Origin of the sequence: uncultured Henriciella sp. (assembly GCF_964005855.1) — a bacterium.
GTDB lineage: Bacteria > Pseudomonadota > Alphaproteobacteria > Caulobacterales > Hyphomonadaceae > Henriciella.
On record NZ_CAXFSW010000008.1, the window covers coordinates 1 to 53,109 of the forward strand.

Consider the following 53,109-nt stretch of genomic DNA (forward strand, 5'->3'; position numbering starts at 1 on the left):
ATTTCACCCTTGACTGGAAAAAGAAGATCGGACACCGTGCAACCGCTCCCGTGCGCTCATGCTGAGCGAAGTCGAAGCACGAGCGCCGGCGACAGCGGAAACTCTCAATCCATCCCCCTCCGCGCCAACCCGCCCTACACTCCGCCGCGAGATGCTCGACTGGCAAACCCTTCTGAAAGCGCATGCGCTCGTGCCTGTCTGGTACTGGCCGGTGCTCTGGCATTACCTCGCCCGGCTTGAGGCGACCGCCGCCCTTGCGCGCGCTGAAGGGCGCGGCGGCTTTGGCTGGGAGCTTGCGCGCAACGGCGTCATCCGCATCACGCACTGGCCGGAAAGCGAGACCGAACGGCGCGCCCGCGGCGCCCTGCCAAGAGATTTCGACTATACGCCCTGGACACGGCAAGCCCCGGACACGCTCGCTTTCTGGTGCGCCTTCGAAGCTGTGCGTGGCGAAACACCGCCCAGACACCGTGGGTGCACCGCCGATGCACTGTCCGTGCACCGCGCAGCCCCCGATGCCCGCGCTCCGCCGATTTCTTCAAATCTCACACCAGGAAGCCGCGTGGTGAGCGAAGTCGAACCACAGGCAGGCTCGCCGCCCTCACCTTAAACCCCAGCTCCCCTCTGAACCGCCCTGCCCAACCGGCAGCGCGGCCGCCCGTACTGGGGGTCAGCCCAATTCCCGCATCATGAAGACCGAATTGGGGTCCTCGCGGTAACCCTCAAACGGCCCGCAAAAGGTAAAGCCATGCGCCTCATAAAGCTGGCGCGCGGGCAGGAAGGCGCCCTGGCTGCCGGTCTCAAGATAGAGGCGTGTATAGTAGCGCTCTTCGGCGGCCCTCATGATATGGCGCAGCATGGTGCGCCCAAGGCCGTTGCCCCGCAACTGGGCGATAGTGTGCATCGCCTTGATTTCGCCTGACTTTCCGTCAGACAGCCGCTTCAGCGCGCCGCAGCCGACCAGACCGCCGCCCTCGCCCCGCATCTCCCAGACGGTAAGGTCGGGCGTCTTCATCTCATCGATCCGCAGCGCATGGGAGCTTTCGGGCGGCGAGGTTTCCAGCATCAACGCCTTGTGGGCGCCGATAAGGCCCCTGAAATCCTCTGCATCGAGGTTCGCTGGAAGGATCGTGACCGCCATGAAGGCCCTGAAATGGCGAAGGCGCGCCGGGCTTGCAAGAGAAAACGGAGCCGGAGGAGCCGGTTTTTTAGAGGGCGCTCATCCTGCGTGCGAAGGCTTGAAACCGGGGCGCGAAGGCCAGAGACTGCGTCCTATGAAACCGCGCCCCTCCGCCTGCACTTTCCCGCTCCTCCTGCTCGGCACCATCGGGCTTTGCGCCTGCGCCTCCCCGCGCGACGAACTCGTCCCCTACATGTCGAGCGAAGGCGTCGCCAACGCGGCCTATACCGCGACCTATAATGGCTCGGCCTCTGCCAGCGCGAAGACCCCTGCCGCAAAGACAGAAGAGGCGGCAGCGGAACGACCCTCCTGACCGGGCATTCATCCTGCAGTCAGCCGCGCCTGCTAGGCTCGGTCCCTGACCCTTGTAGATGAAACGCACTGGAGACGTCATGTCCCGCCCAATCCGCCGCGCCGGGCTCCTTGCCGGCCTCACCGCCGCCGGCCTTCTGGCCACCGCCTGCACCACCTATGACGACTATGGTTATTATGATCAGGGTCAGTACAGCGACGGCTATTATGGCGGCGGCACCTATGGCGACCGCTATTATGAGCCCGTCCCATCGCGCACCGGCTATCTCGATGATGGCTATTACGGGGCCGGCTATTATGGCGATGGCTACTACTATTCCGGCAGCTCGATCATCTATTCAAAGAACGTCTACTACCCGACCCGCACCGGCTGGCTGAACCGGCACAACCGCAACTACCGCCACCGCGACGCGCGCCCCTACCAGAGCGGCTATCGCGGCCATGAGGGCTATCGGGGCGTTCCGCCGCGCTACCGCGACCAGCGCCGGGACCATTACCGTCATGACCGCGATGACCGCGACCACAGGCGCGATCGCCATCGTGACAGGAACCGGGACGGAGACCGGGATCACCGCTATCGCGGTGATGTCCGCACCGGGGCGGAGCTCCAGCGCGGTTCCCATAATGGCTACCGCAACCGCAATGAGGGCGAGCGCGACTATGGCCGGCGCCGCCGCGGCGAGCGCCATGATACATCCACGACCCGCCAGCAGCGCCGCGACGCACGGACCGAAGCGCGCGTTTCACGCCGCGAAGCGCTTCAGACCCGCGACAGGGCCGAACGCGCGCGCCCTGACGAACTCCTGGGCGGACGGCCAAGTGTGGACCGGCGGGACCGCGACCGGGGCGTCGTCATTCCGTAAGCTGGTAGATTTCCGCGCGCAGTTCCGGCAGGCCCCAGCCCTTTTCGGCTGAGGTCTGGCGGATGACCGGGTGAGCCGCAGGGCGTTTGCGCAGCGCGTCAGCGACCTTCGAGCGCACCGCGTCCGCCTCTGTCCGTTTCACCTTGTCGGCCTTGGTGAGGACGATCTGATAGGTCACGGCCGCCGAATCCAGCATGTCCATGACCTCGTGATCGGTGTCCATCAGGCCACGCCGGGAGTCCACCAGAAGGAAGACACGGCGAAGGTTCACCCGCCCCTGCAGATAGCGAAGGGTGAGGCGCTGCCATTCCTGCGCCTGGCTGCGCGAGACCTTGGCATAGCCAAAACCGGGAAGGTCAACGAGCCAGAGACGGCCTTCGCCAAGGTCGAAATAATTGAGCTCACGCGTCCGGCCCGGTTCTGACGAGGCACGGGCGAGGTTCTTGCGCCAGAGCAGCCCGTTGATAAGGCTAGACTTGCCGACATTGGAGCGCCCGGCAAAAGCAATCTCGGGCCGGTCAGCCTCTGGCAGTTGCGTCAGCGCGGCTGCGCCAAGCACGAACTCGCACGAGCCCGAGCAGAGGACGCGGGCCGCCTCTATCGTCTCCTCGCTGAATTCAGGTGCCTCGCTCACGCCTCTTCCTTTTGACGGCCGAGCAGCCGCGCGATGAGCTTGTCGAGCTCAGTCTCCACGCCGTTTCGACGCATGATGAAATATTGCTGGATCAGCGAGAGGATGTTCGACCAGACCCAGTACATGACCAGCCCTGCGGCAAAGCCTGCAAACACGAACATGAAGATCAGCGGCAGGAAGCGCATGATCATCTTCTGGGTGGGATCGGTCGGGGGCGGCGAGAGCGCCTGAATGCCGGACATTGTAACCCCGTACATGATGGGGAGGAAACCGATACCGATGATAAGGCCGATGATCGGGATCGCCTTCACATCAGCCGCCGCCCATGGAAGCAGGCCGAACAGATTGCCGATCGCCGTCGGGTCGGGCGCGGAGAGATCCTGAATATACAGGAAGGGCGCATGGCGCATCTCAATCGTATTGTAGAGCACCTTGTAGAGCGCGAAGAAGACCGGGATGGTCAGCAGGATCGGGATACAGCCCGCGATGGGGTTCGCCTTTTCGCGCTGGTAAAGCTTCATCACTTCCTGCTGGCGGCGCTGAGGGTCTTCCTTGAAGCGCTCCTGAATCTCTTTCATCGGCTCAGCCAGCTTCTTCATCTTCGCCATGGACTTGTAGGACTGATTATACAGCGGCACGAGCGGCAGGCGGACGAGAACGGTCAGCGCAAGAATGGCGAGGCCGAACGTGCCGACCATGCCTTCCAGCCAGCGCAGGAGCGAGAAGAGCGGCTTGGTGATATAGTAGAGGATGTTGCCCCAGTCGATGGCGTCTTCAAAGCGCGGCACGCCCGCTTCCTCATAGCCTTGCAGGACAGCAAATTCCTTAGCGCCGGAGAAGATGCGGTTTTCCGATGTGATCGTTTCACCGGGCTCGATCACCCGGCCTGCGCTTGCCACCGTCAGCTGCATGACCGGACCCGTCTCACGCGAGAGGCGCTGATAGCGGCCGGCGAACTCGTATTGCTGTTCGGGGATGAGCGAAGTCATCCAGTATTTGTCGGTGAAGCCAAGCCAGCCGCCGGTCGATGCGCGGCGCACGCCGATATCGTCGGACTCTTTGAGGCCCTTGCCCTTGTCGAGATTCTTGTAATTGCGCCAGGTGAGGTTGTCATCGAAGACACCGATGAGGCCCATATGCGCCATGCCGGAAGTCCTCGAGGAACCGGGGTCGGTCGCGTCCAGGAATTCCTTCCACTGGCCCTGGCGGCGGATCGAGCCGAGCGGGGCAAGCGTGCGTTGCTCAGAGCCTGTATTCGTCACCCGGTCTGAATAGGTCACCATATACTCGTCATCGACGCTGATCGTGCGCTCGATGGAGACGCCATTGCCTTCATAGGTCAGCGTCACCGGATTTTCTGTCGACAGCGTCGGATTGCCTTCCACCTGCCACTCGGCCGAAGGGCCGGCCACCGGCTGATTGCCGTCGAACCAGTACCAGCTGGCGAAATAGCCGTGCTGATAATTGGTCGGGCGCAGAAGGCGCAGCTCATTGACCCGCTCAACCGTGGTGAAGTGGTCCTTGAGCTTCAGATCGTCGAGGATGGCCCCGCGCAGCCGCACCGAGCCATCGACGCGGGCGGCATCCATCGTGATGCGGGCATTGGCGCTGAGGGCTTCTTCAACCGACTCTGCAGACGGTATGGTCTGCTCGCCTGTATCGCCCGCCTGGGGGACGCCGGTTTCGCGCTCGGCCTCTGCCTGTTGCTGGGCTTCTTCGCGCGCTTCCTGCTGGGGCTGGACCACAAAGGTCTGATAGCCGAATACAAAAGCAATCATCAGCACCATGGCGATGATGAAATTGCGCTGGTCCTGCGGGTCCATTCCCTGATTCATGTACTCAAGTCCGCCGGTTGTGCGAGATAAACAAAAGGGGTCAGGCCGGGCCCGACCCCGAATTCAAGGCTGCGCGGAGGCTTATCAGCGCGCTTTCCATATCGTCAAGCAAACGCTGCCAGCCAATATCAGCGGTATCCATCCGGGCGATAAAGACATAATCGGCGCCGGGGACCCCAAGCTGCGGCAGAAGCTCGCGGGCAGCAGCCTTGAGGCGCCGGCGCGCACGGTTCCGGATGACGGCATTTCCGACCTTTTTTGTCGCCGTGAACCCCTTGCCGACTGTGGGGCGGGCGCCTTCTGCCGGCCTGCGGCGTCTTGCCTGAATGACGAGGCTCTTGCGCCGCTCGCTGAGTCCGCCGCGCACAAAAAGAAACTGAGGCCGAACGGTAAGGCGTTCGACCTCAGCATGTGTCTCTTCGACTGTCGTCATCGCGGGCGCCCTCCAGAATATAGAGGCGCGCGCAGGCGGCCTTTAGGCCGACAGGCGCTTGCGGCCCTTGGCGCGGCGGCGCGAAAGCACCTTGCGGCCATTCTTGGTGGCCATGCGCGAGCGGAAACCATGACGGCGGGCGCGCTTCAGGCGCGAAGGCTGGAATGTACGTTTCATGGGCGTCGAGCCTCAAACAAGTGTTGACCGAATTCGGAAACCGCGGCTGATACAGGCTGCTCCGGCCAAGGTCAAGGCCGCGATCCCAGTCATTTGAGCAACACGGCCATTGAGTCCAAGGCAGCCATCCCCTGCCGCAACGAAACTTCACGCGTCTGTGAAAGCGCGGCACTGGTGTGTGACGTGTCACTCGTCCTGTACCAGACTATATGCCGGCCCATGACACGTCCAATGCCTTTTTCCGCCCGCCGGCTCGGGCTCCTTCTGGGACTGATCTGCATGACCGCTTTTCCAGCCTCCGCTGAACGCAGCCTTTCCAGCGAGCCCTGGGCTGACATTCTGACGACCTATGTCGCCCGGGGACCGGACGGGGTAAATCTGGTCGACTACGGCGCCCTGAAAGCGAATGTGGAAGACCGCAGGAAACTGGACGCTTATATCCGCCAGTTCGAAACCGCAGACTTCGGGGCCATGTCACGCGATGAACAATTCGCGGCCTGGTCGAACCTCTACAATGCGGTGACGGTCCGCTATGTTGTGGAGAAATACCCCATCGGCTCGATCAAGCCTTGGTATTCTGCCGGTCCATGGAAGGACATCGAGGTCGAGGCTGACGGCAAGACCCTTTCCCTGCACGCCATTGAGCATGACGTCCTGCGCGAGCAGTGGAGCGACGATCCAAGGCTTCATTACGCGATCAACTGCGCCTCCTATAGCTGCCCGGATCTTCGCCGGACGCCATGGCGGGCCGCCACGCTCGACGAAGACCTCAATGAGGCCGCCCGCGCCTATGTAAACCATCCGCGCGGCGTACGGATCGACGATAGCGGGATCGACGTCTCCTCGATTTACAAATGGTTTCGCGAGGACTTTGGCGGCAGCGAAGGCGCCGTGATCGACCACCTCCTTCTCTATGCCGACACAAAGCTCGCCGAACAGATCGCTGCCCGCCGCAGGATAGACGACTATGATTATGACTGGTCGCTCAATGACACGGCCGGTTAAGCCCCTCACCGAAAGCCAATTCCATGCCTGACGATAAAACCAAGTCCGGGACATCCATCTGGGTCCGCCTCTGGCCGGTCTATGTGATCGCAGCCGGACTGATTGCCGCATGGGCGTTCGGCCTGTTCGACTATCTCTCCATCGAGACGCTGCAGCGCCAGAATGCGACGCTTCAGGCCTTTGTCGACCAGAACATATTCATGGCGGTCGGGGCGTATATTCTGGTCTACGCGCTCGCGACGGTCTTCATGCTGCCCGGCGCCCTCTGGATCACGATTGCCGGCGGGCTTCTTTTCGGCCTCTTCGGGGGCAGCGCGGCAACAGTGGTCGGCGCCACGCTGGGGGCGAGCACGCTTTTCCTTGCAGCGAAAACCTCGCTCGGCAAGACGCTGCAGGAACGCGCAGGCGGTTTCGTCAAACGCATGGAGAAAGGCTTTCAGGAAGACGCCATCTCCTACATGTTCGCGCTTCGCCTTCTGCCGCTTGTGCCCTTTCCGGTCGCCAATATCGCCCCGGCCCTGCTGGGCGCGAAATTCCGCGATTATGTCCTGACAACCGCGCTCGGCATTGTCCCCGGCGTGATTGCATATACGTGGATCGGGGCAAGCCTCGGGGCGACCTTCGACCGGGGCGAGACGAATTCACTGCTGGATGCGGTGGCAAATTTCGCGCCGGCCTTCCTGGCGCTCGCCGTCGTGGCGCTGCTGCCGGTCATCTACAAGAAGATTTTCCGCCGCAAGGCGGCCCAGATCGAGGAAGCTGCCCAATGAGCGATGATGCAACCGCCAACCGCAATCCCCGCACCCCCATTCCGGGCAAGCAGGACCCGGACAAGGTCAGCACCGAACCGGCGCCTCATTCGGCAGGGGCCGCGCCGCATCGCAATCTGAAAGCTGATCTCGTTGTCATCGGTGCAGGCTCCGGCGGCCTTTCTGCGGCGGCAGGCGCAGCCATGCTGGGCCTCAAGGTTGTCCTGTTCGAACAGGGCGAGATGGGCGGTGACTGCCTTAATTCCGGCTGTGTGCCTTCAAAGGCGCTGATCTCAGCGGCAAAGCACGCCGCCTCTGCCCGCGAAAGCATCGATTATGGCATCACAACCGGCACGCCGGTGACCGACTGGCAGAAGGTGAAGGCACATATCCGCTCTGCCATCGACACGATTGCGCCTGTCGACAGCCAGGAACGGTTCGAAGGGCTGGGCGTCACCGTCATTCGCGAGCATGCCAAGTTTTCCGGCAAGGATACGATCAATTCCCCGAGCGCCACAGTGAAGGCACGGCGCATTGTCATTGCCACCGGCTCGCGTCCTTTCATTCCGCCCGTCCCCGGACTTTCCGATGTCGGCTATCTGACCAATGAGACGATTTTCGACATCGACGACCTGCCCAGACATCTGGTCATTCTGGGCGGCGGCCCCATCGGCATGGAAATGGCGCAGGCTTTCCGGCGTCTGGGCTCAGAGATCACCGTGATCGAGATGGGCCGCGTGCTTTCGGCTTCGGACGAAGACCATGCCCGGGTCGCCGCAGACACGCTGATATCCGAAGGCGTCGACATCCTCGAAGACTATAAGGCCGCCGGTATCAGCCAGGATGGCGAGACGATTGTTGTTGAGGCCGAAAGCGAGGACGACCGCAAGATCGTGCGCGGCAGCCACATCCTGGTCGCCGCAGGCCGCAAGCCTGTGGTCGACGGGATGGACCTTGCCGCGGGCGATGTGGAGTTTGACGAAAGCGGTATCCGGGTCAGCCAGAAGCTGAAATCGGTCTCCAACAAACGGGTCTGGGCGCTGGGCGACGTCGCGGGTTTCGGCCAGTTTACCCATCTGGCCGGTTGGCACGCCTCTGTTCTGGTGCGCCGGGCCTTCTTCAAGCAGGGCTCGAAGTCGAACTCCCTGCCGCTTCCGGCGGTCACCTATACCTCGCCCGAGGTCGCTCAGGTGGGCCTCATCGAAGCGGCCGCGCGCGAGCAGTATGGCGACAAGGTCGAAACCTCCACCTTTGCCTTTGACGAGAATGACCGGGCCATCGCCGAGGGCAAGACGAAGGGTGAATGCAAACTCATCCTGCATAAGGGCAAGCTGGTCGGCGCCTCCATTGTGGGCGACGGGGCGGGCGATATCATTCAACTTCCGGGCTATGCCATGTCTAACGGGATGAAGCTCACCTCGCTCACCAATTTCATCTCGCCCTATCCGACGCGAACCGAGGTCGTGAAGCGGGCGGCGAGCGCGCATTTCCAGGATACGGTCTTCGGCAAGCCCGCGCGTCTGCTTGTCAGCTTGCTTCAGCGCATCCCCTAACCTATCTCCCGCCGGGTGCCGGTGCGTAAGATGAGCCATCAAAACAGAGACAGAAGCGGGCTGTTCGACAGCCTGAGCGTCCGGCTGTTTCTCGTGACCATCGGTGTCATCCTTCTGGTGGAATTCATCGTCTTCCTGCCAAGCGCGGCGAACTACCGCGAAAACTGGCTGAATGAGCGCGTTCAAGCGGCCCGGATTGCCGCCCTGTCGCTGGAAGCTGCACCCAGCCGCATGGTGTCGGAAGAGCTTTCCAATGATCTTCTGATGCGGGCCGAAGTGCTCGCCGTGGCCGAACTCAGCGCCGACATGCGCGAGCAGATCCTGCCGCCGGCCATGCCGCTGGACGGCCCGATGAAAGAAATCGACATGATGGAGGAGACCTATCTCGGCTCCATCGGCGAGACACTGGAGACGCTGGCGGCGCCGGACGGTCGGATGCTGGTGGTGCGTGCCATGGGGTCCGGCGAAGGACGCGTGCTGGAAGTCATCCTGCCGGAAGCCCCGCTGAAGAAAGGGCTCGGCGCCTATGCCGCACGCATCCTCATCGTCTCGCTGATCGTTTCTTTCACCGCGGCCATGCTGATCTATTTGCTGCTGATCCTCCTGGTCGTGCGCCCGATGCAGCGGGTGACCCAGGCCGTGATCCAGTTCCGGCAGGACCCGGGCAGCTGGTCGCGCAAGCTGGGCCCCACCACGCGCCGCGACGAGATCGGCCGCGCGCAGAATGCCCTTGCCGACATGGAAGCGGCCGTCTCGGAAAGTTTCCGCCAGCGGGAAAGGCTCGCCCAGCTGGGGGAATCCGTGGCGAAGATCAATCACGACCTCCGCAACACCTTGTCGACGGCGCAGCTTGCCTCCGATGCCCTCTCGACCTCTGACGATCCGAGGGTCCAGCGCGCCGTCCCCCGGCTGGAGCGCGCGCTGGAGCGGGCCATCGCGCTGGCCACCGACACGCTGAAATATGGCCGCTCCTCAACGCCGCTTGCGCGCCTGCAGCCGGTCAACCTGTCTGAGACAATCGATGAAGCGGCCCTGGAGGCGCTTGGCGAACAGGAAACGCAGGTCCAGCTCTCCAATGACCTCCGGCCCGGCGAGACAGGCCATGGTGACCCGGATCATATCTACCGGATCGCCGCCAATCTCATCCGCAATGCCGCCGAAGCCATGGGCGAGCGCGGCGGGGAGATCCGCATATCGGGCGGGGCCGGGCATATCGACTTTGTCGATAGCGGCCCCGGACTACCGCAACGGGCGCGGGAAAACCTGTTCAGACCGTTCGCCGCCTCCTCGCGAAAGGATGGCACAGGGCTTGGCCTGTCGCTCTCACGCGACCTTGCCCGCGCCATGGGCGGTGAACTCTCGCTGGTCGAGACCGGCGAAGGCGGCACGCGGTTCAGATTGACCCTGCCGCCCGCGCCGGGCGCGAAATAAAAGCTAGTCGAGAGCGAGCGCGACGCCCTCACGGCGTGGGTCCGCCCCGCCTTCAAGACCATCCTCGCGCACGATGATGACATGAAGACCGGAATTCTCGCCGGTGCGTTCCTCAACCGGATAGCCATCCTCAGCCAGTGTGTCGGCCCAGGTCTCGCCGCGGTCCACATCGACCTCGACCCCAACGGTCGGGCCGCGTGCGATGACGTTCGGCAGGTCGATGGAGTCCTGCGCCGACATCCCCCAGTCAAGAACCGCCACAATTGTCTTGGATACATAGGCGACGATGGAATTGCCGCCCGGAGATCCGGTCACCATGAAGAGGTCGCCATCCTGATCGAAGACCATGGTCGGTGACATGGACGAACGCGGACGCTTGCCCCCGGCCGGCGCATTCGCGACCGGCAGGCCATTAATGGTTGGCTGACGCGAAAAATCGGTCAGCTGGTTATTGAGAAGATAGCCGTTCACCATGCGCGAATTGCCGAATGCGGATTCCACCGTCGCGGTCATGGAGACAGCATTGCCCTCCTGGTCGATGATGGAAATGTGCGTCGTGCCCGGCGTCTCCTCTGTGAGGTCCCGGCCCCACATCCCGATCATCGAGCCGCGGCCGAGCACTTCACCCGGATCGCCGGGCTGCGGATTGGCATCCGGCGCGAAGGCATCGCCGGCGCGCGCATCGAGATAGCGCGGATCGATAAGATCGGAGGTTGGCACCTGCACGAAATCGGCATCGGCAACATAATGGTCGCGGTCGGCATAGGCGAGGCGTTGCGCGTCGACCCAGGCAGCCAGCTTTTCGTCGGAATAGCCGATACTGCTGCCCTCGGTCAGGCGCTCATAGAGGCCCCAGATCATGTTCTGCGTGATGGCGCCAGAGCTTGGCGGCGGGGCCGAACAGATGCGCACGGTCTCATGGTCGCCGCAGACAGCCGGGCGCACTTTCACCTTATACGAGGACAGGTCTTCCACTGTCATTTCACCGGCCAGCGGCTCTGCGGACAGGGCCGCAACAATGGCCTCTGCATTCTGCCCCTCATAAAAGGCAGACGGGCCGGTCTCGGCGACGGCCTGAAGCATGGCGGCATAGTCTGGATTGTCCCGCAGGGTGCCAGCGGTCAGCGGCTCGCCTTCCGGGAAGAAATAGGGCGCGGCATTCGCATCTTCATCGAGACGCATGGCCTGACGAAGACGCTCATTGGCCAGCAGCTCTGCCAGACGCGGAGAGACCTCGAACCCATTGCTGGCAAGATCGATGGCCGGCTCGAAAAGCGAGGCCCAGTCGGCTTCGCCTTCGGCGTCATGTGCGCTCTTATAGAGGGCGATCATGCCCGGCACACCGGCTGAGCGGCCGGACTGCCATGCCGGTACATAGTCCAGGACCTCACCATCCACGACGAACAGGTTCTCATCTGCGGCCATCGGGGCCGTTTCGCGCCCGTCAAAGACGGTGAGGGCATCATCGTCATGGTCATAATAGACCATGAAGGCGCCGCCCCCGATGCCGGAGCTTTGCGGCTCGACGAGGCCAAGCACGGTATGAACGGCAATGGCGGCGTCGACCGCATTGCCGCCCTGACGGAGAATCTGAAGACCCGCCTCAACGGCGCGCGGGTCGGCGGCTGCCACCATGGCACCCTTGTCCCAGATACGGGGCGGCGGCGCCTGTTCTGTCTCTTCCAGCGTGGGTCTGTCAGGGACCGGTTTCGTACCGGTCTGCGGGCCGCAGGCTGCCAGTGTAATCAGGCAGGCTGCTGGAATAAGCATGGTGGCAGGTTTCATCAGGACTCCTCTTCCGTGCCCCCCGTTTCGGCGGCATCCGTCATCGCATTACTTACCGGATAGGACGTTTCGCCCGCCGCATCCATAGGCAGTTCGGGCATTGCGGCGCGAACTTCGTTCATATTGGCGCTGATACAGGCATCGAGCTCCACCTGTGTCGCCTCTCCATCAACGCCCGCGCGCTCGATGCACTGGCTGAGATTCGGCACTTCCGTGGAATAGGTTTCGGCGTCCTGCGCGGCGGCCATCATGGCCGCGGCCGGGATGGCGGCGGCTGCGATTGCGACTTTGAGTTTCATGTCCTGCTCCCCTGACACATCAAGAATTGCCCATTCGGGCACGGGAGCGCGAACAAGGATTTTGCAGCCCCCACCAGGCGTCCAAGCACATTCCGTGCCGCGCATGACCGCGCGCGCTCCGCCATGTTGTCTCCACCGGGTGCCGGTTGTAGGGATCAGGCAAGCAGACCCGCAGGAAAAGAACGCCTATGTCCCGACCCGGCCCAAAGAACCTCATCACTGACGTGCCCGGCATCGAAGTCGGCAACGCGGAAAACCGCAATGTTCTGACCGGGTCGACTGTCATCGTCGCAGATGAGCCGGCGACAGCGGCCTGCGCCGTGGCCGGCGGCGGGCCCGGCACACGCGAAACAGACCTCTTGCGCGCCGACACGATGGTCGAACAGGTTGACGCGATCGTTCTTTCTGGCGGCAGCGCCTATGGGCTGGCCGCTGCTGACGGTGTCTCTGCCAGGCTGGGCGCTATGGGCCGCGGCTTTGGCCTGAAGGACCTGCCGGGCGTGCCGAAGACCCCCATCGTTCCAGCCGCGATCCTCTATGACCTTGCCAATGGCGGCGACAAGGAGTGGGGCGAGAAACCGCCCTATCGCGAGCTCGGCGAAGAAGCCTTCGAGAACCGGGCAAAGTCCTTCCCGCTCGGCAATGTGGGGTGCGGCCTCGGCGCCAATGCGGGCGCGCATGCCGGCGGGCTCGGCTCGGCGTCCCTGCACACAAGCGACGGGATCACCATCGGCGCGCTGGCCGGCGTGAACTGTTTTGGCTCCGTCTTCATGCCCGGCACATCATGTTTCTGGGCCTGGCCGTTTGAGCTGAATGGCGAGTTTGGAGGCCAACGGCCGGATGAGAATTACAATCCGGACCCCGAAGAGTGGGGCGACGCGAAGATGAACCCGCAGCCCGGCCAGAACACGACCATTGCCTGTATCGCGACCGATGCCGCGCTGACGCCAGCGCAGGCCCAACGAGTGGCTCAGATGGCGCTGTCAGGCTTCTCCCGCGCCATCCGCCCGGTCTTCGCGCCCTTCGACGGCGATGCGCTCTTCGTGCTCTCGACCGGCAAGGTTGCGCTCGAAGACCCGGCACCGATCTCTCTCACCCGGCTGGGAGAGCTTGCTGCCTCGACCCTTGCGAGGGCCGTCGCACGCGGGGTATATGAAGCAGATCAGAAGAGTGCAGCATAAGCGCTTGCATCGGGGGCGAGGCGCCGTTATGTGTCCGCCCTCGCAACGGAGCACCCGTAGCTCAGCTGGATAGAGCACCAGACTACGAATCTGGGGGTCAGAGGTTCGAATCCTCTCGGGTGTGCCATTGCCTTTCCGGACAATCAGCCAGTCAGGTCCTGGGGCGGAGGCGAAGTTTCGTTCTGGAAACTTCGTGAGGCCCTATCCGGAACCAGATCCAGCCTAATCCGTCATACCGTCTGCCCCGGTGTAACCTGGCTGATGACGTGACGGATGGTCATGAAGAGGCGCACAACGGTTGCCGTCAGCAAGGCGCACACGAATACGGTCAGCGCAAAGATGACTTCATACATCATCTTGTACCAGCCATCGGGCATCTTATCGAACTCCCCAACCGGCAGGACCAGCATCAGGAGCAGGATGACGGCGCCGACCAGGCTGACGGTCGACAGCCACGCCACCTGCGAGATGCTGCGATAGACATCGTCATCGAAATCGGTCCGCGTCTGGTTGGTGAGGCCCAGCAGGGTCAGCATCAGGGCGAGCGTCGTCGCTGACGCGCCGGCGATGGCCGAGCCGAGATAAAGCCCCGTCTGTGTCAGCGCCTGAATGAGATTGGTGGCTTCAGCTTCGCTATAGACATTGCCGATGGCAAAGCGCGCCCCCAGCCCGATCAGGAGAATCAGCCCCGTTGTCAGTATGACCGCCCAGTGTTTCACGCAGCGCTCCTTTCCAGCCTTCCTGTTACGATGAAGTAATGCAGGCTCCCCATTCGCGTTCCGCGCAGCGCCGGTGTGCTGCAGTCCCGACGTGTGAATGCCGTTGCCACAACACATCTCCCTCGTGGCCCGGCGGGAACGCGCCCGTCTCCAGACCGTTGGTTTTCCAATCAGATAACGAAGGAGACGACCATGTCAGACAAGACATCGCTCGAGACGTTCCGGCAGGCATTTGCCGACTTTTCCGACAAGACGACCAGCGTCTATGTCCCCTGCCCGGCTGTGGAGATCGGCGGCGAAAAGTGGCGCATCCTGCGCAAGAATGTCGTCGATGCCGTCGAAAAACATGCCCCGGACGCCAAGTTCATCATCGAGCGCCTGCAGGAGTTCGAACTGCCGGACTTCCGCGCCAACGGCATCGCGCTGTTCGAAGACAAGAACAATCGCCGCATGGCCCATCTCAATTCGCGTCCCGTCGCCTCCATCACGACAGGCGAACATCCCTTTATCCTCCCGCTTCTGGCTGACTTCCAGAGCCGGCAGACGCACTGGGTTCTTTTCGTGGCGAAGGACGAGCCGAAGCTGTTCCTTTATCAGGGCGGCAATGTGAAGGACATGACCGACCGTCTCGACGCGCCGAAATACCGCTCCGTCGAAGCGCGTCGCCACGTTCAGGACGATGTGTTCTTCCATTCTGGCTCACGCGGGTCCGCCCGAAACAGCGAGGGCCGCTCGGTCCACCATGCGCTCGGGACCGGCCAGGATGAGGAGCGCGACAAGACCGATCGCGCCTTCTATGAAGAGATTGCCAATGCCGCCGACGAGGCCCTGCCGCCGCAGACCAAGACGCTGCACATCATCGGCGAGGAAGGCACTGTCGGCCACTTTGCCAAGGTGATGGAACATGGCCGCTTTGACCTCGTCCAGCACCATGCGGGCGGCGCCAATGAGGTTGAGGCCCACATCAAGGAAGCTTTCCAGGGTGAGCCGGTTGGCGACGGCCAGCTGCCGGAAGGCAAGAGCCTGCCTGACCTGCAGGATGCTGCCGTGGCCGGCCAGGTAAGCATGCTCTACCTGCCCATCGAAAGCGCCCTGCTTGAAGAAATGCATGAGCAGGCCGACGAGCATGTGAAGTTTCGCGAATTCGCCCATGACAGCGATGAAGCCGAACAGAACCGCACCACGATCCTGGCGCTGGAAAATGGCGCCGATATCAGCTGGTACGCCGCTCACGAGCATGACGCCGTGGCCGAAATCCGCGCCGATCTTCGCTGGTAGGCGATCTGCTCTTACTCAATTGCGCCGCGTCAGCCCTTGGACTGAGGGCTGGCGCGCGCTAATGTTGGGCCAAGAGAAAAGCGAGACGCCCCATGTTCCTCAACTTCTTCAATGAACTCCGTTCGGCCAAGATCCCCGTCACGCTGAAGGAATACCTCCTTCTGCTGGAGGCGATGGACAAGGAAGTGATCGATATGGAGGTCGAGGACTTCTATTATCTTTCGCGCGCCGCTCTGGTGAAGGATGAGCGCAATCTCGACAAGTTCGACCGCGTCTTCTCCCATGTCTTCAAGGGGCTCGACACGATGCAGGACGCTGTCGATGTGCAGGACCTGCCGGAGGAATGGCTGCGCAAGATGTCGGAGAAATTCCTCACCAAGGAGGAAATGGACGAGATCGAGGCGATGGGCGGCTTCGAGAAGCTCATGGAGACGCTGAAAGAGCGGCTCGAAGAGCAGAAAAAGCGCCATGAAGGCGGCAATAAATGGATCGGCACGGGCGGCACATCGCCTTTCGGGGCGAATGGCTACAATCCCGAAGGCGTGCGTATCGGCCAGGAAAAGTCCCGCCACCGCCGGGCGGTGAAGGTCTGGGACAAGCGCGAATTCAAGAATTACGATGACAGTGTCGAGATCGGCACGCGCAACATAAAGGTTGCGATGAAGCGCCTGCGCAAATGGGCCCGCGAAGGCGCCGATGAGGAACTCGACCTCGACAGCACGATCCGCAAGACGGCCAAGCAGGGCTATCTCGACATCGAGATGCGGCCCGAAAAGCGCAACACGGTCTCTGTCCTCCTGCTGATGGATGTCGGCGGCTCCATGGACCCGCACATCCGCGTCATGGAAGAGCTGTTCTCAGCGGCGCGTTCAGAGATCAAGAACCTCGAATACTACTACTTCCACAACTGCATCTATGAGGGCCTGTGGAAGGACAATCGCCGCCGCATGAATGAGCGTATCCCGACTTGGGACGTGCTCCATAAATATCCGTCAGACTATAAGGTCATCGTTGTCGGCGATGCCACGATGAGCCCCTATGAGATCACCTATGCGGGCGGTTCGGTCGAACACTGGAACGAGGAAGCGGGCGGCCTCTGGCTCCAGCGTTTCGTGAACCAGTTCCCGAATTTCGTCTGGCTCAATCCGGTCAAGGCCGGCGCATGGGAGTACACCGGCTCCATCAAGCTCATCAATGAGCTGATCGGCCCCGGCCGCATGTTCGAGATGACCCTGCAGGGCCTTGAGGATGCGATGAAGGAGCTGAGCCGCTAGACGCGGCCCGGGCGATTACTCTTCATACTGCGCGCAGAAGTCCGGATTGCCGGCCCCATCGCCGAAATTGCAGCCGCGCGCAATCTCGTCGCGGATCATCTGGCAGCTATTCTGCGCATTGCAGGGTGGATGGGTCGCCGGGGACATCTGGATGCACTGATCGACCAGCTCGGCGGCCGCCTCTTCCCCCAGCTCTGACCGGCATGAAACATCCTCCGCAGCTTCATCAGCCGGTTGCGACGCTGGTGAGGCAGGCATGGCTTCCGCACCCTGCTCCTGCGCAGGGGGTGTGGGCGGGGATTCCGGCGTTTCGCCAGCCGGTGAACAGGCCCCCGCAACGGCCAGCAGCGCGATGGGCAGAAAGAAGAGGGGTCTCACTGGCGGCTCCGGGTGATTGCGACGCACCTATCAGACAACGCCTTTACAGCCCCTGCGGCAACCCTTCTAAATCTTAAAAACAGAACAGGATGAGGAGACGCGCCCATGCCCCGGATCAAGGCCAATGGCATAGAGCTGGAATATCGTGAAACCGGTTCGCCGGATGACCCGATGCTGCTTCTGGTGTCCGGTTTTTCCGCCCAGATGATCACCTTCCCTCAGGAGCTGCTGGACGGTCTCGCCAGCGCCGGCCGCCGCGTCGTCATCTTCGACAATCGCGATATTGGCCTTTCGACCGAGTTCACCAATGAGGTTCCACCCGCTCCCGGGGACATCATCAACGGCCTTCGCGAGGGCAAGGATATGAGCGGCGAAGTGCCCTATGTCCTCAACGATATGGCGGCCGATGCCGCCGCCCTCATCACGGCCCTCGGTGCAGACAAGGCCGATGTGATGGGCTTTTCCATGGGCGGTATGATTGTCCAGCTCATGGCGCTCAACCATCCGGACAAGGTTCGCACCCTCATTCCCGTGATGACCACGTCGGGCGACCCGTCCCTGCCGCCGTCCACCCCCGAAGCCCAGAAGGCGCTGACGGCCCAGCCGGAAATGCGCACCGCTGATGCGGTTGCCGATATCTCGGTGGACTCGCGCCGCGTGATCGGCTCCAGGGATGGCATCCGGTCCAGCGATGAAGAGATCCGGGCGATGTCTAAGGCCTGTTTCGAGCGGTCCGACCGGCCCATGGGCGTGGCCCGGCAATACGCCGCCATCCTCGCCCAGCCGCGCTGGCATGAACGGCTGTCGCAGGTGAAAGCCCCGACCCTCGTCCTGCACGGCGCCATCGACCCGCTTATCCGACCGGCCGCAGGAGAGGATATTGCAAAACGCATCCCCGGCGCCGAAATCGAACTCTTCGATGGCTGGGGCCATGACATGCCGAAAGCGATGGCCGGGCCTCTGGTCGCGCGTATCAAATCCTTCCTTGACCAGCACAAACCCTAGGAGCCGCCCGGACTGACCATGAATGACAAACCCCTGCAGCAGATCGATACCGGCCTCTGGCTGGGTGAAGGACCTCTCGTCAACTTTCATGGCATGCCCTACCCGACCCGGATGATTATCATCCGCCTTCCGGATGGCGGGCTCTGGGTCTGGTCCCCCATTGCGCTCTCAGAGGCGCTCAAGTCAGAGGTGGAGGCGCTGGGGCCGGTGGCCCATCTCGTCAGCCCGAACCCCATCCATTACCTGTTCCTCGTCGAGTGGCACAAAGCCTGGCCGGAGGCCAAACTCTGGGGCCCGCAAGCCACCATAAAGAAGTGCGACACGCTTCCCTTCGAGGCGCCGCTGGAAGATACAGCGCCAGAGAGCTGGCAGGGCGTCATCACCCAGGCCTGGTTCCGGGGCTCCTTCTTCATGGACGAAATCGCCTTCGTGCATGAGCCGACACGTACCCTCATCCTGGCCGACCTGTCGGAAAATTTCAGCGAGGATTTCCTGAAACGCCACTGGAAGAGCTGGCAGCGTGTCATCGCGAAAGCCGTCGGCATTGTGGCCGGCAAGGGCCATGCGCCGCTGGAATGGCGGCTGAGCTGGCTGAACCGCAAGCCTGCCCGCCAGGCACTGGCAAAGGTCATGTCGGCCAGGCCGGACCGTGTCATCATGGCCCATGGCGAATGGATCGATACGGGCGCAGATGCCTTTCTCCGCCAGTCCTTTTCCTGGCTGATACAAGACAAGAAGGAGCCCTCAATTGGCTGATGAAAACAGGCTGGTCCTGACAGAGACCGATAGCGACATCCTCACCGTCACGATCAACCGCCCGCAGGCACGCAATGCGGTCGACCGCGACACCGCGCAGGCGCTCTATGAGACTTTCAAGGCGTTCGATGCCGATGACAGCCTGTCCGTGGCCATCCTGACCGGCGCGGGCGGCAATTTCTGTGCAGGCGCCGACCTGAAAGCTGTCTCTGAAGGACGCGGCAATATTACCACGCCCGACGGCGATCTTGGCCCGATGGGCCCTTCGCGCCTTAGCCTGTCCAAACCCGTCATTGCTGCTGTTGAAGGCTATGCCGTCGCAGGCGGTCTGGAGCTCGCCGTTTGGTGCGACCTGCGCGTGGCCAGCGAAACCGCCAGGTTCGGTGTGTTCTGCCGCCGCTTCGGTGTGCCGCTGATCGATGGCGGTACGATCCGCCTGCCCCGCCTGATCGGCCAGTCCCGCGCCATGGATCTGGTACTGACAGGACGCGAAGTCGGCACCGATGAAGCGCTCGAAATCGGCCTTGCCAATCGCCGCGCCGAAGCTGGCGGCGCCCTTGAGGCCGCGAAGGCCCTTGCCCGCGACATTGCCGGCTTTCCTCAGGTCTGCATGCGCACCGACCGCGCCTCCGTGCTCAGCCAGTGGGGCCTTGATGAACAGGCCGCGCTGCGCGCCGAAATCGAAGGCGGGATAAAGGTCATTGAGACGGGGGAAACGCAGGCTGGCGCAACACGCTTCAAGTCCGGCAGCGGCCGGCACGGCAAGTTCTAGCCTACCAGCCGCCACCACCGCCGCCGCCGCCCCCGCCGCCGGAAAAGCCCCCGCCTCCTGCACCGGAGGAGGACGAGCTTTGCGGCATGGAGGCGACCACAGCGGCGCTGAGATTTGTGGCAATCGCCCTGTTGAGACTGGAGGCCGAGCCCCGCCCGACATGCGCCGCGCTCCAGGCGGGATGATAGTCGGCTGCTTCCCGGGGCAGCAGCTTTTCGAAATGTTCCGTCCAGGGCTCCTCGACCCCAAGTGCCACCGCATAAGGCAGGAAGGTCTCGTAACGCTCCTTCGTCATGGGCGGCGGGGTCTTCCCGCCCACTTCGGCGGCGTTGAGCTGCAGCTTTTCAGCTGTCTCCATATAGAGGCGAAACCCCTTGATCTTGGTGCGGATCTCCTCGCCCTTCTGGGTCGCAGCCGGCATCAGGTACATGAACAAACCGTTGACCAGGGCGATGGCGATGACGAGGCCGGTCAGCCAGCTATTCCAGTTCGTCGCATGAATAATGGCAAAGATGATCGCAACCGCAGAGAGCGCGATGGCAATGAGCGTATAGCCAAGATTCCAACGGAAATAGTCAGGCCCGAACTTCTCCGAGACTTTCGCCCGGAACGCCTGATAGGCGGCGCTGAATGTCTTGTCTTCGCGCTTGCCGAGTGTGAAGGGCCCTTCGGAAAAGAGCTTGCGCATGACCAGCCATTCCTCATTGGGCAGTCTTTGCGCACCTTCCACAGGCATAGGCGTCAGAATTGTGCCCTTCCACTCATGCACCTCGATATCGATCCGGCCCTTGATGCCGAGATTTATGAGCGTCGCAGTCAGCGCGTCATGATCGCTGAAGCCGCGATGATAGATGTAATGACAGGCGGCAGGTGAATAACCCGCTGGCGGTTCGTAGAGCGGAAAGACGGGCCCGCGCTCTGGATCGCGCCCGACCCGGTTCCAGGACCGGTAGAGAAAGACGAAGACACCAATGAGCGAGGCGAGCAGCACAGCCAGCGCCCCATGGCGCTGCCACCAGAGCGCGCGCTGATCGCCGGCCGAAAGCGGAGCAATCGCGCCCTTCTCAAGGCTAAGCGAAATCGTCAGCCCCTCATGGCGCGCAAGCGGCTCTGTCGTTTGGAAAACATGGGCACCGCCGCTCTCGCTGTAACGATAGGCGCTCTGCGTGCTGCCCTGCGCCCCTGTGTACCCCGACTGGCCTGTGACCTCCGCGCCGTCCGGAAGCAGGATGCGGGCACTGGCAGAGAGAATTGGAAAATCCCAATAGCTACCCGTGACGTTCCAGTAGAGTTCGTCATGATCGGGAAAATACCGGATCTGGTTCTTTACCCGGTAGCTGATCTCATAAAGGTGTTCGCCGGCGCTGAGACGGCGGTCCGGATCCCCGATGCGGATACGATAGGCATTGCCCTCCGATGAGGTCTCGTAAGGCTCGTCATTGCCGTCCCGTTCAACCGACAGGATGTCATAATCATAGCGAAGCCGGTCGCCCTTGCTCTCGAAGTAGCGCGGCAGGTCGCGGAAGATCCCGCGCTTTATCTGATAGCCTTCGGCGTTGACCGTAATGGCTTCGGTAACGACGATATCTCCATCCTGCGCGACATCTATCTCGACATCGAAGCGATTGATGACCTCTTCACCTACGGCCGGAAACGCCGCGACAAGAAGAACGCAAACAAGGGCCAGAAAACGCGTCATTACGACTTGCCTCCGAATTCGACCTCCGGCACGGCCCGGTCCGCCGTCTCGATCTCGAAATAAGCAGCCTGATGGAAGCCGAACGGGCCGGCAATGACATTGCCGGGGAAGGTCTCGACAGCGGTATTCAGCTCGCGCACCGCACCATTATAGAAGCGCCTCGCCATCTCGATCTTGTTTTCAGTGTCGGCAAGGTCGTCCTGGAGGTCCTTGAAATTGGCGCTCGCTTTGAGCTCAGGATAGCCCTCGCCCAGCGCGATCAGCCGCCCAAGCGGATGCGACAGCGCACTTTCCGCCGCCCCGCGTGCGGCCGCATCGTCGCCGGCCTCGCGCGCACGGTTGCGCTTTTCGACAATCTCCTCGAACAGCTGGCGTTCATGGCTGGCATAGCCGCGCACAGTGGCGACGAGAGAGGGGATGAGATCGGCCCGGCGCTTCAGCTGGACATCGATATCGGCCCAGCCATTGTTCACCATCTGGCGCTTCGCAACCAGACGATTGTAGAGCACGATAGCCAGCACAAGTAGCGCGACAATCAATCCGCTCACGACCAGAACAGCGGTCATGCAGGCTTTCCTCCTCGCAACATCGCAGCCGATTATCGGGGAAAGATCGCGCCCTGTTAAGCCAAAAACCCAAACGCCTATGTTTCTCCTTCGCTCAAGAAACAGGCATATGCCGGTCATTGCGCGGGCCCGGGTCGCGCCAGGTTGACAGGCCGGACCGCGCGGCGCACCGAAAAGCGCTCTTACAAGGAGGACGTCCATGCACAAAGCCCTGCTGCTCGCCTTTGGTTCATCGCTGCTTGCCCTTGCGGGCCTCGCGCAGTCCCCCGAGGCCCCAGCGGACGTTGGAGACACCGCAGCAGAAAACGGCTCCTATGGCGGCCAGGCAGGCCCCGACATGTCAATTGAAGCGATGAGCCCCGAAGACGAAGCAGTCAATGTCGGCCTCGCCGGACAGGACCCGGCCAATATTGCGCGCTACCTTCTGGCGAGCGGCGCAGGCGGAGCCGGTCTCTCGCCAGACGGTGAAACGATCGCCTTCCGCTGGGACGTGACCGGTGAGGCGCAGCTCTGGACGCTGCCGGCAGAGGGCGGCCAGCCCCGGCAGCTGACATTTGGCAATGGCATCACATTCTCCGCCTGGGCCCCCGACAGCGAGACACTGGTCTACGGCGCCGACAATGACGGCAATGAGCAGGAAAGCTATTACCGCATCGCGGCAGACGGTTCATCGGAAGCGCTGGTCCTGCCTGCCGTCGAAGGCGGCTTCCGCGTCTTTGGTGATTTTGGCCGTGACGGCGAAACCGTCGCCTTCGCCTCGACCGAGCGCAATGGCGAGGATTTCGATATCTACATTGCCGACCTCTCCACCGGAGAGACCGCGCGCCTTTATGAAGGCGTCTTCGGCTTCTATGCGCACGAGATTTCGCCCGATGGCACAAAGCTCATCGTCAGTGAGAGTGTGGGCGAGGATTCCGATAATCTCTACCTGCTCGACATCGAAAGCCGCGAGATGACAACCATCGCGAAGCCCGATCCGCGCGCCAACCATGCTGACGGCGGGTTTGCCTGGCTGCCGGACTCTTCGGGCTTCTATTTCTCCACCAATGACGGCCGCGAATTCTCGGCCATCACACGCTATGATCTCGCCACTGGCGAGACGACCACCGTCAAATCGGCTGACCATGACCTCGGCGGCGTGATACTCTGCGGTGAGAGCGGCGAGTACATGATCTATACCGAGAATGCCGACGGCTTCGACCGTCTGCATATAGACCGGGAGGGAGAGCCGGCAGGCCTGGACACGAGTCTGCTGCCAGAAGGTCAGTACCAGACGAGCTGCCCATTGACCGGGGCCAAACTCTCCATCCACGTAAATGGCTGGCGCACACCGGGTGATGTCTACGTCATGGATCTCGAAACCGGAGAACTCGACCAGGTGTTTGCCTCTGACTATGCTGGCCTGGACCCGGATCGCCTTATCCGCCCGGAGAGCGTGCGCATGACGGCGCGCGACGGCGTCGAGCTGCAAGGCCTGCTTTACCTGCCCGATGAAAGCTCCCGTGAGGCAGACGGGCCACCGCCGGTGATCTTCTTCGTGCATGGCGGGCCAACCGGCCAGTCCGTCGCAAACTTCGATGCGGTTGTGCAGTACCATCTGGACCGCGGTCTTGCAGTCTTTGAACCGAATGTGCGCGGCTCGACCGGCTTCGGGCGGACCTATGTCACGCTGGACGACCAGAAAAAACGCCGCGACAGCGTGCGTGACCTCATCGACATGCTTGCCGCGCTTGAAGCGGACGGACGTGTGGATACCAGCCGGGCCGCCGTGGTTGGCGGCTCCTATGGCGGCTATATGGTGAACGCCGTCCTCGCGCTCTATCCGGATGCTTTCGATGCAGGCGCGGCGCTTTTCGGCGTCGGCAACTGGGTCACCGCCCTGCAGGTCGCCTCGCCGTCCCTGAAAGCTTCCGACCGGATCGAGTATGGTGACATCAGCGAGCAGGAATGGGTCGACTACTACACCGAAAATTCGCCGGTTGCGCTGGCTGACAATATCAAGGTGCCCGTGCTCTACTCGCACGGCGTTCAGGACCCGCGCATCGATATCTCCGAGACCGAAATCATGGTGAAGACGCTGCGCGAGAACGGGATCGAGACCCCTTATATCCGAATCCCGGACGAGGGGCATGGCTGGCGCAAGCTGAAGAACCAGCTCTACTATTTCCGTCGTCAGGCCAACTTTCTCGAGGAACAGCTGACCGGCGAAACGGCCGAATAGCGCGGGTGCAAACACTGGTCATGTGCCCCGCTTTCAGGCATCGGGGCCCATGATGCCGTCTGCCCTTCGCCTCTTCTTCATCACCGGGCTTGCGATGACGGCCTTTGCCGCCAATTCCGTCCTGGCACGCCTTGCCATGGCGGGCGGTGAAGCCGGCCCGTGGGCCTTCACGCTGCTGCGCATCCTGTCCGGAGCCCTGGTGCTCGCCCTCATCGTCTCACCCGGACGTGCCGTGCGCGCCGGAAGCTGGGCGTCCGCCGCCGCGCTTCTGGCCTATGCGGCCTTCTTTTCACTCGCCTATCTCTCGCTCACCACCGGAACCGGCGCGCTCATTCTCTTCGCCCTGGTCCAGATTACCATGATCGGCTGGGGCCTCGCGATTGGAGAGCGCCTCTCCGCAGCGCGCTGGGCCGGAATGGCGCTCGCTGTCGGCGGACTTGTCTGGCTGCTGATGCCGGGGCTTCAGGCGCCGCCGCTGACTGGCGCCCTCCTCATGGCCGTCGCCGGGGTCGGCTGGGGCATCTATTCGCTTCGCGGACGCAACCAGCGCCAGCCCACCCTGCTCACCGCCGGGAATTTCGCGCGCGCGGCAGCGCTCAGCCTGCTCATCGGCTTGCCTGCTTTGCTTGTTTCCGGCGAAAGCGCGCCATCCGTGGAAGGCGCCGCCTATGCGCTGGCCTCCGGCGCAATCACCTCGGCGCTCGGCTATGCGATCTGGTATGCGGCGCTCCGTGATCTCAGCGCCAGCCTCGCGGCCATTGCGCAGCTTACCGTCCCGGCCATCGCCGCGCTTGGCGGCATGATTTTCCTTGAAGAGCCGCTGACCGTGCGCTTCCTCATCGCGACTGCGCTGATCCTCGGCGGCGTCGCGCTGGCCAGCCTCAGCCGCCGGAAAGCGCGCGCCTGAAGCTCGTCTTCCTGCGGCCCCTGGCCCTACTCGGCCTCTCCGACACCCAGCCAGGCTTCACGGAAACGCTGTTCTGTCTCAGACAGGGTTTCCTCGCCGGCCTCCTTACGCGTGATCTTGAGCGCCGGGTCCCCGGCGAGCGTGACCGAAACGCTCCCCTCCCCCGTGCGCGAGACATAAGCGACCTCAACACTGTCACCGGGCTCATGGCGCGCCAGGGCGGCCTCGACATCCGCGGGCGATTTCACGCTGAAACGACCGATGCGAACGATCTGGTCACCGCGATCGAGCCCAGCCTCATAGAGCGGCGTGCCGCGGACCGTGTTCGACGCGATCTTCACGACAGGGCCATCTGTCTCAAACGTCGCGCCCAGCCATGCTTTTTCCGGATTTGCAGGCGCCAGCTCAAGACCGGCCTGCGCGAGCAGCGGGCCATAGTCCGGCAGTTCCCGGGTCTCGATATAGGCGTCGAAAAAGCCTTCCGCGAACGCCGCGTCGCCGGTCACCTCGCCAAGCGTCTGGACAAGGTCTTCATGCGTGTATGGCGTTTCGGTCTTTCCGAATTTCTGCCAGAGGCGGCGCATATAATCGTCGAGCGACAGCCCCTCGAACTTGCCGCGCAGCTCCAGGTCCAGCGCGAGAGCGATCATGGCGCCATAGGAATAGTAGGACACGAATGTGTTGGCATTATTGTCCGGGTCGATGGCGGTCGCCGCGTCCACAAAAGCCGCGCGCAGGCTCATATCCATTGGGGAGCGCAGGTCCCGGCCCGCGCCGTTCTGCACATAGCTCAGCGTGCGTGCGAGGCTGGTGAGATACTCATCCACCTCCTCCTCGCCAGCCCGCAGGAGGGTGAGCGGCCCATAATAGCTGGTAAAACCTTCTGCGAACCAGAGGCTCGTCGTCGGATTGGCTTTGGTGAAATCGAAAGGCTGAAGCTCGGCCGGGCGGAGACGCTCGACATTCCAGGCATGGATAAACTCATGCGACAGGGTGCCGATCTGATCGAACTCCGCCTCGTAAAGTCCAGACGAACTGGTAATCACCGTCGAGTTGCGATGCTCCATACCGTCGCCGCTGACATAGGGCAGGTAGCCGGCAATGAATGTATAGGTGCCATGGTCGAAGCGGGGCGCCTCGCCGAACAGGGCGATCTGCTCATCGACCACCTTCTTCGCCATCTCAGCGAAGCTGTCGACATCTTCCTCAGTGCCCTCATGGTGGACGGCGAGCCGGATGGTCTGGGCAGACTCGCCCTCGCCAATCGTCCATTCGCGCAGGTCGAAGTCGGAAAGCTCGGTCGGGCTGTCCATCAGATATTGAAGGTCCGGCGCGGTAAACCGCATCGGCGCATCTCCCGGCACAAGCTGCGTCGCCGCCTTCCAGTCCGGCGAGACCGGCTCGAAGCTGATCTCGGCAGGCCGGTCCTCCAGCCCTTCGGCCCAGAGCAGCGTCGCCGGCATGTTGAGATGCGCATGGGTGGTGTCGATCTGTGAATAGGTACCGTCCGCGCGGTCGCCATAGAGCGTATAGAACACCGTCACTTCGCCGCCATGGTCCGGCACGGTCCAGGAATAGGGATCGTCCTGTGTCACCGTCAGCGGCTCCCCGGCCGCATCGACGGCGCGCAGGGCATACACATTCTTTGCAAACTCATGGATCGCATACCGGCCCGGCGAGGCGCGCGACATGCGCACCGTGAGCGGTGCATCTTCCAGCTCGCGGAAGGTCACGGCGACCTCCGCCTCATGGTGAACCGCATTGGGGAAGGACACCTCATAGGAGACCGGCGCGTCCTGCGCCCAGGCCCCCGCCGACAATAAAAGGGCGGAAGAACTCAGTAGGGTTACGCGCATGGACCGGACTCCTCTTGCTTCGTCTGGCACGCATATAAGCGATGAATCGGGCAAAGGACCAGACGAGCTGGCGCGAGACCGGGCTTCGCCCCGGACCGCCGCCTCTTCTCTTTCCAGCCTGCATCATGAGCAATTGACGGCGGCGTCGATCCCGGCCATTGGCACTCTCCATGACTGAGGCCCCCGCCACCCGGAAACATGGGAAGAATGCCTTCCTGTTCGTCATCGTCTGCGTGGCGATGGACATGATCGGCTTTGGCATCATCATCCCGGTCATGCCTTCGCTGCTGTCCGAGCTTACCGGTCAGCCTGCCGCCGAAACCGTGGTGATCGGCGGCTATCTGATGGCGACCTATGGCATCCTGAACTTCGCGGCGATGCCCACGATCGGCAATCTGTCCGACCGTTTTGGCCGGCGCCCTATCCTTCTGGTCTCCATTGCCACGCTGGGCATGGATTTCATCATCATGGGTCTCGCAGACTCCGTCTGGCTACTCTTTATCGGGCGCGCGCTGACCGGCATTTCATCGGCAACCTTCTCGACCGCCAACGCCTATATTGCCGACGTCACAGAACCTGAAGACCGCGGCAAGGCCTTCGGGATGATCGGTGCCGCCTTCGGCATTGGTTTCATCCTCGGCCCCGCTATCGGCGGCCTGCTCGGCGCCATCGATACGCGCCTGCCCTTCTTTGGGGCGGCGGTCCTTTCGGTCATCAATTTCCTCTACGGCTTTTTCGTCCTGCCGGAATCGCTAAAGCCGGAACACAGGCGCGCCTTTGAGCTACGCCGCGCCAATCCGTTCGGGGCGGTGAAACACTTCTCCAAGGTCCCGAAAGTCGCCTGGTTCATCGTTACATTCGGCATCTTCCAGTTCGCCCACAGCGTCTTCCCCTCGACCTGGAACTTCTATGCCGACATCCGCTACAACTGGTCGGAGGCGCAGATCGGCTTCTCACTGGCCTGTGTCGGCCTTGGCTCCGCCCTGACGCAGGTCTTCCTGATCGGCCCATCGATCAAGCGGTTCGGGCCTCTACGTACCGCCCTCTATGGCATCCTCATCATGATCTTTGCGCTGGCGCTCTATTCCATCGCGGTTCAGGGCTGGATGATCTATGCGATTATCCCGCTGAGCGCGCTTGGCGGCATTTTCGGCCCGGCCCTCAACCAGATCATGTCAGGTCTCACGCCGCGAAATGCGCAAGGCGAGCTTCAGGGCGCCACCGCCAGCCTCAATGCCTTCTCGATCATCTTCGCGCCGCTCCTGATGACCCAGACACTACACGCCTTTTCCTCGCGCGAGGCGGACATCTACTTTCCGGGCGCGTCCTTCCTTTTGGCGGCGGTGCTGACAACGCTGTGCCTTCTGCCCTTCTATCTCGGTGTGCGGGCCAATCGCGAAGAAGTCGAACAGCTCGCGCCCGCAGAGTGAGAATCGAGACCAGACTCCATCTGGCCTGCCGCCTCCCATTCGCCTAGAAGCAGAGCCATGGCTGATCGACGCCCCGCCCTTTTCCTTGACCGCGACGGCGTCCTGAACGTCGACCGGGGCTATGTCAGCCGCGTCGAGGATTTCGAATGGGTGGACGGGGCCCGCGAATGCGTCGCCAACTTCAACCGGCGCGGCTGGTTCGTGTTCGTCGTGACCAACCAGTCGGGCATTGCGCGCGGGCTCTATACCGAAGCCGACATGCACACGCTGCACGCCCATATGGAAGCCGAACTGGAAGCGGCCGGCGCGCGGATCGACAGATTCTACCACGCCCCCTGGCATGAAGAGGGCGAAGTGGCGCGCTATCGCAAATCCAGCATCGACAGAAAGCCCGGCCCCGGCATGCTCCTGCAGGCCATGGCGGACTTCAACGTCAACCGCGAGCAGAGCTTCCTGATCGGCGACAAGGAAACCGATATGGAAGCTGCCAGGGCGGCCGGCGTCGGCGCCTTCCTTTTCAGGGGCGGCAATATCGCAACATTTGCCGAATGGGCGCTTGCAAGTTTTGAGGATGGCGCGCGCGGCTGAGCCGCCCTGCCCCCTTTCCCAGACAAAAACTGCCACCGATGGTCTGAAATGTATTGACTCCGCCCCCTAACATAACATGTTATATAACGTGTTTGGAATGGAGGTTACCATGAGCATCGACATCCTCGAAATGAGCGGGCACCTCGCCCTTGGCAGCCGTCTCAAGCGTCTGGCCGAACGCATGCAGGCCGATGCGGGCCGCGCCCATGCCGCGATGGGCTTCCCGATGCAGCCGAGCCAGTTCTCCCTGCTCTCGGCGCTCGACCGTTTCGGCCCGATGACGGTCAGCGAGGCCGTCGACCGCCTGAATGCGAGCCAGCCCGGCGTCACCCGTATCCATAATTCACTCAAGGCGCTGGGCCTCACCCGGCTGGACGGCGTGCCCGGCGACAAGCGCTCGAAACGCATCAGCCTGACGCCGGAAGGCCAGAAGCTCGTGACCAGCATGAAGCACAATATCTGGCCCTATATCGATGCCGCCGCAGCTGACATCTGCGCGGGGCCAGACGGCGACGTGCTGAGCCTTGTCGCCCGCATGGAAGAGGCCCTCGACGCGCAGTCCCTGGAAGACCGCGTGATGGCGCGCCGCCAGGAAATGAATCCCGGAGGCCTCACCATCGTCCCCTATGAAGACGCGCTGGCAGCCGATTTTGCGGACATCACGAAGGAATGGGTGGAAGACATGTTCACCCTCGAGCCGGAAGATCTCGCCATCATCGAACACCCCCGCGAGCGGATTCTGGACCGGGGCGGCCGGATCCTTTTCGTTGCCACCGAAGATCTGGGCATTATCGGCACCTGCGCCCTGATGCGGGTCGAAGGCGACAGTTTCGAACTGACCAAGATGGGCGTGCGCGCGGCGGCGCGTGGGCGGCGTGCGGGCGAGTTCCTGCTGGAGCGTACCCTTGCCGAAGCGCGCACCATGCCGATGGCTGAGCTATTTCTGCTCACCAACAGAAAGTGCGAGGCTGCCATCCATCTCTATGAGAAAGCAGGATTCGAGCATGACGCATCGATCCTGGAGCGGTCTGCCGGGCGGTATGGCCGCGCCGACGTCGCCATGTCCTATCCCGCTGCAAGGCTGAAGCGCGCCTAGAGCGGCTTCAGCGTCTTCCCGTTGAGCCCGCCCATCCGGCAGACTTCCATCCATTCGTCTTCCTTGACCGGCTGCACCGACAGGCGGAAGGACGTCACCAGCGCCATGTCCTCGAGCGCCTCATTGGCCTTCACCGCCTTGAGGGTCACAGGCTCGGGCATGTCGCAGACGGCAACCAGGTCGACCGCGTCCCAGCGTTCGTCATCGGTGGTCTTGTCCTGATAGCTCTCAGCCGACACCTCAACGATACCGACGACCTCCAGCCCCTTGTTCGAGTGATAGAAGAAGCCCTTGTCGCCGACCTTCATGTCCCGCATGAAATTGCGCGCCTGATAGTTGCGCACGCCGGTCCACTGGGTACCTTTTTCGCCCGCCTTGGTCTGGTCATCCCAGCCCCATTTGAACGGCTCGGATTTGAACAGCCAGTATGCCATCGCGAAACTCCTTCAGATTCAGTCGTCCGCGCAGACTTAAGCGCAGATTCGCACGAGATCGACAGGCGGCTCTAGCCGGTCGCCGCCGATTGCAGGCAGGCCTCGCGGACAAGCGTCTCCATCTCGTCCCAGCCCTTATAGGCGCGGATGGCCCTGTCGGCACCGATCCACGCATCCTCAAAACACTCCCTGAGGTCGTCATTGGTGAGGATAGGCAGCAGCGGGTCGAGACAGACACGAATGGTAAAACAGATCGCCCCCGTCTCCGGCAGCTTGCGCACCGTCTGGCGTTCGACGCGCAGGAACAAGTCCTCCGGTTCGGCGCCCAGCGCCAGCGGGCGTTCCGGGGTAAAGCGCGCCCCGCCCGCCTGCACCGTCCAGTTGAAGCGTTCCAGAATCCGGCCGGGCGCAAGGCCGGCAAAGATACGGTTCACCCGCGAGGAGAGGAGCGGCGATCCATCCGGGACCGGCTCATGCAGCTCGTCTATCGTGCCATCCATTGCCTCAAAGAGGGACCAGTAAGTCGGCGCGGTGACCGCCGCCGCCGTCAGGCGCCAGGTGCCGTAATCATCCTTCTCCAGGATACAGAGATCGTCGGAGACGAGCGTCGCCGCCACGCCGAGCGCGCTATCGGCGGGACATTGCGATGAGACATTCACCGCCTCGCTGATCATGGCGAGAAGCTCACGCGCCGGCGCCCCGTCCACATCGCCTCTCAGCGTCTCGTCGGCCTGTTCCTCCAGCAGCATCAGCCGCTCAAGCTCGCAGGCCTCAATCTCCGTATCGGGCAGCAGCCAGCGGTTTTCCGGAATAGGCTTCAGCGCCGGAAGCGCCTGCGGCGGACCGTGCAGGAAGGGCAGATAGGGCGGCGACCTAAGCGGCACGCGCCTCTCCCCAGCTGACAAAACCAGCAATTTTCGGTGTGCTCGGCAGGTACATGGTGTGCACATCTTCCATCACAAACCCGCTATCGCGCAACATGACGCATGCGTCACGGGTGAGATGACAGCCACCGGCCAGCGGTTTCCATATCGGCTCGATGCGCCGCTGCCATTTCGCAACGCCCTGGTCGGGGGCAAGCCCGTGTTCGGAGAACAGGACCTTGCCGCCGGGCTTGAGCACGCGCCGGACCTCTGCCAGCGCGCCGGCCCAGTCCGGAATGGTACAAAGGACGAAAGTGATGACCACCGTATCGATGGAGGCATCCTCCAGCGGCACGCACTCAGCGCCCGTTTCCAGAAACTCGATCTGCTCAGCCCAGCCAAGCCCGCTGGCGGCCTCCCGTGCGCGTTTCATCATCTCCGGCGACGGTTCGAGCGCGTAGAGCCGTTCGATCTGGTCCGGCCGGTAGAACTGAAAATTCGTCCCCGAGCCACAGCCAAGCTCGAGCACGCGGCCTTTCGCCAGCGGCACGACCTTCTCGCGCTGCTTCATGATCGGTTTGGTCGCGCACGCGCAGGAGATAAGCGGCGGAACGATGAATTTGTCCCAGACCCCCATTGGCGTCAGCTCCTCCCTCTGAGGCGCTGCTTGGCCGCGGCATTTGCCGGGTCCAGTGACAGGCCCTGCTGGGTCATCATCACATCATAGGCGAGCCCGTCTTCCATCGGCATGTAGACAGCAGAGCCGAACTGGCTGCCCTTGACCCCGACACGGTCGCCCTGCTCGCGGGCCAGCGCAAAGACGTCGAGGCCGGGATTCTCCGACAGGGCGAGCCCGTTGCTGGTCGCTTCGGACACGTTCTCGGTATTGTAGCGCTGGTTCATGCGCCCTTCCATATATTCGAGCCGGTAGACGCTGTCATAGCCGAGCATGTTGGCCATCGGCTCGAAGGTGATGACCCGCGCGCCCATGGCGAATTCATCGCCGCGCAGCACGCAGGGCTCGCCCTCTTCGCCCGGCACGAAACAGGTCACATCGCCCCCGCCCGCCAGCACGACGCGCACACGGTAAGCGTCCGCTTCACCGTCCACGGCATCGAAATTCACCCGCGCCACGGGGCGCTCATAGGTCAGGCGTTCATAGGTCTGCAGGTTCAGGCCGAAGAAGGTGCCAATCCCGGCCGCGCCCAGAAAACCGACACCGAACAGAAACCTCAGCCCACCGGTAATCACGCGCAGCTTGAACAGACGCCCGAGACCCGCAAAGGTCAGCATGAGGCCGACCACACCGGCAAGCGCCGGCAATATCCACCAGATCAGTCCCATCTCGTCCTCATTCGGCGTCATTAAGCATGACTTGCAATGACCCTAGCCTAACATTGCGGCCTGTCACCACAAGAAACCGGGCTGGCAGGCCTGTCATAAGGCCGGATCGACCTGTAAGAAGACACCCACGACCACTTTGAAGGGGAGCATTTCCAGAATGAAACGGACTTTTCTCGCAGGCGTCTGCCTGCTCGGCCTCGGCGCCGCGCCTGTCCTGGCGCAGGACAAGAGCGACGAAGACAATTCGCGCCGCTTTACCGCTGATCGCGTTTTCGACATCGAATACGCGACCTCCCCGCAGATTTCCCCCGACGGCTCGAAGATCGTCTATGTCCGCCATTCCATGGACCGGCTCAGCGACAGTGACCGCGGCGATCTCTGGATCATCGACGTTGCCTCTGGCGAGCAGCGCCCGCTTGTGACCGGCGGCGCCTCGGCGGGCAGCCCGGCCTGGTCGCCGGACGGCTCGAAACTCCTCTACACGACTGCCTCCGCCGACGGGAAACCGGAACTGCGGATGCTCTACACAGACAGCGGCCAGAGCTTTTCGCTCGCCCAGCTGGAATATGGCGCCTCGGGCGCGACCTGGTCGCCGGATGGCTCGATGATCGCCTTCTCCATGTTCGTGAAGGGTGAGAAGCCGAGCTTTGCGACGGCCCCCTCCAAGCGTGAGGGCGCTGAATGGAACGAGCCGGTCAAGGTCTATGACGACATCACCTTCCGTTTCGATGGCCAAGGCTATCTGGAGGAAGGCGCCACGCACACCTTCGTGCTCTCTGCCGATGGCGGCTCCCCGCGCCAGATCACCGAAGGCGACGCAGACCTCACCGGCCCGGTCTGGCTGGATGAGGACACGCTTCTCGTCACAGGAAACACGGCAGAGGACCGCGACCTCGACCCGATCGAGAGCGAGATCTATGCCGTGGAGCTTGCCGACAAGTCGATGCGTGCCCTGACCAGCCGTGACGGGCCGGACTACCGCCCGGCCGTCTCCCCGGATGGCGAGACCATCGCCTTCCTCGGCTATGACGACAATGTCATGGCTTATGAGCAGGCCAATCTCTACCTGATGAATGCCGACGGCTCGAACGTCCGTGAGGTCGCCGCAGACTTTGACCGCGAATTCGCTGCGCTCCAGTGGGCGCCCGATGGCCGCTCGCTCTACAGCGCAATCGAGAATGCCGGCAATGTCGACCTCTTCCAGATCACAACGGGCGGCGACACCTCCATCGCGGTCTCCGGCCTTGGCGGCACATCCATCGGTCGCCCCTATGCCGGCGCCGATTTCTCCCTGTCAGAGGGCCGCAATCCCGTCATCGCCTATACGGCTGGATCACCCGACCGGCCTGCAGAGGTCGCCGTGGCCGGGCGCGGGGTCAATGCCCGAACGCTGACCGCGCTCAACGAAGATGTCCTGCCCTATCTCGACATGGCCCGTGTGGAAGAGCTCAAGGTCTCCTCCAGCGCCGACGGGCGCGAGATCGAAGCCTGGGTTGCCTTTCCGCCAGATTTTGAGGCCGATGGCAGCTTCCCGCTGGTCCTGGAAATCCATGGCGGCCCCTTCTCCATGTACGGCCCCTTCTTCGCCAGCGAGATCCAGCGCTATGCGGCCGAAGGCTATGTCACCGTCTGGTCCAATCCGCGCGGCTCGACCGGCTATGGCGAGGAATTCGCCCAGCTGATCGACAAGGCCTATCCCGGCAACGACTATGATGACCTGATGAGCGTCGTCGATGAGATGGTGGCGCGCGACTATGTCGATCCGGACCGCCTTTTCATCACGGGCGGCTCCGGCGGCGGCGTGCTGACAGCCTGGACGGTCGGCAAGACCGACCGCTTTGCCGCGGCCGCGACGATCAAGCCTGTCATCAACTGGTTCACCATGGCGCTTGCCGGGGACATCGCCCCGATGGTCTGGCGCCACTGGATCCGCGAGGACCCGTGGGAGAACCCGCAGGCCTATTTCGACCTGTCACCCATTTCCCTTGTCGGCAATGTCACTACGCCGACCCTGGTCATGGTGGGCGAGGAAGACTACCGCACCCCGGCCTGGGAAGCTGAACAGTTCTACACCGCGCTCAAGCTGCAAGGGGTGGAGACCGCGCTGATCCGCGTGCCGGAGTCGCCGCACTATATCGCCAGCCGCCCCAGCCGTCTGATCGCCAAGACGGACAATATCATGGGCTGGTTCGCCAAGTTCGATCCTGCCAAACAGGACGAAGACGAGGACAGCGCCGAAGACTAGCCGCCGCTCAAGGCCCGGCCAGCCTGCGCTGGCCGGGCCGCACGTCCGGCGTGCCGACCTTCTCGCTCCAGCCCATCGCCTGATAGGCCTTGATGGCATTTTCATTCTGCGTATCGACATCCAGCGCCAGCGGCGCGCGGGCAAGGTCGCGCGCGACATCCAGAAGACCCGAGGCGATCCCGCAGAAGCGCCAGTCCTGCGCCACGAACAGATGCGGGACATAGGCCTTTCCGCGCTCCAGCGTCAGAAAGCCGACAATGCCGGCCTTCCTTTCCTCGGCCACGATGCAGCGCGAGCCGCGCAGCGTCTGTCGCAGGCGGATAAGCTCATCGACGGGGCCGCCCCGCCAGGGAAATGCATCGAGGCAGTCGAGAAAAATCGTCTCGACATCAACATTATCCTCACGCCCGTAGGGGCGGATCGTCCAGCCGGCGGCAGGGTGGATCATGAGCGCCATGAGGTGATGCTAGCGCCATAAGCTCATTCGCGGAAGTGATATGTGACATTCAAATGACGCTGCCCCGCAATTGTGCGTTCATGCGACGCAGCGGCGCCACAAGCTGCCGGTCAGGTGATGGCTGTCGAGTTGAAGAAGCGCAGCCTCAGCGCGCGTGTCGGGGTGTTTAACCGCTCCGCCTCCACCCCGGCCTGCCGGGCCAGCGTATCGATGAGGGCATTGGCAAGCGCCATGTCGGTGTCTTCATCCACGCCGCTCCAGTCCCCGCCATCCCTCAGCTCGAGCATGGGGCTCGCCTCTTCCTCACCGCTCGCCAATGTGATCGTCTGGCCTTCTCTTTGTCCCGCAATGAAAATACGGGTGAGCGTCTCATGGATGATCAGCGCGAGCGGTGTGACCTGCGCCACGCTGACGGCAAATCGCGTGTCCAGCTGCAGCCGGATCTCATGCCCGGCTGGCATGACTTCCTCCACCTGACTGGCCAGTTTTTCGACCAGATCGCAGATATCCACGCCTGCTTCGCCGCTGTGATAGGTGAGGTCCAGGCCAGCTGACATCGCCCGCAGCCGCCCGATGGCATGCTCGATAAAGGCACGCACCTCGCTGTTGCCGGTAGTACGCGCCCCGCGCCGCAGGAGCGATATCTGGAGCTGGAGATTATTGTTCACCCGGTGGTGAAGTTCGCGGGTCAGGAGGCGGTTTATCTCCAGCGCGTCCTCGGCCGCCCGCTGGGCGATGCGCCGCGCCCGGACTTCATTGTCGAGGTCTTCGATCTGCAGGCTGAGCGCAGCAAACCTGTCGCTCTCGACCGGCGGGATACGGATAACATAGTGAACCCCGTGGCCCGAACGTCTGAGACGTTTGCCAGTCGCCCGTATCCGCTCGCCCTCTCCGCCATCCTTCAGCGGCAGGATAAAGGGCAGCGGGTGGGCACCGCCGCGCAGCCGGGCCAGAATGTCCTGCACCCCACGTTCGCCGCCTTCGACATAGCTGGCGAGCGCCTCTCCGGGCGCCGCTCCATTTAGCCGCTCACGCGCCGCAGGGTTGGCAGCGGCGACCCGCCCTTCCCCGTCCACAAGCAGCATCGCCTCCGGCACGATGTCGAAGGCGTCTGACCAGTCTGCGAAAGCCGAGCCATCAGCCGCCAAAATATTCACGCCCCTCAGGCGTCTTGTCGGGCTGGACCAGATTGACCACGACCCGGCACCCGGCATCGCCGCGCGCGATCGCTTCCTCGATCACCACATTGGCATAGCCGAGGTTTTCGGCGGCAATCGTACCGAAGACGTTCGACGTCATCATGCATAGCGAAGGACGCCCATCGACATAGCGCCCGAACGGACAGGCATTATTCCCGAGGACGATCTTCGTCTCGTCTGCCTCGATAATGTAGAAATCGCCTTCAATACGGCGCTTGAGGTCGACCAGCACGTCGGCAATCTGGTCGCGTGAGAGCTCTTTCACATTGATCTCGGACTTGTAGGCCGCATCGATCTGCCGCCCGATAGAGGCGCCGACAATCGAGATATAGCCGGACGCATCTTCCAGCCCGACCACGTCCTCAAGCGTGCCGGCGAGCTCGCGCAGCAGCGAACGCAGGAAAACGTCCCTGTTCAGCGGCATGTCTGCCTGGTCGACAGGCGTGTCACTTACGGTCATTTCGGATTTCCTCTCTACTTCGTAACATAAGTTACGAGCAGGAAATTCGATCCCGATACGCCCAAATTTTTACCAGCTTGTCTCTCTCAGCCGCCTATGAGGGACTGCCCATTGAATGGGCGCACCCTCACCTTACGTAAAAATTTCCGCGCAGGCGGCTTGCGTAAAAGGGACTTTCAGCGCAACGCTCTGTTTCCGCTGACGAAAGGGGACGGAATGAAAAAGCTTATTTATGTTGCTGCTGCTGGCGCGCTTGGCCTGGCTCTGGCTGCCTGTGAAGGCGAAACCACGAATGTGGACGTCGGAACACCGGCCGCCGAAGAAGAGGTGGTTGTCGAGGAAGACACCGGTGAGGAGCTTGAAGAAGCCGGCAATGAAGTTGAAGAAGCTGCCGATGAGGTTGCGGCCGAAGCCGACGAGCTTGGCGACGAGACTGAAGCGGCTGTCGACGATGCCATGACAGACACCGACGACGACGGTGTGGTCGACGGTGTCGATACCGATGATGATGGCGACGGTGTCGCTGACGCAGACGACCCTGACAAACAAGACTAGGGTCAGAACAGACCGGCGCGCTGAGAGGCCCTGCCCCTTAGCGCGCCGTACCTTCTGGCAAGTTTACGCGCTGGCCGCCGCCTTGGCGGCCTTTTTGCGTTCATGCGGATCGAGGTGGATCTTGCGCAGGCGGATCGACTCCGGCGTCACCTCGACCAGCTCATCGTCGGCGATATAGGCCAGCGAGCGCTCCAGCGTCATCTGCAGCGGCGGGGTCAGACGCACGGCCTCATCGGTACCGGATGCGCGGACATTGGTCAGCTTCTTGCCCTTCATGACATTGACCTCAAGGTCATTGTCGCGCGTGTGCTCGCCGATGATCATGCCCTGATAGACCTTGTCGCCGGGATGGATCATCATCGGGCCGCGGTCTTCCAGGTTGAACAGCGCAAAGGCCACAGCCTCGCCCTGGTCCATGGAGACCAGAACGCCGGTGTGACGGCCTTTGATCGGGCCCTTATAGGGTGCGTATTCCAGAAAGACACGGTTCATGATGGCCGTGCCGCGCGTATCGGAGAGAAGCTCCCCCTGATAGCCGATCAGGCCGCGCGTCGGCGCATGGAAGACAAGCCGTGTGCGCCCGGCGCCCGATGGCTTCATCTCCATCATGTCGGCCTTGCGCTCCTGCAGCTTCTGAACGATCACGCCGGTATGCTCGTCATCGACGTCGATAACGACTTCCTCGATGGGCTCCAGCTTCTCGCCGGTCGTCTCGTCTTCCTTCATCACGACCTTCGGACGCATCACGCCAAGCTCAAAGCCTTCGCGGCGCATCGTCTCGATCAGAACAGCCAGCTGAAGTTCGCCCCGGCCAGACACGGTAAAGGCTTCGGCTTCGGTGGAGCGTTCCACCTGAAGCGCGACATTGCCCTCTGCCTCTTTCACCAGGCGGTCCCAGATCAGACGAGACGTCACCTTCTTGCCTTCGGTACCCGCCAGCGGGCTGTCATTGACGCGGAAGGTCATGGACAGGGTTGGCGGGTCGATCGGCTGGGCCTGAATAGGCTCGCTGATCGAAGGGTCGACGAAGGTATCAGCCACGTTCGCCTTGGTCAGGCCCGCCAGCGAAACGATGTCGCCTGCATGGCCTTCCTCGATCGGCTCACGGCCAAGACCGCGGAACGCCAGAACCTTGGAGACCCGGCCCTGCTCGACCAGTTCGCCATCGCGCGACAGAACCTTCACCGTCTGGTTCGGCTTCACCGTGCCGGACGTGATGCGCCCGGTCAGGATGCGGCCAAGGAAATTGTCTGACGAGATGGTGGTCGCCAGCATGCGGAACGGGCCTTCTTCCGTGCGCGGCTCCGGCACATGCTGGGTGACGAGCTCGAACAGCGCGGACATGTCGGTTGCCGGCTTTTCATGGTCGAGGCTCATCCAGCCATTCTTCGCCGAGCCATAGAGGATCGGGAAATCGAGCTGGTCGTCATCGGCGCCAAGGTCGGCGAAGAGGTCGAACACCTCATTGATCACATAGTCAGGCCGCGAGTCCGGCTTGTCGATCTTGTTGACGGCGACGATGGGGCGAAGGCCCACTTTCAGTGCCTTGGACACGACGAACTTGGTCTGCGGCATCGGGCCTTCGGCGGCATCAACCAGCACGATGGCACCGTCCACCATGTTCAGGATACGCTCCACCTCGCCGCCAAAGTCGGCGTGGCCCGGCGTGTCGACGATGTTGACGCGCGTATCGCCCCAGACAACCGATGTCGTCTTGGCCAGGATGGTTATGCCGCGTTCGCGCTCCAGATCGTTGGAGTCCATCATCCGGTCGGCGGTTTCTTCATTCTCGCGGAAGGTGCCGGACTGTTTCAGCAGGCAATCGACCAGCGTGGTCTTGCCGTGGTCAACGTGGGCGATGATCGCAATGTTGCGAAGCGATGTGGGCTCGGTCATGGGAGGAAAAGGCTTTCAAGTCTTGTATGGGGCGCGCTTTACACGCCTTGGCCCATAAAAGCGAGTGCCTGCCCACATAGGGATCCAGGCTCAGTTGGAACGCAGGCACACCACTAGGGGTGAGACTGCTAGAACTCAGGAAATTCTGGCAGCGCTGTCACAGCAACCGGCGAGGTAAGGCCCGACATCCATCGCCCGCAAGATAAGGGCTTCAGTTCCTCACCGTCCAGCCTGCCAAGCGTGACCGTTTCGCCAGCTGCGCAGGCGCGCCGGATTTCTCCGTAGGCCTCTCCGGGCGCCTCTATCAGGTCAATGCCGTTGAGCGTCCGCAGTCTGGGATTTCCAGGGATGTGGCCGCCGCATCGGTCGCTAATGTCGATCCAGTAATGATCCTCCAGACCATGCAAACTGACCTGATCGTTGCAATAGTCACGTTGGACCGCGGCAAGAGCAAGCTGAGCCAGTCGATGATCCGATTGAGGCGGCGCGTCAGACGCCCGGACCTCAATATCTATGCCGATATCAGCAAGCCCCTTGAGAAAACTCTCCCAATCGTCGGCATTCATTCCTGCCTCTAGTCTGGCAAAGCGTGAGGTATACATCTCACCCCCGGCCTCGCTGGCAGCCGCGCGAAACATGGCGGTATCGAACACATGGCCTTCGCCCGCACGCTCAAAGACATTCTTCCAGATTGCGAGTATATCGCCATTCCCTGCCTGCATGGAGGCCGCTTCCGCGATAAGCTGGACTAGCGCTCCGCAATCATAAGGTGTCCGTCCCCAGCTACCGTACGCCGTAGATGTGAGTGGACGGCGCAAAAGCGCTCTCTGGCAGCCATTGATCATCTCCTCCATGCGCCCGCGCAACTGATCTGGGTCCATCCATGCGCGCAGCGAAATGTATTCAGCCGCCCCCTCGTGCAGCCACGACTGCTCCGAATTTTCGCGCGATGAATAAAGCTGGCCGTTCCAGACATGCACCGTTTCGTGCAGGGCGAGCCCGGTCATACGCTGCATGAAATTCTCGTTTTCGGGATCAAGCGAATAACCACGGACATGCAGCGTGATGAACCGGCCAAGGGAGCTGCCCTTGAACCCGCTTCCAGCTTGGTCGCGATAGGTCACAATCAGAGTGGGCGGCGCAGGCGGCGCCTCTTCGAACCGCTGGGTCAGCGTCCGGCTGATCGACTGGGTGTCGGCAACAAACTTATCTCGCAGCCAGTCGGGCACATCCGGTCCGGCGATCACTGTGGCGGCGCCGTCGACAACATGTTCTGGCGGTCCGAAATAGAAAAACCCGCCAACGTCGGCCGGGATGGCTTCACCGCGGGGCACAAGACCGGCCCCCGCCAGCAGGACGTCACTTTCCTCACCCCCTTCAAAACTGATGAGGACGGGGTGATCGGCCACATTGAACGCTTCTGGCAGGACCGCCCACCCCGACGTCCCGATACGAATGGCAGGCACATAGCGCCGGTCATAGAAACGGTCGCTCTCTGAAATGGACATGCGGAACTTGTTGAAAGGCTCACCGTCTTCGCGCGACAAGACCGCGCCATCAAACACCCAGCCGTCGTCGTCGAGATGCCAGAGGCGGTCGCGTTCATCAGCCGCGACCCACCTGCTCAGTGAGACGCTATCGACCGGCTTATCCAGCGACCATGCCGCTATCAGCTGCTCTCCTGAGGGCGTAAGCGTCACCCGCGACTGCCCGCCGGGCGGCTCCGCCTTAGCCGGCGCGGCAGTCAGCAGCGGGATAAACAAGGCAATTAGCAACCGTAAAGACTTCATTCCTGAACTTTTGCGTGAAAACATATCAGATGCCAAGACGCGAATTGGCTGTTGTACAAGCGACCCGCAGCGCGGAACGCCCGTCCCTCCGGCCCGTTAGGTCCGGGCAGCAGACGCGCCGGGGACAGACCGCCATGACCTATATCGAAAAGCACCTGAATGCGGGCGAGGAGATCCTCATGACCGGGCGGTTTCACTGGCTCTGGTATGCCCGGGCCTGGGCGGCGCTGATCCTCTTCGGCTGGCTCATTATCGGCCTTGTCTATTTCATCTATGAGATGATCCGCCTCGTCACGACCGAGTTCGCCGTGACCGACCGCCGCCTCATCAAGAAGACCGGCTTCATCGCCGCCAATGTCGACCAGATGTCGCTGGAAGCCATAGAGGGCGCCAGCATGAAACAGGGCGTCATCGGCCGCATTTTCGGCTTTGGCAATCTCGACATTGAAGGGCGCGGCGAAGGCGAGGTGGACTTTCCCACCATGGCGGCGCCGGCAGCCTTCCTGCGAGAGGTCAACGAGGCACGCCAGCGCTCCGAACGCGCCTCCATCGACCGGCTCGCCGATGACCTGGAAGACCATCAGCAGCCACGCTGACATCCCCGGCATGAAAACACGCCCCGAGGAGGAACGTCCCCCCTCACTCTCCCGTTGATAGGGTGTGCAGCCAGAAAGGCTGTCCTTTCAGAAACAGAAATTTTCAGGAGACATCATGTCCAAGAGAGCAGAAGGAAAAACCGTTGCCATTCTCGCCGCCGACGGCTTTGAGGAAGTCGAGCTGACTTCGCCGAAAGAGGCGCTGGAGAATGCCGGTGCAAGCTGCATCATCGTCTCGCTCGAGAGCGGCGAGATCCAGGCCAATCAGCACCGCGAGCACGGCATCAAGGTCAAGGTCGACAAGACCGTGGACGAAGTGAAGGCCGACGATTTCGACGCGCTTCTCATTCCGGGCGGCCTGTTCAACCCGGACACGCTGCGCCAGAGCGACAAGGTGCTTGATTTCACGTCGAAATTCTTCGCGCAGGCCAAGCCTGTCTTCTCGATCTGCCATGGCCCGCAGGTTCTCATCACAGCGAACCTTGTGGACGGCCGCAAGATGACCGGTTTTGCTGCCATTCAGCAGGATCTGAAGAATGCCGGCGCCATCGTCAGCGATGAAGAAGTCGTCGTAGATAAAGGTTTGGTGACATCACGCAACCCGAACGATCTTCCGGCGTTCAATGACAAGATTGTCGAGGAGCTTTGCGAAGGTAAGCACGAAGCCCAGAAGGAATCGGTCGAAGCGTAATTACATCCCCTCGCACTTGACCGACTGAAGCGCCTCCCGAAAGGGGGGCGCTTCTTTCTTTATGGGACGCGAAACTATTCCTGCTCGCGATGTTTCACCGCATCCTGCCAGACCGAATAGATATATGTGGCCGACCAGGTGAGAACCATGAAGCCGCCAAGCGATTGCATCATCGAGATAATGCGGACCGGCCCGTCGGTCGTGATCTGCGTGAAGCCCAGCGTGACAAAATTCATCCCGGAAAAATAGAAAAGATCCTCCCACGACCCGGTATACGCTCCGCCCAGGGTTCCGAACCAGGCTCCATCCAGCATCACGGAATAGGCCAGCGCCCAGAGCCCGATCTCAAGCGTGTGCAGGAAAAGCAGGCCGAAAAAGGCGGTCAGGATGCATCGGTGGGTCTGCCGCTTCATCGGCGGCATGCAGTGGCGCACGCAGAGAATGCCAAAATGATGGCCGATGCCCAGAAGGGCGACGAGGAGAAAGCCGGTCAGGAGAGCCATGGGCAGGGCCTTATATTGCCAGAACACCCGCCTAGGTAGCGGATGCCCTGACGCCTTCAACCTTGCCCAATTTATTAGCTTGACCGCTAATTATGATTTATGCTAATTAGCATTTATGACAAATAACGTCTTCAGCGCATTGGGGCACCCCCTCCGCCGGCAGGTCATGGACCTGCTGCGCAAGGGGCCGCGCACCTCCGGAGAGCTTGCCGACGCATTCGAGGCCAGCTGGCCGACGGTGAGCCGCCATCTGTCCGTGCTGAAAGATGCCGACCTCATTACCGCAGAGCGCCAGGGCACCAGCATCATCTACCGCGCCAATACCAGCGTGATCGAGGATGCGGCCGCCGCGCTTCTGGCGATGATTGGCCGGGACAATGGCGATGATGATGATGATGACATGAAGGAGGCCGCCGAATGATCAGGACCGGTTTGATATGGTCGGGGCTGGCAATTGCTGCCATGCTCGCAACCCTCGTCTGGGCGTGGAGCGCCCTTCCCGCAGGCGTCGACATCCCCGTTCACTGGGGCCCCGGCGGTGAGGCGGATGGCTTTGCCACACGCGGCAAGGCGCTGCTCATCCTCGCCATCCTGCCCGCCAGCGCCCTTTTCACCAGCGTTGCGCTTGCCCTTGCGCCTTCTCTCGACCCCTTCAAGGCCAATCTCCGGCGCAGCTCTCAGGCCTATGTCGCTATATGGGCAGGCTGCATGGTCCTGCTGGCCGCCCTCACTGCCGGCATCGCCCTCATGATGGTGCGCGGCGCGAATGGCGCGACCAATTCCAATGAGTTTGTCCGCTTTGTCCTTGCCGGCTGCGGCGTCCTTTTCGTCATTATCGGCAATTACCTGCCCAAGACCCGCAAATCCTTCTTCATCGGCATCCGCACCCCATGGACGCTGACCAGCGACTATACCTGGGAGAAGACGCACCGGCTCGTCGGGCCGCTCTTCATCGCGGCAGGTCTTGTCGGCATCGTCCTCGCCTTCACCATGAGCGGCATCTGGCTGGTCTTCAGCTTTGTCGGCACCATCCTCGCCGTCAGCCTGTTCGGTGTCGCCTATTCCTGGTGGGTCTGGCGCAAGGCCGATGACCGTGACGAAGGCGCAGACTATGTGGTCTAGGTACTGACCCGGCCGATCACCCGGCCCCCACCGCCTTCAGATATCCCATGACCGCAGGGTAAAGACACGCGACCAGAGCGGCCTCATCGCCATCATCCCCGCGCTGGAAGAGGGCTTCCGGGGCTACGAGGCGCGAAAAGGCCTGTAACTGGCCCTGGTTTCGCGCCAGTCCATCAGGCAAGCGGGCCATGGCAAAGAGGCCCGCGACCCCTGTGCCCGCATTCACCGTTCCGACTCCCTTTTCGGCCTTGCTCTAGCGCCTTGCCCCATCACCACGCCGCTGCCCCCGCGTTCGTCTCACCCTCACTTATCCTGCCTCCCTCTGCCTCAACCCAGCATTGAAGCATCCAGCCCACTCGCCTCGCGCCGCCCCCTCACGCCGCTCGCCCGACCCTGGTTTCGTCTCGCGCCGCCCCCTCGCCCCGCTCGCCCCTCTTGGCTCGTCTCCCACAGCCGCACCCCTCCCCACCCAACCTCGCCCTCTTGACCCGGCCCCTTGACCGGAGGCCTTCACGCTCCATATAGTTATCATGGTAATTAACTGGAGCCTGACCATGTCCCCCTTCTATCTTTTCGCCGAAATCAGCCCGAAGCCTGAACACTTCGAGGAGGCGCGCGACGCCGTCATGTCGATCGTCCAGCAGACGCGCGACGAGCCGGGCTGTGAGCGGTTCGACCTTTTTGAGAACGAGGCTGAACACCGTCTCTACCTGTTCGAGGAATGGCGCGACCAGGCCGATCTCGATGCGCACTATGAAAAGCCCTACACGGCGGAGGTCTTCAGCAAATATGAAAACTGGCTGCTGCGCGCGCCCGCTGTCTCGAAGATGCAGAAGCGGGCCTGAGCGGACATGTTCTTTCTGCAGGACCTGCCCTCGCTGGAGATGATCGACCGCTATGCCAGCCAGCATGCCGCCGGAAAGGCGAAAGAGATCGAGCGCACGCTGCACACGCTGCGCGCGGCCAGTCGGCTCATCCGTGTGCTGGACGCCTATTTCGCCCGGCATGACTTCTCCCAGTTGCGATTTCTCATCCTCATGGTGATCGACCGCGACACCGGGCGGGACCGCTTCACCTTCTCGGAGATCGCGGCCAAGACCGATGTCTCCAAACCCGTCATGTCGAGAACGATCAGCAACCTTGTCGAGAGCGGCCTGCTGGTCGAGGAAACCGGCAAGGCGGATGGACGGGTGCGCCACTATTCGATCAGCCCGCCCGGCGAGGAGAAGCTGGCCTCGCTCCTGCCCGGCTATTTCGCCCTGCTGACATCCACCGCCGAACAGGAGGGCATTGTATGAAATCGCGCCTTCTCCACCTCTTTCTTGTCTGGCTGACGGTCTATTGCGGCGTGACCGGGTCCCTCATTGTGCTGCAGGCCCTGGCGCCCGGTCTGCCACTCGCGGTTCAGACCCTGCTGCTGACCGCGATCCTGGTCCCGCTCATCCTGATCGTCATAGGCCCCATGGCCGCGCGCCTCTCCTCGCGGATTTTCCCCGTACAGGGCCAAGGCGCGCCGCAAGAGGAGGGCGCCTAGTTGTCGCGCGCCTTGACCTCATCCTCATTGGCGATGGCGCGGTCCTCGGCGTCGAACTCGACAGCCGGGGCGGCGCCGCTGCCATAGGACCGCGACTTGGCCGCGAGCCGGCTCATCGACTCGGCCATTCTCCCCTTGCCGACGGCCATGGTCTGGCCGGCGGCCACGCCGACCGCCTCGGCATCGTCAAACTTGCCGAAATCTGCGCCCAGGAAGACCACTTCCCAGCCCTTGGCCTCCACCCGGTCCAGCGCGGCGCGCGCGCCCTCGCGGGTGATCTCGCGCGAGGAGTTTTCCAGCCCGTCTGTCATGATGACGATGACGGCCTTCTCCGGGCTGTCGCTCTCGGCGGTGGAGATGATCCGCCCGATCGCATCGAAGAGCGGCGTCATCCCGCGCGGGGAAACCTCATCGGAGGTCACCGCCTGCCAGTCCGCCGGCGCCACGCTCTCGCGCAGCACATCATATTGCAGACCGTCCTGCGCATCGAAGACCGCCAGCGTCACCGACGTCTCAAGCGGCGCAGTCTCGTCCTCGCCGGCCTCGCCGACGGCCGCCGCATAGGCGTTCACCGAGCTTAGCGCCTCATCCCAGAGGCTGGACATCGATCCGGTGCGGTCGAGCAGGATATAGGAATGCACCGCCTTTGCCGCGTGCGGCTCTGGCTGGGGCGCGGGCTCTGGCGCGGGGCGTGCGGCACAGGCGGTAAAGGCAAATCCGGCGGCCATGGCCGCCCCCAGTATGGCTGTCCTGAACATCATCATCTCTTCTCCTCCGGCAGGGTCAGACCCCACCCCGGAGTCCGATGGCTAGAAGCCTCGCGTCGAAATGGGGCGCCCGCTGGGCCGCTTCGCGGTGATCGCAAGGTGATCTTCGGGCAGTTTTTCCCCCGCAGCGGGAACTTGCAGGAGTTAGCACGTGTTCTTCATGAACAGTTTGCAAGAAAGGGTACGCAAATGGATCCCGTCAGTATCATTATCTGGCTCGTTATCGGTGCCATCGCAGGTTGGCTCGCCGGACAGGTCATGCGCGGCGCCGGCTTTGGCCTCGTCGGCAACATCATCGTCGGTATTCTGGGCGCTGTGCTCGGCGCCGTCATCTTCAGCGCGCTCGGCTTCGGCTTCAGCGGCTTTATCGGCGACATCATCGGCTCCTTCCTCGGTGCCTGTATCCTGCTCTTCCTGATCAGCCTCGTGAAACGGGCCTGACACCGGAACCAGCAAATTCCAGCACAAAAAGCCCCGGCCGCCGCGCCGGGGCTTTTTCGTCTCAGGACAAGCCACTTGCCCCGCCGCCGCTTCTGAATATGGTGCGCGCCAGTTTGTCCCCTGCCCCGATGGAGCACGCCCATGGCCACGAAACACGCGCCGAAGAAAGTCGTCCTCGCCTATTCCGGCGGCCTCGACACCTCGATCATCCTGAAATGGCTGCAGACCGAGTTCGGCGCCGAGGTCGTGACCTTCACCGCAGACCTTGGCCAGGGCGAGGAGCTGGAGCCCGCGCGCAAGAAGGCGCTCGCCGCCGGGGTGAAACCTGAGAACATCTTCATCGAGGATGTGCGAGAGGATTTCGTGCGCGACTATGTCTTCCCCATGTTCCGCGCCAATGCCGTCTATGAAGGCGTCTACCTGCTCGGCACGTCCATTGCCCGCCCGCTCATCTCAAAGCGCCAGATCGAGATTGCCGACATGGTCGGCGCCGACGCGGTCTGTCATGGCGCGACCGGCAAGGGCAATGACCAGGTCCGCTTTGAGCTTGGCTATTACGGCCTCAACCCGGACATCAAGGTCATCGCCCCCTGGCGCGACTGGGATTTCAAGTCCCGCACCGACCTCCTCGCCTTTGCCGAGGAGCATGGCATCGAGATCACCAAGGACAAGCGCGGCGAAGCCCCCTTCTCGGTCGACGCGAACCTCCTGCACTCCTCTTCCGAGGGCAAGGTGCTGGAAAACCCGGCCGAGCCGGCCCCCGAATTCGTCCACATGCGCACGATCAGCCCGGAAGACGCCCCGGATGAGCCTGAAGTCATCACCATCGGCTTCGAAAAGGGCGACGCAGTCTCCATCAATGGCGAGGAGATGAGCCCGGCGACCCTCCTCACCGCGCTCAACGCCTATGGCAAGAAGCATGGCATCGGCCGCCTCGACCTTCTGGAAAACCGCTTTGTCGGCATGAAGTCGCGCGGCATCTATGAGACGCCCGGCGGCACCATCCTGCTCGTCGCCCATCGCGGCATCGAACAGGCGACGCTCGACAAGGGCGCCGCCCACCTCAAGGACGAGCTGATGCCGAAATATGCAGAACTCATCTATAATGGTTTCTGGTGGAGCCCGGAGCGCGAAATGCTGCAGGCCGCCATCGACTATTCCCAGCGCTGGGTCACCGGCGAGGTCACGCTCAAGCTCTATAAGGGCCAGGCCTATCTCATCGGCCGCTCATCGCCCTACTCGCTCTACAGCGAGAAGATCGTCACCTTCGAAGACGACCACGGCGCCTATGACCAGAAGGATGCGGAGGGCTTCATCAAGCTGAACGCGCTGCGCCTGAGGCTACTGGCTGGGCGGGATCGGAAGGCCGGGAAGAACTAGGCCATATCAACGAACGGTGCGCACCGCGAATTTCTGTTCCAATCCGATGGTTTTCTCACCAATTTTAAAGCCGTTAGTCTCTTCCAGCATCCATGGCTGAGGAGGCAAAAATTTCACGTTGAAACTGTGGAAGTCCGCAGAGAAAATTAGCTCGCTGTCTTCTTGAGCTGCTTTGTGCGAGTAGCACGACACGTAGCCATAGTTTGGAGGTAGTATTTCATCGATTTGGATTCGGTTCTCGAAATAACTCGTCAACGTGTTTCGCGCCGATCCTTTTTCTCTAGCTACCAGATTTAATTCAATCGAACTCATTGCTTGATCGCTGCGATTAAAAATCGCGACGATGAGGGGGTATTCGTCTGAACAAATTGGGGAGCCATCATCTTTTGTTACATTCGATTGGGTACGGTTTTCCACATACGCGGTCACCAAATCTACCGGCTCCGGCTGTTGATCACCTACCCAATTCAGGCCTGCATAAACTAGCAAAAAAGCAACAAGAGCGATGACTAAGGATATCGCGATGCGGAACAGATTGCCGAGTACCCGAACTATCGTCTGCGCCCAATTTTCTTGGGGCCGTGGAACCGACCAAAACCAACTCCGAATTATTCGCATACCGCAATCTTCTCATTCAATTTCGTCAGGAGATTTCGCCATCCTATTCGTGTTGGCTGATCACTTCGTCGGCCTCGCATTTTGCAAACCGAACTGAATCCGAAACGAAAGAGTCAACTTCGTTCTGATAGTTCTCCACGTCACGAAGAAACCTCGCCAACAAATTGGTGTATTCTTCAACTTCCGAAAAATAACTTTCGAGTTCCCAGTCGTCACAGGTATGCCTGCCAGAATAGGAATATTCGATCAGGCAAAATGGCACCGATGGTTTGCCATAGCGAGGTGGGTCGGGCGGAGTCTCATAGAATGACGGAGCACGACAGAATCCGAAGGCGTTCGGCACCAGCGCAGCTGATAAGCCCAATAGCCCAACAAGTTTCATTTCGCCCACCTTACGTATCTCACAAAACCCAAAGTCGAAATCTTACCTTATATTTCCAAGCTGTCACGTTCGTTTCAAAAGTGCGTTCTCATAGCATTCAGGCCGAATGGCAGACCCTGCCATTCGGCCATAGCCAGCCTCTTTCGATCTTCTTTTTCCAGTCAAGGGCGCTTCGCGTCCGAAGGATTTCACCCTTGACTGGAAAAAGAAGATCGGACACCGCGCCCTATCCAGGTTGGGCACCTCCCCTCTCCCGTCGCGTCCGGGAGAAGGGAGAGCGTGCGTCCTGACCCTCATCCTGCGTGAACGCCTACGCAATCCCCCTTATAGCCCCCTCCTCCGCGCCGGCGCATCCTGACTCAAACCACACCAGGCGCGGGTGGGAGGCGCTAAACGCATGGACAAACTTTCAGTGGATCCACTGGCAATCGCTGCACTGGTCGGCTTCGGCTCGCTGGTGCTCATTGGGGTTGGCCTGACCGTCTGGATCATCCGCCAGTCGGCCAAGAAGCCGGGCGAGCTCTAGGGGCTCCCCCAGCCCCTGCAGCGATCGCTGTCGACAGCGCCCCGGTGCGGGCGCATAGTGGGCATCTCACCGACAGGAGATGTCCCATGCCCGCACCCCGCCTCTTTCTCGCCGCGCTCACGCTCGGCGCCGCCGCCCTGCCTGCGCTGGCAGAGCCCGCGGCCCATGACGTCTTCGGCACCTTCTATACAGAGGCCGGCACCTCGCGCGTGACCATCAAGGATTGCGGCGATGGCAGCCCCTGCGGACGCGTCAGCGCGATCAACCCCAACTCGCTTGAGGAGGGGGTCACGCCGCAGGACGTGCGCGCCAAGGATGGTGAGCCGGTGCTCGGCCTGCTCATCCTCAAAGGCTTCGAAAAGAAGAAGAATGACTGGCGCGGCGGCACCATCTATGACCCCGAAAACGACAAGACCTATGACGCCCGCATCAAGCGGCTGGACGATGGCAATTTGCAACTGAAAGGTTGCGTGGGCCCGTTCTGCCAGACGCAGGTCTGGCCAGAATATGAAGGCGAATAGGCAACCCGCTATTTGCGCATTAAAGGCCCTAACCTCGCATGCCCATACGCCCCTATCAGCCTTCAGACCTTGCCGCGCTCTACGCCATCAATCAGGCCTCGACGCCCGGCGTCGGCCATGAGGACGATGCAGACGGGCTCGGCCGCCTGATCGACATGGGCACCTGCCTGGTCGCGGCCGATGACGAGGACACGCCGCTCGGCTTCATCAATCTGATCGCGCCCGGCACAGACGCCTATCCAAGCGACAATCTGCGCTGGATTGAGGACTGGATGGCGCGTGAGGAGAAAAGCGCCCACTATGTTGACCGGATCGCGATTGCCGCCGGTGCACGCGGCCAGCGTCTGGGCGAAGCGCTGTACAGGGCGGCCTTCGAGGCGGCAAAGCCCCGCGCCTGTCTCACCTGTGAGGTGAACACGGATCCGGACAATCCCGGCTCACACCGGTTTCACCAGCGGCTTGGATTTCAGAAGATCGGCGAGCGGCGCTACAGGCCGGACTATGCCGTCGCCTTCTATGCGCGCCTGCTCTAGCGGCAGCTAAGCTGCCTCAGGCCGCGGTCTCGAAGAAGCCCTGCTCCTCAATGGCGCTCAGCACCGTCTCCATGGACGGGGTGATCTTGGCGCCGAGCCTGTCGAGCACGTCATCCAGAACCATCCGGAACTGGATGGTCGTGCCATCGCTGCCGGCGCTTCTTGCGCCAATCGCGGCCATCAGGGCGCGGCCCTTCTTGTTCTCCCAGAGAACATCGGCCTTCAGCATTTCCATGCCCACCTTGCGCGACTCAGCGGCCAGCAGCGCGATGAGCACGCGTGACACGCCCCGTGCATGCCAGGCATCGAGCAGCGCAATCGAGAACTCACCGAACGTCTCCGTCTCATTGGCGCGCTGGGCATGAACCGCGCCGATGATCGGCTTGTCGTCCTGTGTTTCGTCAATGGCGACCCAGGCGACATGGTTCACGCCGTCGACATCGGCCAGGCGGTGCACAACATGTTCGGGCAGCGTCGCGGCGCCATTGAAGAAGCGCAGATAACGCGAGCGATTGGACAGCTTGCTGATCGCAACGCGCAGCGCCTCTTCATCGCCAAGCGTCAACGGGCGAAGCCGCACAGGGGCACCGTCGGTGGTTTCTATAAGGATGTCGTGTGTCATTTGCTGCACCCGCTCAGTCTTTAATGCTGCACCTGCGAAATAAGCGCTCCGGTGCCGCTTTCCAAGGCCTGAATGACGTAGCTCCTATGCCTTTCTGCAGGCCTGTGCCCGAAAGGTCACGCCGTTTCCTGACTGTGCATTGCTGCGCCTGCGAAATCACTACGTACAAGCCGCAAGTATCTGCCGCAGACCCTCGGTCACTGGCAGGACCAGAAGGTGTTCACCTGCCGCGCCGACAGCAAACCGGTCAGCCTCCCGGATCGCGTCGAAAATATCGCTTGAGGCGGGCAGCGTCGCCATGCCGAGCGGCATGACATCGCCCGCATCGCGCCAGTCGCCCTCTGCGCTCTCCGTTTCTGTGTAGAGCCCGAGCGGCAGCGTCTCCTGGCCCGGCTCGAGATGGATCGAACGGGTCATCATGACCTCGCCAGAGGCCGTATCGCATCCAATCGAGAAGGTCGCTTCCGATTCAGGCGGGCCGAACAGCGCCTCGCCATCCTTCAAGAACCATTCGCCTTCGGTCAGCGCCATATCGCCAAGCTTGCCATCCGGGCCCATCGTGGCTGCGTCAGAGGCGGCGCCCTGGAGGCGCGCTGATTCGGCGCCTTCCTTCTCAGCGCCGCTCGTGGCCGCGTGCGGGTCTGCCCGCGTCTCGACGGCCTCATCGCTCACCTCAACCTCATCCTCCGGCGCCGGGGCGGGCGCGGCGGCCTCCTGGCTGCAGGCCGACATGACGGCGAGGCTCACCGCGATGAAGATCTTCGACAGAAAGCCCGACTTCGGCACGCTCGGTTTCATGTTTTCGTCCTTGTTCTGTACCGGGTGTTCAGGCGGCTAACGCGAGGTTTCGAGGTTTGATCCCCGCGCACGCCGCCATCCCCTTATAACTGTGTCTTTGCGGTCATAGGACGAAACCGGCGCGTGCGGTCGGAAACTTTCTTTCCTGTGGATAAGTGCGGCACACGCCCCGAACACCGCCCATGCACCGTGGGTGCACCGTCCATGCACCGCCGGTTTTCATGGAAATTCAGCGCCCGGGGCACATCGCCATCCCCGGGCCTCTCTGCTAGGGAGGAACACAACATGTCCACGACCTACACATTTGAAGGCAACGCCCCGGTCCGGCTCAATAAATGGATGGCCAGCCTCGGCATCTGTTCGCGCCGCGAGGCAGAAACCCTTATTTCTCAAGGCTCTGTTGCCGTCGATGGCGCAAAGGTGAGCGAGCCGGGTCACAAGATCGAACCCGGCCAGACCCTGACCCTCACCGGCAAGGCGACAAAGGCCCTCGACGAGCAGCTCACCATCGTCCTGCACAAGCCTGTCGGCTATGTCTCGGCCCAGCCAGAAGGCGAGCAGGTGCCCGCAATCCGTCTGGCAAGCCAGGACAATCTGATCGGAAAAGCCCCGAAGATTCCGGGCCGTAACCCGAATTTCGCGCCACTCGGCCGGCTCGACATGGACTCGCGCGGCCTGCTCCTCTTGTCCGAAGACGGCGTCCTCGCCAAGGCCGTAATCGGCCCCTCATCGGCGCTCGAAAAAGAATACCTGGTCACAGTTCAGGGCCAGGTCACAGAGCCGGTCATCGCCAAGCTGCGCCACGGCCTCTCTCTCGATGGCCGCCGACTCAAGGCCGCCAAGGTCGACC

Annotated in this window: 61 protein-coding genes and 1 tRNA gene (1 of these 62 only partly in view); 34 read left to right on the forward strand and 28 right to left on the reverse strand. The window is 62.1% G+C overall.

What is annotated here, in order from left to right; all coding sequences use genetic code 11:
* The first annotated feature begins 151 nt into the window (after positions 1-151).
* On the forward strand, positions 152-610 hold the full coding sequence (locus ABNU55_RS10280) for a hypothetical protein (RefSeq protein ID WP_290755058.1): 459 nt from the start codon (positions 152-154) through the stop codon (positions 608-610).
* Between the two features lie 60 nt (positions 611-670).
* Here the strand turns inward: ABNU55_RS10280 and ABNU55_RS10285 are convergent, their stop codons facing one another.
* Entirely contained in the window at positions 671-1,141 is a 471-nt protein-coding gene (locus tag ABNU55_RS10285; protein ID WP_290755057.1) for a GNAT family N-acetyltransferase, read from the reverse strand.
* A gap of 133 nt (positions 1,142-1,274) precedes the next feature.
* Between ABNU55_RS10285 and ABNU55_RS10290 the strand changes: the two genes are divergently transcribed.
* Both ABNU55_RS10290 and ABNU55_RS10295 read left to right on the forward strand, forming a co-directional pair.
* The gene (locus ABNU55_RS10290; RefSeq protein ID WP_290755056.1) at positions 1,275-1,493 is read left to right on the forward strand and encodes a hypothetical protein; all 219 of its coding nucleotides are present in this window, start codon (positions 1,275-1,277) and stop codon (positions 1,491-1,493) included.
* Positions 1,494-1,572: 79 nt separating this feature from the next.
* Positions 1,573-2,355 carry a hypothetical protein gene (locus ABNU55_RS10295; RefSeq protein ID WP_290755054.1) on the forward strand — a complete coding sequence of 261 codons (783 nt, stop codon included), beginning with the start codon at positions 1,573-1,575 and terminating at the stop codon, positions 2,353-2,355.
* On the opposite strand, the gene yihA is transcribed toward ABNU55_RS10295, so the two are convergent.
* The 4 genes from yihA to rpmH are packed head-to-tail and all read right to left on the reverse strand — an operon-like array spanning position 2,345 to position 5,434.
* Positions 2,345-2,989 carry a ribosome biogenesis GTP-binding protein YihA/YsxC gene (yihA, locus tag ABNU55_RS10300; protein WP_290755052.1) on the reverse strand — a complete coding sequence of 215 codons (645 nt, stop codon included), beginning with the start codon at positions 2,987-2,989 and terminating at the stop codon, positions 2,345-2,347. The genes ABNU55_RS10295 and yihA overlap by 11 nt on opposite strands.
* On the reverse strand, positions 2,986-4,824 hold the full coding sequence (gene yidC / locus ABNU55_RS10305) for a membrane protein insertase YidC (protein ID WP_290755050.1): 1,839 nt from the start codon (positions 4,822-4,824) through the stop codon (positions 2,986-2,988). Before yidC ends, yihA begins: the two co-directional genes overlap by 4 nt.
* A gap of 40 nt (positions 4,825-4,864) precedes the next feature.
* Positions 4,865-5,257: a ribonuclease P protein component gene (gene rnpA / locus ABNU55_RS10310; protein WP_290755048.1), complete on the reverse strand. Its 393-nt coding sequence runs from the start codon at positions 5,255-5,257 to the stop codon at positions 4,865-4,867.
* Between the two features lie 42 nt (positions 5,258-5,299).
* Positions 5,300-5,434 carry a 50S ribosomal protein L34 gene (rpmH, locus tag ABNU55_RS10315; protein ID WP_119454919.1) on the reverse strand — a complete coding sequence of 45 codons (135 nt, stop codon included), beginning with the start codon at positions 5,432-5,434 and terminating at the stop codon, positions 5,300-5,302.
* A 279-nt stretch (positions 5,435-5,713) separates the two neighbouring features.
* Here rpmH and ABNU55_RS10320 point away from each other — a divergent pair, with 279 nt between their 5' ends.
* From ABNU55_RS10320 to ABNU55_RS10335, 4 genes are read left to right on the forward strand one after another with little or no spacing between them, the layout of a single operon-like run.
* Positions 5,714-6,439, forward strand: coding sequence for a DUF547 domain-containing protein (locus ABNU55_RS10320; RefSeq protein WP_290760016.1), 726 nt, complete (start codon positions 5,714-5,716; stop codon positions 6,437-6,439).
* Positions 6,440-6,462: 23 nt separating this feature from the next.
* A complete protein-coding gene (locus ABNU55_RS10325) occupies positions 6,463-7,209 on the forward strand; it encodes a VTT domain-containing protein (protein WP_290752874.1) in 747 nt (248 codons plus the stop codon).
* Complete coding sequence (locus ABNU55_RS10330; RefSeq protein WP_290752871.1) at positions 7,206-8,741, forward strand: FAD-dependent oxidoreductase; 1,536 nt, start codon at positions 7,206-7,208, stop codon at positions 8,739-8,741. The genes ABNU55_RS10325 and ABNU55_RS10330 overlap by 4 nt, the downstream gene beginning before the upstream one ends.
* Positions 8,742-8,771: 30 nt before the next feature.
* Complete coding sequence (locus ABNU55_RS10335; protein WP_290752868.1) at positions 8,772-10,172, forward strand: HAMP domain-containing sensor histidine kinase; 1,401 nt, start codon at positions 8,772-8,774, stop codon at positions 10,170-10,172.
* 3 nt (positions 10,173-10,175) lie between these two features.
* On the opposite strand, the gene ggt is transcribed toward ABNU55_RS10335, so the two are convergent.
* Together ggt and ABNU55_RS10345 are read right to left on the reverse strand one after the other, a co-directional pair.
* On the reverse strand, positions 10,176-11,957 hold the full coding sequence (gene ggt / locus ABNU55_RS10340) for a gamma-glutamyltransferase (protein ID WP_290752865.1): 1,782 nt from the start codon (positions 11,955-11,957) through the stop codon (positions 10,176-10,178).
* Positions 11,957-12,256: a hypothetical protein gene (locus ABNU55_RS10345; protein WP_290752862.1), complete on the reverse strand. Its 300-nt coding sequence runs from the start codon at positions 12,254-12,256 to the stop codon at positions 11,957-11,959. The genes ggt and ABNU55_RS10345 overlap by 1 nt, the downstream gene beginning before the upstream one ends.
* A gap of 188 nt (positions 12,257-12,444) precedes the next feature.
* Here ABNU55_RS10345 and ABNU55_RS10350 point away from each other — a divergent pair, with 188 nt between their 5' ends.
* Positions 12,445-13,437, forward strand: a complete 993-nt coding sequence (locus ABNU55_RS10350) for a P1 family peptidase (RefSeq protein ID WP_290752859.1) — start codon at positions 12,445-12,447, stop codon at positions 13,435-13,437.
* 50 nt (positions 13,438-13,487) lie between these two features.
* Positions 13,488-13,564: transfer RNA gene (locus tag ABNU55_RS10355), tRNA-Arg, on the forward strand.
* Between the two features lie 103 nt (positions 13,565-13,667).
* Here ABNU55_RS10355 and ABNU55_RS10360 read toward each other — a convergent pair.
* The gene (locus ABNU55_RS10360) at positions 13,668-14,156 is read right to left on the reverse strand and encodes a hypothetical protein (protein ID WP_290752857.1); all 489 of its coding nucleotides are present in this window, start codon (positions 14,154-14,156) and stop codon (positions 13,668-13,670) included.
* 192 nt (positions 14,157-14,348) lie between these two features.
* On the opposite strand from ABNU55_RS10360, the gene ABNU55_RS10365 reads away from it, so the two are divergent.
* Positions 14,349-15,434 (forward strand): hypothetical protein, encoded by a 1,086-nt coding sequence (locus ABNU55_RS10365; protein ID WP_290752854.1) that lies wholly within the window; start codon positions 14,349-14,351, stop codon positions 15,432-15,434.
* Between the two features lie 92 nt (positions 15,435-15,526).
* Positions 15,527-16,708 carry a VWA domain-containing protein gene (locus ABNU55_RS10370; RefSeq protein WP_290752852.1) on the forward strand — a complete coding sequence of 394 codons (1,182 nt, stop codon included), beginning with the start codon at positions 15,527-15,529 and terminating at the stop codon, positions 16,706-16,708.
* 15 nt (positions 16,709-16,723) lie between these two features.
* Here the strand turns inward: ABNU55_RS10370 and ABNU55_RS10375 are convergent, their stop codons facing one another.
* Positions 16,724-17,086, reverse strand: coding sequence for a hypothetical protein (locus ABNU55_RS10375; protein WP_290752850.1), 363 nt, complete (start codon positions 17,084-17,086; stop codon positions 16,724-16,726).
* Positions 17,087-17,191: 105 nt separating this feature from the next.
* On the opposite strand from ABNU55_RS10375, the gene ABNU55_RS10380 reads away from it, so the two are divergent.
* From ABNU55_RS10380 to ABNU55_RS10390, 3 genes are read left to right on the forward strand one after another with little or no spacing between them, the layout of a single operon-like run.
* Positions 17,192-18,091, forward strand: coding sequence for an alpha/beta hydrolase (locus tag ABNU55_RS10380; protein WP_290752848.1), 900 nt, complete (start codon positions 17,192-17,194; stop codon positions 18,089-18,091).
* An 18-nt stretch (positions 18,092-18,109) separates the two neighbouring features.
* The gene (locus tag ABNU55_RS10385; protein ID WP_290752846.1) at positions 18,110-18,847 is read left to right on the forward strand and encodes a DUF4336 domain-containing protein; all 738 of its coding nucleotides are present in this window, start codon (positions 18,110-18,112) and stop codon (positions 18,845-18,847) included.
* Positions 18,840-19,619 carry a crotonase/enoyl-CoA hydratase family protein gene (locus ABNU55_RS10390; protein ID WP_290752843.1) on the forward strand — a complete coding sequence of 260 codons (780 nt, stop codon included), beginning with the start codon at positions 18,840-18,842 and terminating at the stop codon, positions 19,617-19,619. Before ABNU55_RS10385 ends, ABNU55_RS10390 begins: the two co-directional genes overlap by 8 nt.
* Position 19,620: 1 nt before the next feature.
* Here ABNU55_RS10390 and ABNU55_RS10395 read toward each other — a convergent pair whose 3' ends face one another.
* Both ABNU55_RS10395 and ABNU55_RS10400 read right to left on the reverse strand, forming a co-directional pair.
* Positions 19,621-21,318, reverse strand: coding sequence for a DUF2207 domain-containing protein (locus tag ABNU55_RS10395; protein WP_290752840.1), 1,698 nt, complete (start codon positions 21,316-21,318; stop codon positions 19,621-19,623).
* Positions 21,318-21,884 carry a LemA family protein gene (locus tag ABNU55_RS10400; RefSeq protein ID WP_290752837.1) on the reverse strand — a complete coding sequence of 189 codons (567 nt, stop codon included), beginning with the start codon at positions 21,882-21,884 and terminating at the stop codon, positions 21,318-21,320. Before ABNU55_RS10400 ends, ABNU55_RS10395 begins: the two co-directional genes overlap by 1 nt.
* Before the next feature lie 199 nt (positions 21,885-22,083).
* On the opposite strand from ABNU55_RS10400, the gene ABNU55_RS10405 reads away from it, so the two are divergent.
* Entirely contained in the window at positions 22,084-24,105 is a 2,022-nt protein-coding gene (locus ABNU55_RS10405) for a S9 family peptidase (protein WP_290752834.1), read from the forward strand.
* A gap of 49 nt (positions 24,106-24,154) precedes the next feature.
* Complete coding sequence (locus tag ABNU55_RS10410) at positions 24,155-25,012, forward strand: DMT family transporter (protein WP_290752831.1); 858 nt, start codon at positions 24,155-24,157, stop codon at positions 25,010-25,012.
* A gap of 26 nt (positions 25,013-25,038) precedes the next feature.
* Here ABNU55_RS10410 and ABNU55_RS10415 read toward each other — a convergent pair whose 3' ends face one another.
* Positions 25,039-26,868, reverse strand: coding sequence for a PDZ domain-containing protein (locus ABNU55_RS10415; RefSeq protein ID WP_290752828.1), 1,830 nt, complete (start codon positions 26,866-26,868; stop codon positions 25,039-25,041).
* A gap of 170 nt (positions 26,869-27,038) precedes the next feature.
* On the opposite strand from ABNU55_RS10415, the gene ABNU55_RS10420 reads away from it, so the two are divergent.
* The 3 genes from ABNU55_RS10420 to ABNU55_RS10430 all read left to right on the forward strand — a co-directional run bounded on the left by ABNU55_RS10420 (position 27,039) and on the right by ABNU55_RS10430 (position 29,982).
* Positions 27,039-28,298, forward strand: a complete 1,260-nt coding sequence (locus ABNU55_RS10420; RefSeq protein ID WP_290752825.1) for a TCR/Tet family MFS transporter — start codon at positions 27,039-27,041, stop codon at positions 28,296-28,298.
* A gap of 57 nt (positions 28,299-28,355) precedes the next feature.
* Positions 28,356-28,886: an HAD family hydrolase gene (locus ABNU55_RS10425; RefSeq protein ID WP_290752822.1), complete on the forward strand. Its 531-nt coding sequence runs from the start codon at positions 28,356-28,358 to the stop codon at positions 28,884-28,886.
* 109 nt (positions 28,887-28,995) lie between these two features.
* Positions 28,996-29,982: a GNAT family N-acetyltransferase gene (locus ABNU55_RS10430; protein WP_290752819.1), complete on the forward strand. Its 987-nt coding sequence runs from the start codon at positions 28,996-28,998 to the stop codon at positions 29,980-29,982.
* On the opposite strand, the gene ABNU55_RS10435 is transcribed toward ABNU55_RS10430, so the two are convergent.
* The 4 genes from ABNU55_RS10435 to ABNU55_RS10450 all read right to left on the reverse strand — a co-directional run bounded on the left by ABNU55_RS10435 (position 29,979) and on the right by ABNU55_RS10450 (position 32,623).
* Positions 29,979-30,416 carry an EVE domain-containing protein gene (locus tag ABNU55_RS10435; RefSeq protein ID WP_290752815.1) on the reverse strand — a complete coding sequence of 146 codons (438 nt, stop codon included), beginning with the start codon at positions 30,414-30,416 and terminating at the stop codon, positions 29,979-29,981. The genes ABNU55_RS10430 and ABNU55_RS10435 overlap by 4 nt on opposite strands.
* Positions 30,417-30,487: 71 nt before the next feature.
* Positions 30,488-31,300, reverse strand: a complete 813-nt coding sequence (locus ABNU55_RS10440) for a heme-dependent oxidative N-demethylase subunit alpha family protein (protein WP_290752812.1) — start codon at positions 31,298-31,300, stop codon at positions 30,488-30,490.
* A complete protein-coding gene (locus tag ABNU55_RS10445) occupies positions 31,290-31,916 on the reverse strand; it encodes a class I SAM-dependent methyltransferase (protein ID WP_290752809.1) in 627 nt (208 codons plus the stop codon). Before ABNU55_RS10445 ends, ABNU55_RS10440 begins: the two co-directional genes overlap by 11 nt.
* A 5-nt stretch (positions 31,917-31,921) precedes the next feature.
* A complete protein-coding gene (locus ABNU55_RS10450) occupies positions 31,922-32,623 on the reverse strand; it encodes a hypothetical protein (RefSeq protein ID WP_290752806.1) in 702 nt (233 codons plus the stop codon).
* 157 nt (positions 32,624-32,780) lie between these two features.
* Between ABNU55_RS10450 and ABNU55_RS10455 the strand changes: the two genes are divergently transcribed.
* A complete protein-coding gene (locus ABNU55_RS10455) occupies positions 32,781-34,868 on the forward strand; it encodes a S9 family peptidase (RefSeq protein WP_348764350.1) in 2,088 nt (695 codons plus the stop codon).
* Between the two features lie 7 nt (positions 34,869-34,875).
* Here the strand turns inward: ABNU55_RS10455 and ABNU55_RS10460 are convergent, their stop codons facing one another.
* The 3 genes from ABNU55_RS10460 to ABNU55_RS10470 form a co-directional block, all read right to left on the reverse strand.
* Positions 34,876-35,325, reverse strand: a complete 450-nt coding sequence (locus ABNU55_RS10460; protein WP_290759995.1) for a GNAT family N-acetyltransferase — start codon at positions 35,323-35,325, stop codon at positions 34,876-34,878.
* Between the two features lie 110 nt (positions 35,326-35,435).
* Positions 35,436-36,482, reverse strand: a complete 1,047-nt coding sequence (locus tag ABNU55_RS10465; RefSeq protein ID WP_290754779.1) for a histidine kinase dimerization/phosphoacceptor domain -containing protein — start codon at positions 36,480-36,482, stop codon at positions 35,436-35,438.
* Positions 36,463-36,984 carry a methanogen output domain 1-containing protein gene (locus ABNU55_RS10470; protein WP_290754781.1) on the reverse strand — a complete coding sequence of 174 codons (522 nt, stop codon included), beginning with the start codon at positions 36,982-36,984 and terminating at the stop codon, positions 36,463-36,465. The genes ABNU55_RS10465 and ABNU55_RS10470 overlap by 20 nt, the downstream gene beginning before the upstream one ends.
* A gap of 216 nt (positions 36,985-37,200) precedes the next feature.
* Between ABNU55_RS10470 and ABNU55_RS10475 the strand changes: the two genes are divergently transcribed.
* The gene (locus ABNU55_RS10475; RefSeq protein WP_290754782.1) at positions 37,201-37,539 is read left to right on the forward strand and encodes a hypothetical protein; all 339 of its coding nucleotides are present in this window, start codon (positions 37,201-37,203) and stop codon (positions 37,537-37,539) included.
* A 63-nt stretch (positions 37,540-37,602) separates the two neighbouring features.
* Here ABNU55_RS10475 and typA read toward each other — a convergent pair whose 3' ends face one another.
* Complete coding sequence (gene typA, locus ABNU55_RS10480; RefSeq protein ID WP_290754783.1) at positions 37,603-39,435, reverse strand: translational GTPase TypA; 1,833 nt, start codon at positions 39,433-39,435, stop codon at positions 37,603-37,605.
* A gap of 128 nt (positions 39,436-39,563) precedes the next feature.
* Complete coding sequence (locus tag ABNU55_RS10485; protein ID WP_290754785.1) at positions 39,564-41,135, reverse strand: hypothetical protein; 1,572 nt, start codon at positions 41,133-41,135, stop codon at positions 39,564-39,566.
* 224 nt (positions 41,136-41,359) lie between these two features.
* On the opposite strand from ABNU55_RS10485, the gene ABNU55_RS10490 reads away from it, so the two are divergent.
* Entirely contained in the window at positions 41,360-41,821 is a 462-nt protein-coding gene (locus tag ABNU55_RS10490) for a PH domain-containing protein (RefSeq protein WP_290754787.1), read from the forward strand.
* Positions 41,822-41,936: 115 nt separating this feature from the next.
* Positions 41,937-42,512 carry a type 1 glutamine amidotransferase domain-containing protein gene (locus ABNU55_RS10495; protein ID WP_290754789.1) on the forward strand — a complete coding sequence of 192 codons (576 nt, stop codon included), beginning with the start codon at positions 41,937-41,939 and terminating at the stop codon, positions 42,510-42,512.
* Between the two features lie 74 nt (positions 42,513-42,586).
* Here ABNU55_RS10495 and ABNU55_RS10500 read toward each other — a convergent pair whose 3' ends face one another.
* Complete coding sequence (locus ABNU55_RS10500; protein ID WP_290754791.1) at positions 42,587-43,015, reverse strand: hypothetical protein; 429 nt, start codon at positions 43,013-43,015, stop codon at positions 42,587-42,589.
* Positions 43,016-43,130: 115 nt separating this feature from the next.
* Between ABNU55_RS10500 and ABNU55_RS10505 the strand changes: the two genes are divergently transcribed.
* Both ABNU55_RS10505 and ABNU55_RS10510 read left to right on the forward strand, forming a co-directional pair.
* Positions 43,131-43,436: a metalloregulator ArsR/SmtB family transcription factor gene (locus ABNU55_RS10505; protein ID WP_290754793.1), complete on the forward strand. Its 306-nt coding sequence runs from the start codon at positions 43,131-43,133 to the stop codon at positions 43,434-43,436.
* Positions 43,433-44,137, forward strand: a complete 705-nt coding sequence (locus ABNU55_RS10510) for an SdpI family protein (protein ID WP_290754795.1) — start codon at positions 43,433-43,435, stop codon at positions 44,135-44,137. The genes ABNU55_RS10505 and ABNU55_RS10510 overlap by 4 nt, the downstream gene beginning before the upstream one ends.
* 16 nt (positions 44,138-44,153) lie before the next feature.
* Here ABNU55_RS10510 and ABNU55_RS10515 read toward each other — a convergent pair whose 3' ends face one another.
* Complete coding sequence (locus ABNU55_RS10515) at positions 44,154-44,327, reverse strand: hypothetical protein (protein ID WP_348764351.1); 174 nt, start codon at positions 44,325-44,327, stop codon at positions 44,154-44,156.
* A gap of 364 nt (positions 44,328-44,691) precedes the next feature.
* On the opposite strand from ABNU55_RS10515, the gene ABNU55_RS10520 reads away from it, so the two are divergent.
* Genes ABNU55_RS10520 through ABNU55_RS10530 form a run of 3 tightly spaced genes read left to right on the forward strand, consistent with a single transcriptional unit; the run spans position 44,692 to position 45,671 of the window.
* On the forward strand, positions 44,692-44,982 hold the full coding sequence (locus ABNU55_RS10520; protein ID WP_290759986.1) for a putative quinol monooxygenase: 291 nt from the start codon (positions 44,692-44,694) through the stop codon (positions 44,980-44,982).
* Positions 44,983-44,988: 6 nt separating this feature from the next.
* Positions 44,989-45,435, forward strand: a complete 447-nt coding sequence (locus ABNU55_RS10525) for a helix-turn-helix domain-containing protein (protein WP_290759984.1) — start codon at positions 44,989-44,991, stop codon at positions 45,433-45,435.
* Positions 45,432-45,671 (forward strand): hypothetical protein, encoded by a 240-nt coding sequence (locus ABNU55_RS10530; RefSeq protein WP_290759982.1) that lies wholly within the window; start codon positions 45,432-45,434, stop codon positions 45,669-45,671. The genes ABNU55_RS10525 and ABNU55_RS10530 overlap by 4 nt, the downstream gene beginning before the upstream one ends.
* Here the strand turns inward: ABNU55_RS10530 and ABNU55_RS10535 are convergent.
* Positions 45,668-46,435, reverse strand: a complete 768-nt coding sequence (locus ABNU55_RS10535) for a VWA domain-containing protein (protein WP_290759981.1) — start codon at positions 46,433-46,435, stop codon at positions 45,668-45,670. The genes ABNU55_RS10530 and ABNU55_RS10535 overlap by 4 nt on opposite strands.
* Positions 46,436-46,627: 192 nt before the next feature.
* Here ABNU55_RS10535 and ABNU55_RS10540 point away from each other — a divergent pair, with 192 nt between their 5' ends.
* Both ABNU55_RS10540 and ABNU55_RS10545 read left to right on the forward strand, forming a co-directional pair.
* Positions 46,628-46,879 (forward strand): GlsB/YeaQ/YmgE family stress response membrane protein, encoded by a 252-nt coding sequence (locus ABNU55_RS10540; RefSeq protein ID WP_119378733.1) that lies wholly within the window; start codon positions 46,628-46,630, stop codon positions 46,877-46,879.
* A gap of 141 nt (positions 46,880-47,020) precedes the next feature.
* A complete protein-coding gene (locus tag ABNU55_RS10545; protein WP_290752399.1) occupies positions 47,021-48,259 on the forward strand; it encodes an argininosuccinate synthase in 1,239 nt (412 codons plus the stop codon).
* 6 nt (positions 48,260-48,265) lie between these two features.
* Here ABNU55_RS10545 and ABNU55_RS10550 read toward each other — a convergent pair whose 3' ends face one another.
* Together ABNU55_RS10550 and ABNU55_RS10555 are read right to left on the reverse strand one after the other, a co-directional pair.
* Positions 48,266-48,877 (reverse strand): hypothetical protein, encoded by a 612-nt coding sequence (locus tag ABNU55_RS10550; RefSeq protein WP_290752397.1) that lies wholly within the window; start codon positions 48,875-48,877, stop codon positions 48,266-48,268.
* Between the two features lie 43 nt (positions 48,878-48,920).
* Positions 48,921-49,259 (reverse strand): hypothetical protein, encoded by a 339-nt coding sequence (locus tag ABNU55_RS10555; RefSeq protein ID WP_290752394.1) that lies wholly within the window; start codon positions 49,257-49,259, stop codon positions 48,921-48,923.
* A 397-nt stretch (positions 49,260-49,656) separates the two neighbouring features.
* Here ABNU55_RS10555 and ABNU55_RS10560 point away from each other — a divergent pair, with 397 nt between their 5' ends.
* The 3 genes from ABNU55_RS10560 (at position 49,657) to ABNU55_RS10570 (ending at position 50,839) form a co-directional block, all read left to right on the forward strand.
* Positions 49,657-49,785, forward strand: a complete 129-nt coding sequence (locus tag ABNU55_RS10560) for a hypothetical protein (protein WP_290752391.1) — start codon at positions 49,657-49,659, stop codon at positions 49,783-49,785.
* Between the two features lie 86 nt (positions 49,786-49,871).
* A complete protein-coding gene (locus ABNU55_RS10565; RefSeq protein WP_290752388.1) occupies positions 49,872-50,306 on the forward strand; it encodes a DUF2147 domain-containing protein in 435 nt (144 codons plus the stop codon).
* Positions 50,307-50,344: 38 nt separating this feature from the next.
* Positions 50,345-50,839 carry a GNAT family N-acetyltransferase gene (locus tag ABNU55_RS10570; RefSeq protein ID WP_290752385.1) on the forward strand — a complete coding sequence of 165 codons (495 nt, stop codon included), beginning with the start codon at positions 50,345-50,347 and terminating at the stop codon, positions 50,837-50,839.
* Positions 50,840-50,855: 16 nt separating this feature from the next.
* On the opposite strand, the gene ABNU55_RS10575 is transcribed toward ABNU55_RS10570, so the two are convergent.
* Positions 50,856-51,461: a GNAT family N-acetyltransferase gene (locus ABNU55_RS10575; RefSeq protein WP_290752382.1), complete on the reverse strand. Its 606-nt coding sequence runs from the start codon at positions 51,459-51,461 to the stop codon at positions 50,856-50,858.
* Between the two features lie 159 nt (positions 51,462-51,620).
* Positions 51,621-52,259 (reverse strand): hypothetical protein, encoded by a 639-nt coding sequence (locus ABNU55_RS10580; protein WP_290752379.1) that lies wholly within the window; start codon positions 52,257-52,259, stop codon positions 51,621-51,623.
* A 285-nt stretch (positions 52,260-52,544) separates the two neighbouring features.
* Here ABNU55_RS10580 and ABNU55_RS10585 point away from each other — a divergent pair, with 285 nt between their 5' ends.
* Positions 52,545-53,109 carry the 5' portion of a pseudouridine synthase gene (locus ABNU55_RS10585; RefSeq protein ID WP_348764352.1) on the forward strand. It continues 308 nt past the right edge of the window, so only the first 565 of its 873 coding nucleotides appear in the window; the start codon lies at positions 52,545-52,547; the stop codon falls past the right edge of the window.

What these genes read in the sequence shown, in the direction of transcription:
- ABNU55_RS10555 (WP_290752394.1), bottom strand. Translation starts at nt 49,259, where the DNA reads ATGAAACTTGTTGGGCTATTGGGCTTATCAGCTGCGCTGGTGCCGAAC.
- ABNU55_RS10530 (WP_290759982.1), top strand. Translation starts at nt 45,432, where the DNA reads ATGAAATCGCGCCTTCTCCACCTCTTTCTTGTCTGGCTGACGGTCTAT.
- ABNU55_RS10565 (WP_290752388.1), top strand. Translation starts at nt 49,872, where the DNA reads ATGCCCGCACCCCGCCTCTTTCTCGCCGCGCTCACGCTCGGCGCCGCC.
- ABNU55_RS10535 (WP_290759981.1), bottom strand. Translation starts at nt 46,435, where the DNA reads ATGATGATGTTCAGGACAGCCATACTGGGGGCGGCCATGGCCGCCGGA.
- ABNU55_RS10385 (WP_290752846.1), top strand. Translation starts at nt 18,110, where the DNA reads ATGAATGACAAACCCCTGCAGCAGATCGATACCGGCCTCTGGCTGGGT.
- ABNU55_RS10575 (WP_290752382.1), bottom strand. Translation starts at nt 51,461, where the DNA reads ATGACACACGACATCCTTATAGAAACCACCGACGGTGCCCCTGTGCGG.
- ABNU55_RS10435 (WP_290752815.1), bottom strand. Translation starts at nt 30,416, where the DNA reads ATGGCATACTGGCTGTTCAAATCCGAGCCGTTCAAATGGGGCTGGGAT.
- ABNU55_RS10460 (WP_290759995.1), bottom strand. Translation starts at nt 35,325, where the DNA reads ATGGCGCTCATGATCCACCCTGCCGCCGGCTGGACGATCCGCCCCTAC.
- rnpA (WP_290755048.1), bottom strand. Translation starts at nt 5,257, where the DNA reads ATGACGACAGTCGAAGAGACACATGCTGAGGTCGAACGCCTTACCGTT.
- ABNU55_RS10290 (WP_290755056.1), top strand. Translation starts at nt 1,275, where the DNA reads ATGAAACCGCGCCCCTCCGCCTGCACTTTCCCGCTCCTCCTGCTCGGC.
- ABNU55_RS10325 (WP_290752874.1), top strand. Translation starts at nt 6,463, where the DNA reads ATGCCTGACGATAAAACCAAGTCCGGGACATCCATCTGGGTCCGCCTC.
- ABNU55_RS10515 (WP_348764351.1), bottom strand. Translation starts at nt 44,327, where the DNA reads ATGGCCCGCTTGCCTGATGGACTGGCGCGAAACCAGGGCCAGTTACAG.
- rpmH (WP_119454919.1), bottom strand. Translation starts at nt 5,434, where the DNA reads ATGAAACGTACATTCCAGCCTTCGCGCCTGAAGCGCGCCCGCCGTCAT.
- ABNU55_RS10415 (WP_290752828.1), bottom strand. Translation starts at nt 26,868, where the DNA reads ATGCGCGTAACCCTACTGAGTTCTTCCGCCCTTTTATTGTCGGCGGGG.
- ABNU55_RS10475 (WP_290754782.1), top strand. Translation starts at nt 37,201, where the DNA reads ATGAAAAAGCTTATTTATGTTGCTGCTGCTGGCGCGCTTGGCCTGGCT.
- ABNU55_RS10445 (WP_290752809.1), bottom strand. Translation starts at nt 31,916, where the DNA reads ATGGGGGTCTGGGACAAATTCATCGTTCCGCCGCTTATCTCCTGCGCG.
- ABNU55_RS10430 (WP_290752819.1), top strand. Translation starts at nt 28,996, where the DNA reads ATGAGCATCGACATCCTCGAAATGAGCGGGCACCTCGCCCTTGGCAGC.
- ABNU55_RS10525 (WP_290759984.1), top strand. Translation starts at nt 44,989, where the DNA reads ATGTTCTTTCTGCAGGACCTGCCCTCGCTGGAGATGATCGACCGCTAT.
- ABNU55_RS10280 (WP_290755058.1), top strand. Translation starts at nt 152, where the DNA reads ATGCTCGACTGGCAAACCCTTCTGAAAGCGCATGCGCTCGTGCCTGTC.
- ABNU55_RS10550 (WP_290752397.1), bottom strand. Translation starts at nt 48,877, where the DNA reads ATGCGAATAATTCGGAGTTGGTTTTGGTCGGTTCCACGGCCCCAAGAA.
- ABNU55_RS10335 (WP_290752868.1), top strand. Translation starts at nt 8,772, where the DNA reads ATGAGCCATCAAAACAGAGACAGAAGCGGGCTGTTCGACAGCCTGAGC.
- ABNU55_RS10350 (WP_290752859.1), top strand. Translation starts at nt 12,445, where the DNA reads ATGTCCCGACCCGGCCCAAAGAACCTCATCACTGACGTGCCCGGCATC.
- ABNU55_RS10345 (WP_290752862.1), bottom strand. Translation starts at nt 12,256, where the DNA reads ATGAAACTCAAAGTCGCAATCGCAGCCGCCGCCATCCCGGCCGCGGCC.
- ABNU55_RS10405 (WP_290752834.1), top strand. Translation starts at nt 22,084, where the DNA reads ATGCACAAAGCCCTGCTGCTCGCCTTTGGTTCATCGCTGCTTGCCCTT.
- ABNU55_RS10370 (WP_290752852.1), top strand. Translation starts at nt 15,527, where the DNA reads ATGTTCCTCAACTTCTTCAATGAACTCCGTTCGGCCAAGATCCCCGTC.
- ABNU55_RS10500 (WP_290754791.1), bottom strand. Translation starts at nt 43,015, where the DNA reads ATGGCTCTCCTGACCGGCTTTCTCCTCGTCGCCCTTCTGGGCATCGGC.
- ABNU55_RS10400 (WP_290752837.1), bottom strand. Translation starts at nt 21,884, where the DNA reads ATGACCGCTGTTCTGGTCGTGAGCGGATTGATTGTCGCGCTACTTGTG.
- ABNU55_RS10320 (WP_290760016.1), top strand. Translation starts at nt 5,714, where the DNA reads ATGACCGCTTTTCCAGCCTCCGCTGAACGCAGCCTTTCCAGCGAGCCC.
- ABNU55_RS10285 (WP_290755057.1), bottom strand. Translation starts at nt 1,141, where the DNA reads ATGGCGGTCACGATCCTTCCAGCGAACCTCGATGCAGAGGATTTCAGG.
- ABNU55_RS10570 (WP_290752385.1), top strand. Translation starts at nt 50,345, where the DNA reads ATGCCCATACGCCCCTATCAGCCTTCAGACCTTGCCGCGCTCTACGCC.
- ABNU55_RS10540 (WP_119378733.1), top strand. Translation starts at nt 46,628, where the DNA reads ATGGATCCCGTCAGTATCATTATCTGGCTCGTTATCGGTGCCATCGCA.
- ABNU55_RS10410 (WP_290752831.1), top strand. Translation starts at nt 24,155, where the DNA reads ATGATGCCGTCTGCCCTTCGCCTCTTCTTCATCACCGGGCTTGCGATG.
- ABNU55_RS10425 (WP_290752822.1), top strand. Translation starts at nt 28,356, where the DNA reads ATGGCTGATCGACGCCCCGCCCTTTTCCTTGACCGCGACGGCGTCCTG.
- ABNU55_RS10450 (WP_290752806.1), bottom strand. Translation starts at nt 32,623, where the DNA reads ATGGGACTGATCTGGTGGATATTGCCGGCGCTTGCCGGTGTGGTCGGC.
- typA (WP_290754783.1), bottom strand. Translation starts at nt 39,435, where the DNA reads ATGACCGAGCCCACATCGCTTCGCAACATTGCGATCATCGCCCACGTT.
- ABNU55_RS10545 (WP_290752399.1), top strand. Translation starts at nt 47,021, where the DNA reads ATGGCCACGAAACACGCGCCGAAGAAAGTCGTCCTCGCCTATTCCGGC.
- ggt (WP_290752865.1), bottom strand. Translation starts at nt 11,957, where the DNA reads ATGAAACCTGCCACCATGCTTATTCCAGCAGCCTGCCTGATTACACTG.
- ABNU55_RS10395 (WP_290752840.1), bottom strand. Translation starts at nt 21,318, where the DNA reads ATGACGCGTTTTCTGGCCCTTGTTTGCGTTCTTCTTGTCGCGGCGTTT.
- ABNU55_RS10330 (WP_290752871.1), top strand. Translation starts at nt 7,206, where the DNA reads ATGAGCGATGATGCAACCGCCAACCGCAATCCCCGCACCCCCATTCCG.
- ABNU55_RS10295 (WP_290755054.1), top strand. Translation starts at nt 1,573, where the DNA reads ATGTCCCGCCCAATCCGCCGCGCCGGGCTCCTTGCCGGCCTCACCGCC.
- ABNU55_RS10365 (WP_290752854.1), top strand. Translation starts at nt 14,349, where the DNA reads ATGTCAGACAAGACATCGCTCGAGACGTTCCGGCAGGCATTTGCCGAC.
- ABNU55_RS10560 (WP_290752391.1), top strand. Translation starts at nt 49,657, where the DNA reads ATGGACAAACTTTCAGTGGATCCACTGGCAATCGCTGCACTGGTCGGC.
- ABNU55_RS10455 (WP_348764350.1), top strand. Translation starts at nt 32,781, where the DNA reads ATGAAACGGACTTTTCTCGCAGGCGTCTGCCTGCTCGGCCTCGGCGCC.
- ABNU55_RS10380 (WP_290752848.1), top strand. Translation starts at nt 17,192, where the DNA reads ATGCCCCGGATCAAGGCCAATGGCATAGAGCTGGAATATCGTGAAACC.
- ABNU55_RS10420 (WP_290752825.1), top strand. Translation starts at nt 27,039, where the DNA reads ATGACTGAGGCCCCCGCCACCCGGAAACATGGGAAGAATGCCTTCCTG.
- ABNU55_RS10470 (WP_290754781.1), bottom strand. Translation starts at nt 36,984, where the DNA reads ATGACCGTAAGTGACACGCCTGTCGACCAGGCAGACATGCCGCTGAAC.
- ABNU55_RS10490 (WP_290754787.1), top strand. Translation starts at nt 41,360, where the DNA reads ATGACCTATATCGAAAAGCACCTGAATGCGGGCGAGGAGATCCTCATG.
- ABNU55_RS10505 (WP_290754793.1), top strand. Translation starts at nt 43,131, where the DNA reads ATGACAAATAACGTCTTCAGCGCATTGGGGCACCCCCTCCGCCGGCAG.
- ABNU55_RS10520 (WP_290759986.1), top strand. Translation starts at nt 44,692, where the DNA reads ATGTCCCCCTTCTATCTTTTCGCCGAAATCAGCCCGAAGCCTGAACAC.
- yidC (WP_290755050.1), bottom strand. Translation starts at nt 4,824, where the DNA reads ATGAATCAGGGAATGGACCCGCAGGACCAGCGCAATTTCATCATCGCC.
- ABNU55_RS10495 (WP_290754789.1), top strand. Translation starts at nt 41,937, where the DNA reads ATGTCCAAGAGAGCAGAAGGAAAAACCGTTGCCATTCTCGCCGCCGAC.
- ABNU55_RS10580 (WP_290752379.1), bottom strand. Translation starts at nt 52,259, where the DNA reads ATGAAACCGAGCGTGCCGAAGTCGGGCTTTCTGTCGAAGATCTTCATC.
- ABNU55_RS10510 (WP_290754795.1), top strand. Translation starts at nt 43,433, where the DNA reads ATGATCAGGACCGGTTTGATATGGTCGGGGCTGGCAATTGCTGCCATG.